The 57,671-nt window shown below is 64.0% G+C and carries 44 protein-coding genes (2 of these 44 only partly in view); 22 read left to right on the top strand and 22 right to left on the bottom strand.

Annotated elements, in window-relative coordinates:
• The 6 genes from pepN to HU764_RS18210 form a co-directional block, all read left to right on the top strand.
• A protein-coding gene (pepN, locus tag HU764_RS18235; RefSeq protein WP_186682050.1) for an aminopeptidase N crosses the window boundary here: on the top strand, positions 1-1,642 show its 3' portion. The gene continues 1,016 nt to the left of window position 1, outside the view; only the last 1,642 of its 2,658 coding nucleotides appear in the window; its start codon lies beyond the left edge, outside the window; the stop codon is at positions 1,640-1,642.
• Between the two features lie 227 nt (positions 1,643-1,869).
• The gene (locus tag HU764_RS18230; RefSeq protein ID WP_186703638.1) at positions 1,870-2,910 is read left to right on the top strand and encodes a WD40/YVTN/BNR-like repeat-containing protein; all 1,041 of its coding nucleotides are present in this window, start codon (positions 1,870-1,872) and stop codon (positions 2,908-2,910) included.
• Between the two features lie 20 nt (positions 2,911-2,930).
• Entirely contained in the window at positions 2,931-5,306 is a 2,376-nt protein-coding gene (locus tag HU764_RS18225; RefSeq protein WP_186703663.1) for an efflux RND transporter permease subunit, read from the top strand.
• 139 nt (positions 5,307-5,445) lie between these two features.
• A complete protein-coding gene (locus HU764_RS18220) occupies positions 5,446-5,736 on the top strand; it encodes a DUF5629 family protein (protein WP_186682054.1) in 291 nt (96 codons plus the stop codon).
• Positions 5,702-6,832: a lactonase family protein gene (locus HU764_RS18215; protein WP_186703637.1), complete on the top strand. Its 1,131-nt coding sequence runs from the start codon at positions 5,702-5,704 to the stop codon at positions 6,830-6,832. The genes HU764_RS18220 and HU764_RS18215 overlap by 35 nt, the downstream gene beginning before the upstream one ends.
• 136 nt (positions 6,833-6,968) lie before the next feature.
• Positions 6,969-7,148, top strand: a complete 180-nt coding sequence (locus tag HU764_RS18210) for a hypothetical protein (protein ID WP_186703636.1) — start codon at positions 6,969-6,971, stop codon at positions 7,146-7,148.
• A 33-nt stretch (positions 7,149-7,181) separates the two neighbouring features.
• On the opposite strand, the gene HU764_RS18205 is transcribed toward HU764_RS18210, so the two are convergent.
• From HU764_RS18205 to HU764_RS18165, 9 genes are all read right to left on the bottom strand, one after another.
• On the bottom strand, positions 7,182-7,775 hold the full coding sequence (locus HU764_RS18205; RefSeq protein ID WP_186703635.1) for a glutathione S-transferase N-terminal domain-containing protein: 594 nt from the start codon (positions 7,773-7,775) through the stop codon (positions 7,182-7,184).
• Positions 7,772-11,416 (bottom strand): AAA family ATPase, encoded by a 3,645-nt coding sequence (locus tag HU764_RS18200; protein WP_186703634.1) that lies wholly within the window; start codon positions 11,414-11,416, stop codon positions 7,772-7,774. Before HU764_RS18200 ends, HU764_RS18205 begins: the two co-directional genes overlap by 4 nt.
• Positions 11,413-12,651: an exonuclease SbcCD subunit D C-terminal domain-containing protein gene (locus tag HU764_RS18195; RefSeq protein ID WP_186703633.1), complete on the bottom strand. Its 1,239-nt coding sequence runs from the start codon at positions 12,649-12,651 to the stop codon at positions 11,413-11,415. Before HU764_RS18195 ends, HU764_RS18200 begins: the two co-directional genes overlap by 4 nt.
• A 238-nt stretch (positions 12,652-12,889) precedes the next feature.
• Entirely contained in the window at positions 12,890-14,524 is a 1,635-nt protein-coding gene (locus tag HU764_RS18190; protein ID WP_027596697.1) for a BatD family protein, read from the bottom strand.
• Entirely contained in the window at positions 14,521-16,239 is a 1,719-nt protein-coding gene (locus tag HU764_RS18185) for a vWA domain-containing protein (protein WP_186704079.1), read from the bottom strand. Before HU764_RS18185 ends, HU764_RS18190 begins: the two co-directional genes overlap by 4 nt.
• Positions 16,236-17,312 (bottom strand): vWA domain-containing protein, encoded by a 1,077-nt coding sequence (locus HU764_RS18180; RefSeq protein WP_027596695.1) that lies wholly within the window; start codon positions 17,310-17,312, stop codon positions 16,236-16,238. Before HU764_RS18180 ends, HU764_RS18185 begins: the two co-directional genes overlap by 4 nt.
• Positions 17,305-17,799, bottom strand: a complete 495-nt coding sequence (locus tag HU764_RS18175; RefSeq protein ID WP_027596694.1) for a DUF4381 domain-containing protein — start codon at positions 17,797-17,799, stop codon at positions 17,305-17,307. The genes HU764_RS18180 and HU764_RS18175 overlap by 8 nt, the downstream gene beginning before the upstream one ends.
• Positions 17,796-18,740: a DUF58 domain-containing protein gene (locus tag HU764_RS18170; protein ID WP_186683325.1), complete on the bottom strand. Its 945-nt coding sequence runs from the start codon at positions 18,738-18,740 to the stop codon at positions 17,796-17,798. Before HU764_RS18170 ends, HU764_RS18175 begins: the two co-directional genes overlap by 4 nt.
• A gap of 4 nt (positions 18,741-18,744) precedes the next feature.
• Positions 18,745-19,704: an AAA family ATPase gene (locus HU764_RS18165; RefSeq protein ID WP_027596692.1), complete on the bottom strand. Its 960-nt coding sequence runs from the start codon at positions 19,702-19,704 to the stop codon at positions 18,745-18,747.
• A gap of 229 nt (positions 19,705-19,933) precedes the next feature.
• Between HU764_RS18165 and HU764_RS18160 the strand changes: the two genes are divergently transcribed.
• Entirely contained in the window at positions 19,934-21,250 is a 1,317-nt protein-coding gene (locus HU764_RS18160) for a DUF2235 domain-containing protein (protein ID WP_186683315.1), read from the top strand.
• On the opposite strand, the gene HU764_RS18155 is transcribed toward HU764_RS18160, so the two are convergent.
• From HU764_RS18155 to soxR, 4 genes are all read right to left on the bottom strand, one after another.
• The gene (locus HU764_RS18155; protein ID WP_338109078.1) at positions 21,251-22,465 is read right to left on the bottom strand and encodes a benzoate/H(+) symporter BenE family transporter; all 1,215 of its coding nucleotides are present in this window, start codon (positions 22,463-22,465) and stop codon (positions 21,251-21,253) included.
• 186 nt (positions 22,466-22,651) lie between these two features.
• Complete coding sequence (locus HU764_RS18150) at positions 22,652-23,536, bottom strand: dihydrodipicolinate synthase family protein (RefSeq protein ID WP_186683313.1); 885 nt, start codon at positions 23,534-23,536, stop codon at positions 22,652-22,654.
• Between the two features lie 44 nt (positions 23,537-23,580).
• A complete protein-coding gene (locus tag HU764_RS18145) occupies positions 23,581-24,351 on the bottom strand; it encodes an aldolase (RefSeq protein ID WP_189662755.1) in 771 nt (256 codons plus the stop codon).
• Positions 24,352-24,636: 285 nt separating this feature from the next.
• The gene (gene soxR / locus HU764_RS18140; RefSeq protein WP_186704098.1) at positions 24,637-25,101 is read right to left on the bottom strand and encodes a redox-sensitive transcriptional activator SoxR; all 465 of its coding nucleotides are present in this window, start codon (positions 25,099-25,101) and stop codon (positions 24,637-24,639) included.
• 114 nt (positions 25,102-25,215) lie between these two features.
• On the opposite strand from soxR, the gene HU764_RS18135 reads away from it, so the two are divergent.
• The 3 genes from HU764_RS18135 to HU764_RS18125 all read left to right on the top strand — a co-directional run bounded on the left by HU764_RS18135 (position 25,216) and on the right by HU764_RS18125 (position 30,093).
• Positions 25,216-26,313, top strand: coding sequence for an efflux RND transporter periplasmic adaptor subunit (locus HU764_RS18135; protein WP_186704080.1), 1,098 nt, complete (start codon positions 25,216-25,218; stop codon positions 26,311-26,313).
• A complete protein-coding gene (locus HU764_RS18130; protein ID WP_186683309.1) occupies positions 26,310-29,399 on the top strand; it encodes a MexW/MexI family multidrug efflux RND transporter permease subunit in 3,090 nt (1,029 codons plus the stop codon). The genes HU764_RS18135 and HU764_RS18130 overlap by 4 nt, the downstream gene beginning before the upstream one ends.
• 328 nt (positions 29,400-29,727) lie before the next feature.
• Positions 29,728-30,093: an avidin-fold protein gene (locus HU764_RS18125; protein WP_186704081.1), complete on the top strand. Its 366-nt coding sequence runs from the start codon at positions 29,728-29,730 to the stop codon at positions 30,091-30,093.
• 19 nt (positions 30,094-30,112) lie between these two features.
• Here HU764_RS18125 and HU764_RS18120 read toward each other — a convergent pair whose 3' ends face one another.
• Together HU764_RS18120 and HU764_RS18115 are read right to left on the bottom strand one after the other, a co-directional pair.
• Positions 30,113-30,961: an extracellular solute-binding protein gene (locus HU764_RS18120; protein WP_338109077.1), complete on the bottom strand. Its 849-nt coding sequence runs from the start codon at positions 30,959-30,961 to the stop codon at positions 30,113-30,115.
• A gap of 97 nt (positions 30,962-31,058) precedes the next feature.
• Positions 31,059-31,412, bottom strand: a complete 354-nt coding sequence (locus HU764_RS18115) for a hypothetical protein (RefSeq protein WP_186704082.1) — start codon at positions 31,410-31,412, stop codon at positions 31,059-31,061.
• A 274-nt stretch (positions 31,413-31,686) separates the two neighbouring features.
• Here HU764_RS18115 and HU764_RS18110 point away from each other — a divergent pair, with 274 nt between their 5' ends.
• On the top strand, positions 31,687-36,552 hold the full coding sequence (locus tag HU764_RS18110) for an NAD-glutamate dehydrogenase (RefSeq protein WP_186704083.1): 4,866 nt from the start codon (positions 31,687-31,689) through the stop codon (positions 36,550-36,552).
• Between the two features lie 206 nt (positions 36,553-36,758).
• Here the strand turns inward: HU764_RS18110 and ppsR are convergent, their stop codons facing one another.
• On the bottom strand, positions 36,759-37,577 hold the full coding sequence (gene ppsR / locus HU764_RS18105) for a posphoenolpyruvate synthetase regulatory kinase/phosphorylase PpsR (protein WP_027596678.1): 819 nt from the start codon (positions 37,575-37,577) through the stop codon (positions 36,759-36,761).
• A 177-nt stretch (positions 37,578-37,754) separates the two neighbouring features.
• Here ppsR and ppsA point away from each other — a divergent pair, with 177 nt between their 5' ends.
• The 8 genes from ppsA to HU764_RS18065 all read left to right on the top strand — a co-directional run bounded on the left by ppsA (position 37,755) and on the right by HU764_RS18065 (position 46,079).
• Entirely contained in the window at positions 37,755-40,130 is a 2,376-nt protein-coding gene (gene ppsA / locus HU764_RS18100) for a phosphoenolpyruvate synthase (protein WP_186682383.1), read from the top strand.
• Positions 40,131-40,232: 102 nt separating this feature from the next.
• Positions 40,233-41,225 carry an alpha/beta fold hydrolase gene (locus HU764_RS18095; protein WP_420876196.1) on the top strand — a complete coding sequence of 331 codons (993 nt, stop codon included), beginning with the start codon at positions 40,233-40,235 and terminating at the stop codon, positions 41,223-41,225.
• A 214-nt stretch (positions 41,226-41,439) separates the two neighbouring features.
• Positions 41,440-41,931 carry a ribonuclease E activity regulator RraA gene (rraA, locus tag HU764_RS18090; protein ID WP_027596675.1) on the top strand — a complete coding sequence of 164 codons (492 nt, stop codon included), beginning with the start codon at positions 41,440-41,442 and terminating at the stop codon, positions 41,929-41,931.
• Positions 41,932-41,958: 27 nt separating this feature from the next.
• Entirely contained in the window at positions 41,959-42,954 is a 996-nt protein-coding gene (locus tag HU764_RS18085; protein ID WP_027596674.1) for a zinc transporter ZntB, read from the top strand.
• Between the two features lie 205 nt (positions 42,955-43,159).
• A complete protein-coding gene (locus tag HU764_RS18080; RefSeq protein ID WP_027596673.1) occupies positions 43,160-43,423 on the top strand; it encodes a hypothetical protein in 264 nt (87 codons plus the stop codon).
• 2 nt (positions 43,424-43,425) lie between these two features.
• Positions 43,426-44,250, top strand: coding sequence for a mechanosensitive ion channel family protein (locus HU764_RS18075; RefSeq protein ID WP_027596672.1), 825 nt, complete (start codon positions 43,426-43,428; stop codon positions 44,248-44,250).
• A 113-nt stretch (positions 44,251-44,363) separates the two neighbouring features.
• Positions 44,364-44,930 carry an RNA polymerase sigma factor SigX gene (sigX, locus tag HU764_RS18070; RefSeq protein WP_033694384.1) on the top strand — a complete coding sequence of 189 codons (567 nt, stop codon included), beginning with the start codon at positions 44,364-44,366 and terminating at the stop codon, positions 44,928-44,930.
• 111 nt (positions 44,931-45,041) lie between these two features.
• The gene (locus tag HU764_RS18065) at positions 45,042-46,079 is read left to right on the top strand and encodes an OmpA family protein (protein ID WP_027596670.1); all 1,038 of its coding nucleotides are present in this window, start codon (positions 45,042-45,044) and stop codon (positions 46,077-46,079) included.
• Between the two features lie 107 nt (positions 46,080-46,186).
• On the opposite strand, the gene cobA is transcribed toward HU764_RS18065, so the two are convergent.
• From cobA to HU764_RS18040, 5 genes are all read right to left on the bottom strand, one after another.
• Complete coding sequence (gene cobA / locus HU764_RS18060; protein ID WP_186704084.1) at positions 46,187-46,930, bottom strand: uroporphyrinogen-III C-methyltransferase; 744 nt, start codon at positions 46,928-46,930, stop codon at positions 46,187-46,189.
• A 26-nt stretch (positions 46,931-46,956) separates the two neighbouring features.
• The gene (locus HU764_RS18055; RefSeq protein ID WP_186704085.1) at positions 46,957-48,627 is read right to left on the bottom strand and encodes a bifunctional protein-serine/threonine kinase/phosphatase; all 1,671 of its coding nucleotides are present in this window, start codon (positions 48,625-48,627) and stop codon (positions 46,957-46,959) included.
• 9 nt (positions 48,628-48,636) lie between these two features.
• The gene (locus tag HU764_RS18050) at positions 48,637-49,848 is read right to left on the bottom strand and encodes a nitrate/nitrite transporter (protein ID WP_186704086.1); all 1,212 of its coding nucleotides are present in this window, start codon (positions 49,846-49,848) and stop codon (positions 48,637-48,639) included.
• A 444-nt stretch (positions 49,849-50,292) separates the two neighbouring features.
• Positions 50,293-50,868 carry an ANTAR domain-containing response regulator gene (locus HU764_RS18045; protein WP_027596666.1) on the bottom strand — a complete coding sequence of 192 codons (576 nt, stop codon included), beginning with the start codon at positions 50,866-50,868 and terminating at the stop codon, positions 50,293-50,295.
• 11 nt (positions 50,869-50,879) lie between these two features.
• Entirely contained in the window at positions 50,880-52,094 is a 1,215-nt protein-coding gene (locus HU764_RS18040; protein ID WP_186704087.1) for an ABC transporter substrate-binding protein, read from the bottom strand.
• Between the two features lie 139 nt (positions 52,095-52,233).
• Here HU764_RS18040 and HU764_RS18035 point away from each other — a divergent pair, with 139 nt between their 5' ends.
• Positions 52,234-53,259 carry a quinone-dependent dihydroorotate dehydrogenase gene (locus tag HU764_RS18035; protein WP_027596664.1) on the top strand — a complete coding sequence of 342 codons (1,026 nt, stop codon included), beginning with the start codon at positions 52,234-52,236 and terminating at the stop codon, positions 53,257-53,259.
• 96 nt (positions 53,260-53,355) lie between these two features.
• Here HU764_RS18035 and rmf read toward each other — a convergent pair whose 3' ends face one another.
• Positions 53,356-53,568: a ribosome modulation factor gene (gene rmf / locus HU764_RS18030; protein WP_186682375.1), complete on the bottom strand. Its 213-nt coding sequence runs from the start codon at positions 53,566-53,568 to the stop codon at positions 53,356-53,358.
• A 561-nt stretch (positions 53,569-54,129) separates the two neighbouring features.
• Between rmf and rlmKL the strand changes: the two genes are divergently transcribed.
• Both rlmKL and HU764_RS18020 read left to right on the top strand, forming a co-directional pair.
• A complete protein-coding gene (rlmKL, locus tag HU764_RS18025; protein ID WP_186704088.1) occupies positions 54,130-56,322 on the top strand; it encodes a bifunctional 23S rRNA (guanine(2069)-N(7))-methyltransferase RlmK/23S rRNA (guanine(2445)-N(2))-methyltransferase RlmL in 2,193 nt (730 codons plus the stop codon).
• 94 nt (positions 56,323-56,416) lie between these two features.
• On the top strand, positions 56,417-57,671 hold the 5' portion of the coding sequence (locus HU764_RS18020) for a sensor domain-containing diguanylate cyclase (protein WP_186682371.1). 1,151 nt of this gene lie beyond the right edge of the window; 1,255 of the gene's 2,406 nt are visible here — the first part of the coding sequence; the start codon lies at positions 56,417-56,419; its stop codon lies beyond the right edge, outside the window.

Genomic DNA, 57,671 nt, shown 5'->3' with positions numbered 1-57,671 from the left:
CATGAACTCACGCACGGTCAAGCGCATCGAGGACGTCGCCTACCTGCGGACCCACCAGTTCGCCGAAGATGCCGGCCCCATGGCCCACCCGGTGCGCCCGGACAGCTTCATCGAAATCTCCAACTTCTACACCCTGACTGTGTACGAAAAGGGGGCCGAGGTTGTACGTATGGTCCGCACCCTGCTGGGGGCGGAGGGCTTCCGCAAAGGCAGCGACCTGTACTTCGAACGCCACGATGGCCAGGCGGTGACCACCGACGACTTCATCAAGGCCATGGAAGATGCCAACGGCGTCGACCTGACCCAGTTCAAACGCTGGTACAACCAGGCGGGCACGCCGCGCCTGGAGGTCAGCGAAGCGTATGATGCAGGCGCCCAGACTTACAGCCTGACCTTCCGCCAGAGCTGCCCGCAGACCCCCGACAAGGCCGAGAAGCTGCCGTTTGTGATCCCGGTCGAGCTGGGCCTGCTGGATGCCGAAGGCAACGACCTGCCGCTGCGCCTGGCGGGTGAAGCCGCGGCTGGCGGCACCAGCCGCGTGCTGTCGGTGACCGAGGCGGAGCAAACCTTCACCTTCGAAGGCCTCACGGCCAAGCCGCTGCCCTCGCTGCTGCGAGGCTTCAGCGCGCCGGTGAAGTTGAGCTTCCCGTACGACCGCGACCAGCTGATGTTCCTCATGCAGCACGACAGCGATGGTTTCAACCGCTGGGAAGCGGGCCAACAGCTGTCGGTGCAGGTGCTGCAGGAGCTGATCGGCCAGCATCAACGTGGCGAAGCGTTGAAGCTCGACCCGCGCCTGATCACCGCCCTCGGTACCGTGCTGGGCAACGAATCGCTGGACGCCGCCATGGTCGCCGAGATGCTCTCGCTGCCAGGCGAAGCCTACCTCACCGAAATCAGCCAGGTAGCTGACGTCGATGCCATTCACGCCGCCCGCGAGTTCGCCCGCCAGCAGATCGCCGAGCAGCTGTTCGATGGCCTGTGGGCCCGCTACCAGGCGCACCGCGAGGTCTCGCGCAGCACGGCCTACGTCGCTGCGGCCGAGCACTTTGCCCGCCGCAGCCTGCAGAACATCGCCCTGTCGTACCTGATGCTCAGCGGCAAGCCGCAGGTGCTTGAGGCGACCCTGGAGCAGTTCGACCAGTGCGACAACATGACCGAGCGCCTGACCGCCCTGGCGGTGCTGGTCAACTCGCCGTTCGAAGCCGAGCGGGCCAAGGCGCTGGAAACCTTCGCCGAGCACTTCAAGGACAACCCGTTGGTCATGGACCAGTGGTTCAGCGTGCAGGCCGCCAGTTCGCTGCCAGGCGGGCTGGCGCGGGTCAAGGCGCTGATGCAGCACCCGGCGTTCACCCTGAAAAACCCGAACAAGGTGCGGGCGTTGGTGGGGGCGTTTGCCGGGCAGAACCTGGTCAACTTCCATGCGGCCGATGGTTCGGGTTATCGCTTCTTGGCGGACCTGGTGATCGAGCTGAATGCGCTGAACCCGCAGATTGCCTCGCGCCAATTGGCACCGCTGACCCGCTGGCGCAAGTACGACGACGCGCGTCAGGCGTTGATGAAGGGTGAGCTGGAGCGGATTCTGGCTTCTGGGGCGCTGTCCAGTGATGTGTATGAGGTGGTGAGCAAGAGCTTGGCGTGAGTTCTCGATAGCCTGAACGGGCCCTTTCGCGGGACAAGCCCGCTCCCACAGGTACTGTGCACTACCTGTGGGAGCGGGCTTGTCCCGCGAAGCTTTTGGGCGGTTAACAAAACATAACGTCCCGTTCGTTGTAATTCTTCAGTCATCCCCGATACGATCCCCACAAGCCTCTAACACAGGCTTTTCAACGCACAGACCCACCAAGAAGAACACAATAGGGGATGGTCATGAGGGAGCGTGTGATGACGCAGGCCAGGCGTGGTGCCTGGCCGTTGGCGGCTGGCGCGGTGCTGGCGCTGGCACTTGGGATGTGGGCTGACACCGCGCAAGCGGCGCCTGCCGACGAATACTCGACCGAATCGGCCAAGGCCAGCCAAAGCCTGCTGATCGACGCCGCCCAGGCCGGCAAGCGTCTGGTCGTGGTCGGTGATCGCGGTCATATCCTGTTCTCCGACGACCAGGGCAAGACCTGGACCCAGGCCCGGGTTCCCACCCGGCAACTGCTCACCGCTGTGTTCTTCTTCGACGACAAGCACGGCTGGGCTGTCGGCCATGATGCGCAGATCCTCGCCAGTACCGATGGCGGCGCGACCTGGAGCAAGCAATTCGAAGACCTGTCCCGCGAAGCCCCGCTGCTCGACGTCACCTTCCTCGACGCCCAGCACGGTTTTGCCGTGGGTGCCTATGGCGCACTGCTGGAAACCACCGACGGCGGCCAGCACTGGCAGGACGTTGCCGAGCGCCTGGACAACGCCGACCAACTGCACCTTAACGGCATCGCCGTAATCAAGGACGCCGGCCTGTTCATCGTCGGCGAGCAGGGCAGCATGTTCCGTTCAGGCGACAACGGCCAGACCTGGGCCAAGGTCGACGGCCCGTACGAGGGCTCGCTGTTCGGCGTGATCGGCACCGCCCAGCCACAGACGCTGTTGGCCTACGGCCTGCGTGGCAACCTGTTCCGTTCTACCGACTTCGGCGACAGCTGGCAGCCGATCGAACTCAAAGCCGCGCGCGGCACGCTCGAATTCGGCCTGGCAAGCGCTACGCTTGTCGAGGATGGCAGCGTGGTGCTGGTCGGTAACGGCGGCAGCGTGTTGCGCAGCCATGACGACGGGCAGACCTTCAGCGTCTACAACCGTGCCGACCGCATCGCCCTGGCCGGCGTCACCGGCCTGACAACCGGCGGCTTGCTGCTGGTGGGGCAGGGTGGCGTGCACCTGGCCACCGCCGAAGGCGCCGACCAGGCTGCCAAGGAGGCGCGTCCATGACCAGCAGGGAGAGCATCACCATGCACCCGCATCACCAGGACAAAGCCACGCTGCTCGAACGCCTGATCTTCAACAACCGCCCTGTGGTCATCGGCCTGTGCGTGCTGGTCAGCATTTTCCTGTTCTGGCAGGCCACGCAGATCCGCCCCTCGACCAGTTTCGAGAAGATGATCCCGCTCGAGCACCCGTTCATCGAACAGATGATGAAGCACCGCAACGACCTGGCCAACCTCGGCAACACCGTGCGTATTTCGGTCGAGGCGGTCAACGGTGACATCTTCGACAAGGACTACATGGAGACCCTGCGCCAGATCCATGACGAGGTGTTCTACATCCCCGGCGTCGACCGCGCCGGGCTGAAGTCGCTGTGGAGCCCCAGTGTGCGCTGGACCGAGGTGACCGAAGAGGGCTTCTCCGGTGGCGAGGTGATCCCCAATACCTACAACGGCTCGGCCGAAAGCCTCGATGCCTTGCGCGACAACGTGCTCAAGTCCGGCCAGGTCGGGCGCCTGGTGGGCAACAACTTCAAGTCCAGCATCGTCGATGTGCCGCTGCTGGAGAGCTACCCCGACCCGCAGGACCAAGGCAAGCAGGTCAAGCTCGACTACCAGCAGTTCTCGCACCTGCTCGAAGAGAAGATCCGCGACAAGTTCCAGGCGCAGAACCCCAACGTGAAGGTCCATATCGTCGGCTTCGCCAAGAAGGTCGGCGACCTGATCGACGGCCTGGTGATGGTGGCGATGTTCTTTGGCGTGGCCCTGGGCATCACCTGGGTGCTGCTGTACTGGTTTACCTGGTGCATCCGCAGCACCATCGCTGTGCTCATCACCACCCTGGTGGCGGTGGTCTGGCAGCTGGGCTTGATGCATGCGGTGGGCTTCGGCCTCGACCCGTATTCGATGCTGGTACCCTTCCTGATCTTCGCCATCGGCATTTCCCACGGGGTGCAGAAGATCAACGGCATCGCCTTGCAGTCGAGTGGCGCCGACAACGCACTGACCGCTGCCCGGCGCACGTTCCGCCAGCTGTTCCTGCCGGGGATGATCGCCATCCTTGCTGATGCGGTGGGCTTCATCACCCTGCTGATCATCGACATCGGGGTCATTCGCGAGCTGGCCATCGGCGCCTCGATCGGCGTCGCGGTGATCGTCTTTACCAACCTGATCCTGCTGCCGGTGGCGATTTCCTATGTCGGCATCAGCAAGAAGGCGGTCGAGCGCAGCAAGAAGGACGCGACCCGCGAGCACCCGTTCTGGCGCCTGCTGTCCAACTTCGCCAGTGCCAAGGTGGCGCCGGTGTCTGTTGCCGTGGCCTTGGTGATGTTCGCCGGTGGCCTCTGGTACAGCCAGAACCTGAAAATCGGCGACCTCGACCAGGGCGCGCCGGAGCTGCGCCCGGACTCGCGCTACAACCAGGACAACAATTTCATCATCAGCAACTATTCGACCAGCTCGGACGTGCTGGTGATCATGGTCAAGACGCCGTCGGAAAGCTGCTCGATCCACTCCACCATGGCGCCGATAGACGAGCTGATGTGGACCATGGAGAACACCCCGGGCGTGCAGTCGGCGATCTCGCTGGTGACCGTGTCCAAGCAGGTGATCAAGGGCATGAACGAGGGCAGCCTGAAATGGGAGACCCTGTCGCGCAACCCGGACATCCTCAACAACTCCATCGCCCGCGCCGACGGCCTGTACAACGCCGACTGCTCGCTGGCGCCTGTGCTGGTGTTCCTCAACGACCACAAGGCCGAAACCCTGGAGCGCGTCACCGCAGCCGCCAAGGCCTTTGCCGACAGCCACAACAAAGAGGGCCTGGAGTTCCTGCTGGCAGCCGGTAACGCCGGGATCGAGGCGGCCACCAACGAGGTGATCAAGTCGGCCGAACTGACCATTCTGGTGCTGGTGTACATCTGCGTCGCGGTGATGTGCCTGATCACCTTCCGCTCGTTCGCCGCAACCCTGTGTATCGTCCTGCCGCTGGTGCTGACCTCGGTGCTGGGCAATGCGCTGATGGCCTACATGGGCATTGGCGTGAAGGTCGCGACGTTGCCGGTGGTGGCCTTGGGTGTGGGCATCGGCGTGGACTATGGCATCTACATCTACAGCCGCCTGGAAAGCTTCCTGCGTGCAGGCCTGCCGTTGCAGGAGGCCTATTACGAAACCCTGCGCTCGACGGGCAAGGCGGTGCTGTTCACCGGGTTGTGCCTGGCCATTGGTGTGTGCACCTGGATCTTCTCGGCGATCAAGTTCCAGGCCGACATGGGCTTGATGCTAACCTTCATGCTGCTGTGGAACATGTTCGGTGCGCTGTGGCTGCTGCCGGCGCTGGCGCGGTTCCTGATCAAGCCTGAGAAGATGGTGGGCAAGGAGGGCGGATCCATTTTTGCCCATTAAGTGAGGGGGCTGTAGAGGGCCTGTGGGAGCGGGTTCACCCGCGAATACGGTGGTGCATTCGCCGACGCATTCGCGGGTAAACCCGCTCCCACAGGTGCCATGTCGCTATACTGTCGCTCTTTTCCCAATTGGTACCCTCATGTCCCCCCTCGCCACCGCCCTCCAAACCTGCGACATGCTGCTGATCGACGGCCTGCACGCTTTCAACTTCACGTCCAACGAAACCGGCCTGACCGTCGAATGCATGGACGGCCGCCAGCTGCGTCGCTGGAACTTCACCCCCGAGCAGATCGCCGCCGCCACCGCCACGGGTGACGAGTGGACGCTCAACGGTGCCCAGGGCGAGCATCGTCTAGTCTGTATGAGTGCCTTTCGCGCCCCGGATGAAGACCACGATGAACCGGATCTGGACGAGCCTGCTGACCGCTAGCCTGATGAGCCTGACAATCAACGCCCACGCCGCCACGCTGCTGGTGGGCAGCTACACCGATGGCCAGAGCCAAGGCATCTACCGCTACCTGTTCGACAGCAAGACAGGCCAGATCACGCCGACCCCGCAACAGGTGGTCAAGAGCGAGAACCCTTCCTGGCTGGTGCTCTCGGCCGACCAACGGCAACTGTTTGCAGTCAACGAAACCGCGCAAGGCCACGTCAGCAGTTTCAGCGTGAGCCGCAAAGGCGAGATCAAACCGCTCAACCAGGTGACCACCCGAGGCGACGAGCCGACCCACGCCAGCCTCAGTCGCGACCAGCGCTTCCTGTTCGTTGCCAACTACGCCGTCAAGCCAGACCCCGGCGGCAGCTTGGTGGTGATCCCGGTGGCCAAGGACGGCAAGCTCAAGGACGTGGTTCAGCAAGCCCGCCATAAACCAAGCGGCGTAAACCCTGAACGCCAGGCCGGCGCCCATGTGCATTCGCTGGTGCTGTCGCCGGACGGCCAGCACCTGTATGCCTGCGACCTGGGCGCCGACAAGGTGTTCATCTACCGTTACGACGGTGCCAGCACAGACCACCCACTGACGCCAGCGATTCCGGCGTCGGTGGCCCTGCCGCCGGGCAGCGGCCCGCGTCACCTGCTGTTCGACGCCAAGGGGCGACACGCCTACCTGACCTTGGAAATGAGCGCTGAGGTGGTGGTGTTCGATGTGCAGAACGGCAGCCTGGTCGAGCGCCAGCGTCTACCCCTGACGGACCACCAGGACGCTGCGGCCAAGGCCGCTGGCGGCCTGCACCTGGCGGCGGACGGGCGCTTCCTGTATGTGAGCAATCGCGGCACGGCCAACGAGATCGTGGCCTTCAGCGTGGGCAAGGACGATGGCCAGTTGGCGTTCTTGCAACGCCGTTCGGTGGAGGGCGATCACCCTCGTGAATTTGCCCTCGACCCTAGCGACAACTTCCTGTTGGTGGCCAACCAGAAGAGTGACCAGATCGTGGTCATGCGCCGTGACCCGCGTAGCGGCAAGCTCGGTGAGACAGTACAGACGCTGCCGCAGGCTGCGCCGTCGGACCTGAAGTTCATCGAGTGACCGTTTCGAGCGACTATCGATCAGCGTGATAATGGTTACTGTCGCAATGAATTTCTACGCGTGAGCTTGGCGGCGTAAGTTTGACCCAAGGCCCAAACGGGCCAACGTCAAACCACCGCCGTCGAGGTCAGCCCACATGAACTTCAATCTCTTCCCGGTCATCGCCGCATCCGCCATTTCCGCTTCGGTCGTGTTGCCGACGCATGCCCATGCCGACACCCGCAGCAAGGCGTCCTCTACCCATAGCTATACCGAGCAGTACTTGCGTCAGAGCGCGAATTTTTATGCGGCGTTGGGTGGCAAGCACAGCCACTGATTAGCCCGCACAGGTTTCGCGCCAAGTCTGAAGCTATCGCGCCATCACTGCCTTGAATAGATCCGACCCCAGCCAGCCCTCCAGCCAGCTCCGCACACGCGGATAAGCCGCCTCGGCGAACCACTGCGGTTCGACCCCGGCAAACTGGCGCATCAGGGGCAGCAAGGCGGCATCGGCAAGGCTCGGGTGATCGGCCAGCAGGTAAGCACGCCCTTCGAGCAAACCCTCGAGCTCCGCCAGCCAGGCTTCGGCCTGCTGGCGGTAGTGCTCGCGGGTATGTTCGGGGTAGCGCTCGGCGTACTTGTACAGGTTCACCTGCGCCTTGAACGTGCTGTCGTTTCGGGCGATCAGCGCCTCGGCCTGTTGCGCCGCCGCAGGGTCGGCCAGTAGCTGCCAGTCTTGCGGGTCGTTGTGTTGCAGTGCCCAGCGCATGATGTCCAGGCTTTCTTCCAGCACACCCGCCCCGGTGTCCAGCACCGGCACCGTGCCCTTGGGCGACAAGGCCAGCAGCGCGGCGGGCTTGTGCTTCATCGCCACTTCTTCGATCTGCACCTCGCACCCGGCGTAGCGCAAGGCCAGGCGCGCGCGCATGGCCCAAGGGCAGCGGCGGAACGAGTAGAGGATCACCCGCACACCTCGACGTCACTCAGGCCGTTGCCCTGGCGGCGTACCTGGATCTGCACCGGGATCCGCTCATGCATCTCTTGCACGTGGGAGATCACCGCCACCTTGCGGCCTTGCGCCTGCAGGCCGTCGAGGGCATCCATAGCCAGTTGCAGTGACTCAGGGTCGAGGCTGCCGAAGCCTTCGTCGATGAACAGCGATTCGATGCGCAAGGTGCTCGACGCCATCGACGCCAGCCCAAGGGCCAGGGCCAGCGAGACCAGGAAGGTTTCACCGCCCGACAGCGAATGCACCGAGCGCAGCTCGTCGCCCATTTCGGTGTCCAGCACCAGCAGGCCGAGGGCGCTGCCGCCACGTTTCAGGCGGTAACGACGCGCCAGCTGGCGCAATTGGCTGTTGGCATGGTGCAGCAGCAGGTCGAGGTTGTAACCCTGGGCGATCTTGCGGAACACATCGCCAGAGGCCGAGCCGATCAGCGCATTGAGCCGCGCCCAGCGCTGCCACTGCTGATGGGCGTGCTCGATTTCCGTGGCCAGGGCCTGGTACGCCTGTTGACGGCGCTGGTCTTCGGCTTGGGCGGCGCGCAGCTCAGCGCACTGCTGTTCATGGTTGGCCAGCACTTCGCGTAGCTCAAGCAGCGACTGCTCCAGGTCTTCGGCCGTGGCTTCGACACTGGCTTGCGCGGCATGTTGCTGCAGCCGCTGTTCACGCTCCTGCAACAGCACGCGGCCTTGTTCGATAGCCTTTTCCGCCGCCTGCAGGTGCTGGCGCAGTTCGGCCATTTGCGCGTCGTCCATGGCCAGCAAGCGGTCCAGGCCACTGTCGTCCAGCTCGGGGTGTTCAGCGCGCCATTGGGCGATTTCCCCCTGCAACTGCTGGTGTTCCTGTTCGAGCGCCTGTTGGCGGGCGATGTTGGCCTTGAGTTCGCCGGCCAGTTGCAGGGCTTGGGTGCGGGCGTGTTGCAGGCGCTCGGCCGTTTCGGCCTCGCTTGTGCGGGCCTGCTCCACCTGCTGTTCCAGATGGCGCTGCCAGTCTTCGGCGCGCGGGTGGTCACCCAGCAACTCGGCCAATGCGGCGCGGGCTTTTTCCATCTGCTCGGCCAGCCCGTTGATCTGCTGCTGCAGGTCTTGCTGGCGCTGCACGCGGGTGTGTTGCTGATCGTGCAGGCGCTCCAGCTGTTGCTGGCGTTGCTGTTGTTCCTGCAGTTCGTCCTTTTGCTGGTCCAGCTGTTGCTGGCGCTGGGCGATCTGCTGGTCAAGGCTGAGGAAGGCGTGCGCTGGCTCATCGTGCAGTGCCTGCAACACAGGCGCTGGCAGCAGGGTGGCGAAATCAGCCAGGGCCTGTTCGAGGCGCTCTTGGTCGGCAGCCAGGGCTTGATGCTGTTGGTCCAGGCGGCGCTGGGCCTGCTGTTGGGCTTCGCTGGCAGCCTGCAACTGCTGGTTCAGGCGGGCGGCATCGCGTTGCAGGGTCAGCAGGGTGGACTGGCGTTTTTCGTCGCGGGCGATCTCTTGGTCGAGGCGCTGCAACTGGCTGTCCAGCCAACCACTGCGGGCCTTGCCTTCATGGGCGCTGAGGGCGGGCCACAAGGCATGGGCGGCGAGTTGGCCGGCCAATGGCTGCAATTGCTCGTTCAGTTGTGCCTGTTGGTGCTGGTATTCCTTGATCTGGCCGTTGACCACACCCACCTGGGTGCGCAGTTCGATCAGGCGGGTGTTGAATTGCTCAACCTGGGCCAGGGCCGTGGCTTCTTCGGCCTGGTCATGCCGGCCAAGGCTCTGCAGCAGCGCTTCAGGCTGGTGGAAGGGGTGTTCGGCGCTGCCGCAAACCGGGCACGGTTCGCCATCGTGCAACTGCGCACGCAGCTCTTCGACGCTGGTGTTGCGTGCCAGGCGCTGGCGTTCCAGCAGTTGCCGGGTCAGTGCCAGCGCCTGCTCGGCGGCTTCCAGCTCGGCCTTGGCGGCAGTGCCTTCGCCAATCAGTTGCTGGCGTTGCTGCATGGCCTGTTGCTGGCGTTCGCGCAGCGACTGAATACCCTGTTGCAGCTCCTGCTCGCGGGCGTGCAGGCGCGACAGTTCTTCCACGGCGCGTTGTTGCTTGCGGTTTTCTTGCAGCATGCCACCCAGCAGGTCGAGCTGCTCGGCCAGGGCCTGAGGCTCTGCTGCGGCTTCGCGGAACAACACGTCGAGGGCGTCGCGCTGTTCCTGCAGTTGCGCATTGGCCTGGCTGGCCTGGGCCTGCAGGCCGGGCAGCTCTTCGCGGCCCTGGTTCAGGCGGTTGCCGATTTGCAGCAACTGTTGCAGCTGCGGGCGATAGGCCTGCCAGGCGTTGGTCAGGGCGGCCAGGGGCGCACTGTCAGCCAGGGCTGCTTCAATGTGAGCCAGTTGCTGCTGGCCGCGCTGCTGGTGCTCGGCCAGCTGCTGCAATTGTTGCTGCAGCTCGGCCGCGGCCAGGTCGGCCTGCTGGCCGGTTTCGCGCGCCTTGACCAGTTCCTGTTCCAGGCGGGTGAGGGTGTCTTGCTCGGCGAACGCCTGGCGCAAGCGCGGGGCGTTTTCGCCTTGGCTGGCCTGGGCCTGGCTCAGCGCCTGGCGGGCTGATTCGAGGGCCTGCTCCAGTTCGCCGGTGCGGTTGTGCAGGTCGCTTTGCTGGCGCTGTTGTGCGTCGAGCTCACTGGCCAGTGGCGTGAGTTGCGCGGCCAAGGCCTGCTGCCGGTGGAACTGGTGGCGCTGTGGCGCCAGGCGCTCCAGGCGTTGCAGGTCCAGGCGCTGTTCGGCCAGCTGCTGCCAGGCCTGTTCGGCGGCCTGCAGGGTTGCATGGGCTTCGGCCTGCTGTACCTGCAGCAGGCGCTGCTCATTGAGCCAGCCACGCTGTTGCTCCAACTGGCGCTCACGCGCCTGGTCGGCCTTGAATTGCTGCTGCGCCTGCTCCAGGCGTTGGTCGAGCTCGGCGCGGGCTTCGGCCAGCAGCGGCAGCAGGTGGCTGGCACGGTCTTTCAGGGCGTTGTGCGTTTCACCGGCCTCGCGGGCCTTGCTGAAGGCGCGTTGGCCAAGGCGGGTGTAGATCGCCGTGTTGGTGAGCTTTTCCAGCAGCTCGCTGCGTTCCTTGTCGTCGGCCTTGAGGAACGCACCGAACTCGCTCTGGGCCAGCATCACTGCGCGGGTGAACTGCTCGAAGTTCAGGCCCAGGCGTGCTTCGACCAGTTGCTTGTATTCGTTCTTGCCGCTGGCAAGCACCTGCTCGCTGTCCAGGTCATAGAAGCTCTGGCGGCTGTGTTGCAGCTTGCCATTGGCCTTGTCGCGGGCGCGGTTGGCTTCCCAGCGGGCACGGTAGCGACGGCCATCGATGCCGACGAAGTCGACTTCGGCAAAGCCGCTGCCCGTGCCGCGGCGCACCAGGTTGCGCGGGTCCGAGGTCGGGATCTCGCCGTCGGCGTCCGGTACCTTGGCTTCGCGGCCGATGTCGTTGAGCCGCGGCACGGTGCCGAACAGCGCCAGGCACAGGGCATCGAGCAGCGTGCTCTTGCCGGCGCCGGTTGGCCCGGTGATGGCGAACAGGCCGGCGCTGGCCAGGGGCTCGGCGGTGAAGTCGATGTCGATTGGGCCGGCCAGGGATGCCAGGTTCTTCAGGCGGATGGCGAGAATCTTCATGGCTGTTCCTCTTCCAACTGGACGTCCTGCAAGAGCAGGGCGAAATCGGCCAGGGCCTGCTCATCGGCGGGGTTGCCGTAGGCCTGTTCCCAGGCGCGGCTGAACAGGTCCTGCGGGGTCATCTGGGACAGTTCGACGAAGGCCTGGTCGTCGTCCTCGGCACTCGTGCGCCCGGCGTATTCGGCGCTGATGCGGATCAGCCGCACGGCCTTGCCTTGCATCGCCCCCTCCACTTGCTGACGCAGGTCGGGTTGCGGTTCGTCCAGCACCACACGCACTTCGAGCCAGGGCTGACGATTGGGGTCTTCGAGCAAGTCGATCACCGGCAGCTCAGCCAGCTGTACCAGCAACTCGCCGAGCGGCGCCGGGCCAATGCGTTGCAGGGCCACGGCGCGGGGCACCAGGCGCGGCTCGACGCTGACCAGCTCGGCGCCGTCCAGCTCCACCTCCAGCACCTGGTGCGGGTAGTTGATTTCGGCAAACGACAGCGGGATCGGCGAGCCGCTGTAGCGAATGCGCGCTTCGCGATTGACCTTCTGCGGCTTGTGCAGGTGGCCCAGGGCGACATAGCTGATGGCCTTGTCGAACAGCTTGGCCGGCAGGGCTTCGGCATTGCCGATGATCAGGCTGCGCTCAGAGTCCTCGGACACCGCACCCCCGGCCATGTGGGCATGGCTGATGGCGACCAGCGCCTGGTCCTTCTTGCGCTTTTGCTGGGCAGCGGCAATCAGTTGCTGGTGCACCTGGGTGATGCCGTGCAGGTAATCGTCACCCAACTGCGGGCCGGTCACTTCTGCCGGGCGCAGGAAGGGCAGGGCCAGGCACCAGGCGCTGACCTTGCCGCGGGCGTTGGTCAGCGGGATCAGCAGGCGCTCGGCATCCAGCTGGCCTTCATCGAGCCAGTGCACACGGCCCAAGGCGTGGGTGCGCAGGCGGCGCATGAGCGCGGCGGGCAGTTCGATGCGTGAGCCGGAGTCGTGGTTGCCGGCGATCATCACGATGTCCAGCTTGGGCTGTTGCTCATGGGCTTGGACGATGAAGTCGTAGAGGCGCTCCTGGGCTTTGACCGGTGGGTTGACCGTGTCGAAGATGTCGCCAGCGATCAGCAGCGCATCCGGCTGGCGCAGGTGCAGCTGGCCGAGCAGCCAGTCGAGGAAGCAGGCGTGTTCGAAGTCGCGTTCCTGGCCGTGCAGGCTTTGGCCCAGGTGCCAGTCGGAGGTATGAAACAGACGCATGGATGACCTGTTGGTGTCGAGTCGAGCAAGCGGGGGCTTGGCTTGGATGATGGGCGTTGCGCAGGGGGGTATGGTAACTCAATGGTGGGGGTAGGGGGCATGGCTGGGGATGTTGGCGGATTGCGTGTGGGGCGCATGTCTTGAGTTTTGCAGCGCCTATGAGATCGAGCGCCGCCCGCGCGGCGCTCGATCTGATAGGCGCTAAAAATACCCATGGCATGCACCCCAACCCCACCCCTCATTTCGGATACAACGGCGGCAAGCTCCCGGTCTCCCCCGACGGCAGCAACACCTGCTCAGCCGGCGGAATCGTCCCGATCGCGCGCCACAAATCCTCACCCTGCCAATACTGCCCACTCTCGCTGTACAACGCCCCGTTCAACCCATCCAGCGCATCGGACAACGGCACGAACCGCGCAGCCATCTCCGCCAGGGTCTCCGGCTGCTGCCGCGCCCAGGCGTCCAGCGCTTGGCGTGTGGTCTGCGGGTCGTTGGCCTGGCAGGCGCGCTTGAGGTCGTCCAGCAGCGTGCGGGGGCTTGGGCCTTGTTGCGCGGCGCGCAGTACCGCGGGTTGTGAACGGGCACGCCACCACAAGGCGAAGCCCAGCAATGTGGTCAGGGCAAACACCAGCGTCGCCAGCTGCCACGGCCACAACAGGCTATTGCCCGCACGGGTGTCGCCGACCGGCGTGTCGGCGCTCAGGGCCGGGTTGTCCTGCACGCTCAGGGTGCGCGCTGGCAGGCTGGTGTGCTCCAGGTGGTCTTCGCGGGTGTTCCACCAGGCCACTTCCAGCGCTGGCAAGGCCAGTTCGCCGCTGTGGGTCGGCACCAGCGCTTCGCGCTCTTCGCGGTTGGCGGTCATGCCGCGCTCGTTGATTTCGTTGCGCAGCAGCGGCTGGTCGGGGTAGCGGCGCAGGCCGGTGATTTCGGTGGCCGGCAGCGGTGGCAGCTGGGTGCTGGACAAGCCGTCGGCGCGCAAGGTGATGTTGCGGGTGAGCGAATCACCGATCTGCGTCTGCTGGCTGCCCGGGTCGGGGTTCCAGTGTTCTTCAAGGGTCAGGCTGCGTGCCGGCAGCCAGGGCGCACCGGCCGGCCAGGCCGCTGGAATTGGGCGCACGTCCAGGCGCAGGGGCAGCGAGCTGACCTGGATCTGGCGGCCGGCACGCGGGGCGGCCGTGGCGGATTGTTCGTTGTCGGCGCTGGCAGCCGCGGTGGCGGTGAAGGTCAGCGCCGGCACTTCGAGGCTGCCACTTTGCTGCGGGTAGACGGCGTAGCGGGTTTCGATCACCCCGTGACGCACGCCGTTGATTTCTTTCTCGTAGGTGCGCGACTCGCCCAGTGGCTCGACCTTGGCGTTTTCCAGCTGCAGTGGGCTGAGGCTGCTGTCGTCATACAGCGCCACCGAATGGTAGATGCGCAAGGTCAGCACGGCCTGGGCCTGAACATAGACCTCGTTGCTGTCCAGGGTCGCCTCAATGAACACCTGGGAGGCGCTTTCCTGGCGGCTGGCATCGGCTTGCAGCACTTGCAGGTCGATGGCCTGGCTGCGCGACTGGCCCAGTTGCAGCTCCGGGATGCGCAGGCTGCCGCTGCGCCGTGGCAGCAGGGTGATGATCCAGCGGGTGCTGGCGCGGGTCTCGCCATCGAGCGTGTGCAGGCTGTTCAGCTGGCGTGTGCCACGCACTTCGAAGTCGCCCTCAAGGGCACGCAGGTCGGGTTTGCCAAACTGGGTCACGTCCTGGCTTTCGAGGGTCAGTTCCAGGCTTTCGCCGGCCTCCAGGCGGGTACGGTCGACGCTGGCTTGCAGCATGGGCTCGGCCTGGGCCATCAAGGCCCATGAGACACCGAGCAGAAAGACGCCGAAGCGACTCATCGTGGATTGTCCTGATGCAATTGCTGTTCATACCAGAATTTGCGCCGCAGCAGCTCCGCCGGGTTGTCGGGGATCTCCCGTAGCCATTGTTCAAGGGCCTGACGCTGTTCGGCGTCGAGGTTGGTCGACATCGGGCGTTGGGGGGGCACGGTGACGTTGTCGTCGGCGCCCCCCTGGTTGCCGGGTGTGGCCTGGCTGTTGTTGCTGCCTTCGCCGGGTTCTTCGGCGTTGGCGGGTTCGTCATTGCCAGGGGCGCCCTGGGCCGGGCTGCTGGCCGAACTGCTGTTGCCTTCGGTGTCGCTGCCGGGTGTGCCTTTGGCCTCGCTGCTGGCGGGTTGTTCTTCGGCCTTGGCCTCGCGCTGTTGCAGCAACTGCTGGACCAGTGCCTGGTTGTCCAGTGCCGGTTGCAGGTCGGGTTGGCGCTCGAGGGCCTGCTCGTAGGCATCCAGGGCGGCTTCCAGCTCGCCACTGCGGGCCAGGGCATTGCCTCGATTGTAGTGGTCCGCTGCCGTGTTGCCTTGGGAGAATGCCTGGGCGGCACCGGCGTAATCGCCGGCCTGGTACAGCGCCATGCCGCGCCACTGTGGATTTTGGAAATGGCGTGCGGCGCTGGCCGGGCGGTTCTGTTCGAGCAGGCGCTGGCCCTGCTGGTCGGGGCGCAGCCACAGGTCGTTGAACTCGAAGGCCTGGCTTGGCTGCGGCAAGGCCAGCAACAGGGGCAGGCAGAACAGCCAGCCGCGACGACCGGCGCAGGCCGCCAGCAGTAACAGCGGAATGAGCAGCCAGTAACCCTGGTCTGCCCAGCTGTCCAATTGCAGGGTCTGGCCGTCGCTGCGTGCAGTGCGCGGGGTGTCGAACAGGCCCAGGCCGCGCAGGTCGAGGTCGTCGACCCGGGCACTGCGGTAGCGCCCGCCGGTGCCGCTGACAAATGCCTTGAGGCTGGCGCTGTCCAGGCGCGGCAGCAGAATTCCGCCTTGGTCGTCTTTAAGAAATTCGCCATTGGCTTGTCGCACCGGTGCCCCGTCTCGGCTGCCGATGCCCAGCATCAGCAGGCTCGGGCCCTGGCGGCCGAGGGCCTGCGTGATGCCTTCGCGCTCCGCTGCGCTGAGCGAGGAGCCGATCAGCAGCAGGCGCCCTTGCCCCAGGCCGCTCTGGGCCAGCAGCGCCAGGCCTTTTTGCACGGCCAGATCGGCGCGCTGGCCGGGTTTGGGCATGATCGAGGGGGCGATCGCCTCCAGCAGGTTCCGGGTGGTGCCCAGGTCATCGGACAGTGGCACCAGGGTGTGGGCGGACCCTGCGTAGACGATCAGCGCGGTCTGGCTGTCGTGGCGGCGTTCGAGCAGGTCGAGGACCTTGCGCCTGGCCTGCTCCAGGCGGTTGGGCGGGCTGTCCTCGGCGAGCATCTGTGGGGTCAGTTCGAGCAGGATGACCAGCGGGTCGGCAGGGCGCTGCCGGCTCTCTTCCACACGCTGCCAGCTGGGCCCGAGCAGGGCCAGCACCACCAGCGTCCACGCCAGGCCCAGCGCCACCCAAGGCAGTTTGCTGGTGCTGCCGCTGCCGCCCCCGAGCAGCACGGCGTGGAACGCGGGCGGCAGGATCATCTGCCAACGCCCGGCGCGTTTGCGTCGGTGCCACAGCTTGAACAGCAACCAGCCGAGCAGTGGCACTACCAACAGCCAGAGCGGGCGCAACCATTGTGGCCATAGGTCGATCATCGCCGTTTCCTCAGGCGCAGGCGTTTGAGGCGCTGGCGCCATTCCGGGTGCGGCTGCAGAAAGCGCGGTTTGCGCAGCAGGCGCTGCAAGCGGTTGTCTGGCCACTGCACGGCCACCACCAGCAGCACGCTGAGCAACAGTGCCAGGGCCAATGGCCAGGCGTACAAGGCCTTGGCGGTGCGCGCCTGGGTTGGCTGCTGGGCCACTGGCTCCAACTGGTCGAGGGCGTCGCCGATGGCGTTCAGTTCGGCGCCGTCGTGGGCGCGGAAGTAGGCGCCGTGGGTCAGCTCGGCAATTTCCTTGAGCGAGGCTTCGTCCAGGTCCAGGCTCGGGTTGAGGCCCAGCAGGCCGGGCGTGCCGCTGGCCTCGGGGTTGGCGCCGATGCCGATGGTATAGATGCGCACGCCTTCCTGGGCGGCCAGGCGGGCGGCGGTCAGTGGGTGGATCTGCCCACCGTTGTTGGCGCCGTCGGTGACCAGCACCAGCACGCGGCTCTGTGCCGGGCGTTGGCGCAGGCGCTTGACCGCAAGGCCGATGGCATCGCCGATGGCGGTGTTCTTGCCGGCGATGCCGATCTGCGCTTCGTCAAGGAAGGTACGCACGGTACGCCGGTCGAAGGTCAGCGGCGCCTGCAGGTAGGCCTGGCTGCCAAACAGGATCAGCCCAACCCGGTCGCCTTCGCGATCCTGAAGAAAGTCGCCAAGCAGCGCCTTGACCAGGTCGAGGCGGCTGATTTCGTCGTTCTTCCACTGCATGTCGGGGAAGTCCATGGAGCCGGACACGTCCACCGCCACCAGCAGGTCGCGGCCGCTGGCGGCCACCGGTACCGGGTCGCCGAGCCATTGCGGGCGGGCCGCGGCCAGCAGCAGCAACAGCCAGATGATGACAAAGGGCGCCTGCTGGCGCCAGGTGGGCAGGTTGAGCCGTGCCCGGCGCCCGGCCAGGCCTTCCAGCTCGTTCAGGAAGCCCACTTTGAGCACCGGCTCGCCACTGTCGGCGGCTGGCAACACCAGGCGAGCCAGCCACGGCAGCGGCAGCAGGGCGAACATCCACGGCCAGGCCAGTTCAAACATGCTTGCGGATCCAGGTTTCGACGGCCTGGCTAAGCCCGACGATGGCTTTGTCGTCGAGCTTGCACTCAGGCTTGTAGGCCCCTTCGACCAGCACCATCCAACGCGTGAGGCCGGCGGCCGGGCAGCGGTTGTCGAGAAACGCCAGCCACTGGCGGCCGTTGAGGGTATGGCTGTTGGCGCCCGGGTAGTGGCTGCGGCACAGGCGCTTGAGCAGGGCATTGATCTGTTGCAGCCAGGCGCCGGCCGGGGCGCCGTCATACGGGCGTGGCAGCTGGGCAAGTTCGGCCAGGGCGGCCACGCGTACCGGGTCGAGCGGTTGCTCGGCGCGCACGATGCGGCGTTTGCGGGGGCGCCAATGGCGTACGCGCCACAGGCCCCAGGCAAGCAGCGGCAGCAAGGCCAGCAATACCCACCAACCCGGTGCCGGTGGCCACAGGCCGACTGCCGGCGGGGCAATCAGCGGTTGCAACTGGTCCAGCGGGGTCATTTGCTGCTCCCCGGGCGCTGGGCGTTCAGGTATTCGCGCAGTTGCTCGATCATCTCGCTTTGTGTACTCAGCGGCATCAGCACCACACGCAGCTTCTGTGCCATCAGTTCCCAGCGGGCGATACGTGACTCGGCCTGCTGGCGGTAAGCCTGGCGCAAGCTGGCGTCGAGGGTGTCGAGCTCCAGTTGCGCGCTGCGCTGGGCGAAGCGCAACAGGCCGGCTGCGGGCAGGGCATGGTCGAGCGGGTCGGAGACCGGCAGCAGCAGCAGGTCGCAGTGGCGCGAAAGCATGGCCAGGTGCTGTTCGACCTGGTCGGTCAGCGAGCGCTCGTCGCAGATGACGATCGCCAGGCTGCCAGGGCGCAGCACCTCACGCGCCCGGCGCAAGGCCAGGCCCAGGCTGTCGGCCTGGGGCGTGGCTTCGGTGTGCAGCGCCTGGTTGACCTTGGCCAGGCGGTTAAGCAGCTGCAGCAGGCTTTGCTTGCTGCGCCGGGGTTTGATTTCGTGGTGCTCGTTGTCGCCAAACACCAGCCCGCCGATGCGGTCGTTGTGGCCCAGTGCCGCCCAGCCGAACAGGGCCGCAGCCTGGGCCGCCAGCACCGACTTGAACATCAGCCCCGAGCCGAAGAACAGCCGCTGGCTCTGTTCGACCAGGATAAAGATCGGCCGCTCGCGTTCTTCATGGAACAGCTTGGTGTGCGGCTCCTGGGTGCGGGCGGTGACCCGCCAGTCGATGTTGCGCACATCGTCGCCAGCCTGGTACACGCGCACTTGGTCGAAGTCCACGCCGCGCCCGCGTAGCTTGGAGTGGTGCAGGCCCACCAGCGGGCTGCGCTGGCCGGGCCGGGAAAACAGCTGGATTTCGCGCACGCGGTGGCGCATGTCGATCAGCTCGGCAAGGCCGATGCGGATGCCGGGTTCGGCCAACTGCGCGGTGGGCATGGGGTCAGGCAACGGCGACGACGTCGAGGATGCGCTGGACCACGCGGTCCTGGTCGATCCCCGCAGCCTCGGCCTCGAACGACAGGATGATGCGGTGGCGCAGCACATCAAACAGCACCGCCTGGATGTCCTCGGGGCTGACGAAGTCGCGCCCGGCCAGCCAGGCGTGCGCACGCGCACAGCGGTCCAGCGAGATCGAGCCACGCGGGCTGGCGCCGTAGGCGATCCAGTCGGCCAGTTCGGCGTCGAACTTGGCCGGCGTGCGCGTGGCCATGACCAGTTGCACCAGGTATTCCTCCACGGCATCGGCCATGTACAGGCCGAGGATTTCCTTGCGCGCGGCAAAAATGGCCTGCTGGCTGACCCGGCGCTCGGGCTTGGTCTCGCCACCCAGTGCCTCGCCGCGGGCCTGCAGCAGGATGCGCCGTTCCACCGCAGCGTCGGGGAAGCCGATTTTTACGTGCATCAGGAAGCGGTCGAGCTGGGCTTCGGGCAGCGGGTAGGTACCCTCCTGCTCGATGGGGTTCTGGGTGGCCATAACCAGGAACAGCGGTGACAGGTCGTACGTGCTGCGGCCCACGCTGACCTGGCGCTCGGCCATGGCTTCGAGCAGCGCCGACTGGACTTTGGCCGGGGCGCGGTTGATTTCGTCGGCCAGCACCAGGTTATGGAAGATCGGCCCCTGCTGGAACACGAAGCTGCCGGTTTCTGGGCGGTAGATTTCGGTGCCGGTAATGTCGGCCGGCAGCAGGTCGGGGGTGAACTGGATGCGATGGAACTGCGCCTCGATGCCTTCGGCGAGTTCTTTGATGGCTTTGGTCTTTGCCAGCCCGGGGGCACCTTCGACCAGCATATGGCCGTCGGCCAGAAGCACGATCAACAGCCGCTCGACCAGCTTTTCCTGGCCTAGGATCTGGGTGGAAAGAAAGGTGCGCAGCGCGATCAGCGCTTCACGGTGTTCCATCGGCGACGGTTCCTGGTATTGGGCCGCAGGCGCGCTGGGAACAGCTGCCTCGGCAAGGGGGGATACTTTAATCTATCCGGGGGGGTGGCGACCAATGGCGGCTGGCAAATTTATCCAGGCCGTCGGGCGTGGGCTTGTCGACAAGTCCTGCGCAACCTTCGGCGTCGGCTGATAGTCGGCCGCTGTGCCCTGGCGCTTGCTAATGCTCTTTGAGCAAGCAGGACGCAGGATGATGCAAACCCACCGCAGTACCTTCGATACCCCTGCGCCAACGACGTTGCGCGTTGGCGTGTTCTTTGATGGCACCGGCAACAACCTGGGCAATGCCACGGCGGCGGGCCAGGCTTCGGGGCCGCTGGCAGGTACCAGCTATGGCAATGCCTGGAGCAATGTGGCCTTGCTGCACGCGCTGTACCCAGCCCCAGGCAGCCCTGCGCCGGGCACGATGGCCTTTCTCAAGTTGTATGTCGAGGGCATCGGCACCACCGCGGGGGCGGCGGATTCCAGTTTTGCCTCGGCCACCGGGCGTGGGCGTACTGGCGTCGAGGCGCGCGTCGCCGAGGCCGTGACAATGATTGCCGACCAGTTGCGGGGCTGGTGCCTGGCGTATCCGCAATCGCGGCTCGCGCGGGTCGAACTCGACCTGTTCGGCTTCAGTCGTGGCGCCGCTGCCGCCAGGCACCTGGCCAATGTGCTGCGTGATGACGCGAGCAACCTGTTGGGCACCTCGTGTGCTGTGGGCATCAACTTCATTGGCCTGTTCGACACCGTGGCGGCCATCGTCGCGCCGTTGCAGGGGGACTTCGACCCCGCTGACGCTCGCCACGGCGGCTTGCGCCTGGGCCTGGGCAAGGCCATTGCGCGGCACGTGGTGCAATTGGTGGCCGGTGACGAGCGCCGGCATAACTTCCCGCTGGTGCGCAGCGAGGGTGACATTGTCGTGCCGGGCGTGCACTCGAACATTGGCGGGGGCTACCTGCCGTGCATGCAGGAGCAGGTGCTGCTGTGCAAACCGCAGTCGCAGCGGGTGCCTGTGCGCACAAAAGCCGAATGCACCCGCGCCTACTCGGCGGCCAGCGCCTTGCTGACATCGGCGTTTGCTGAGTTGGGCGAACCGCGGCCGCGGGTGCTGACCTGGGAGCAGCCGATCGCCGGCGGCAAACCGGACGAGGCGCAAAAGCAGGTGTATGCGGCGGTTTATCGGGAGAGGGACGTGGCCGGCCATCTTTCCCGGGTGTACCTGAGCATCATGCGTGAGTTGGCAGTGCGTGGTGGGGTGCCGTTTGCCGAGTTGGGCGACGATGAAGCCCATCGGCTGCCCGATGACTTGCTGGACATCAGCCGCAAGCTGCATGGCTTTGCCTTGGGTTCACGCCCCGACGCCGGCCTGACCGAGGACGAGCAGCGCCTGCTGCGCGACAAGTACATTCACACCTCGGCGCACTGGAACCCCGTGAAGGGCCTGCGCAACAGCACGCTGGACGTGCTGTTCGTCAATCGGCCTGGCGAAGCGGGGCGGGTGGAGCATGCAGACCCGATGGTGTGATTACGGCTGAGTACGTTTGAACCCAGGGGCGCGCCCGTTCAGCACTGCGTAGGCCAGCAGGCCGATGACCAAGCCCCAGAAGGCCCCGCCGATACCCAACAGGGTGATGTTGGCAGCGGCTGCAAGAAAGGTGATCAGCGCGGCTTCTCGTGACTTCGCGTCGGCCATCGCACTGGCCAGGCTGGTGCCAATGGTACCCAGCAGCGCGAGGCCGGCGAGGGTGGTGATGAAGGTGGCTGGGAGTGCCATGAACACGCTGGCAAGCGTGACGCCGAATACCCCCACAAGGATGTAGCAGACCCCTGCGGCGATCCCCGCGATCCAGCGTTTGGCCGGGTCTTCATGGGCTTCCTTGCCGGTGCAGATGGCGGCGGTGATGGCCGCGAGGTTGAACGCGTGCGAGCCGAACGGCGCCATGAGCAAGGAGCCCAGGCCGGTGACTGCGACAATTGGGTTGGCGCTGGTCTTGAAGCCGTCGTTGCGCAGTACCAGCATGCCGGGCATGTATTGCCCGGTCAGGGTGATCAGGAACAACGGCAGCGCGACGCTGAGGGCCGCATTGAGGGTAAAGGCCGGGGCAGTGAACACCGGTGTCGCGATTTCCAGCGTCAGTTGCGAAAGGCCGGCCTGCCCCTGGATCAGCAGGTAAGCAAGGCCAAGGACGAGGATGCCTACAACCGCGTAGCGGGCAGTAAAGCGTTTGAACACCGCGTACGCCACGATGAGCAACCCGGCCAGCACCGGGTCGACCGACAGGCCGCCAAACGCGCCGATGCCGAACGGTAAAAGAATGCCGGCCAGCAGCCCTGCCGCGACCCCGCCTGGGATGATCCGGACCAGCCTTTCGAAGTACCCGGTCAGGCCCAGCACTACGAAGCCGGCAGCGGACAGCAGGTACGCGCCAATGGCCTCGGCATAGGGCACGCTGGCCAGTGCCGTGACCAGAAACGCGGCAGCCGGGGTGGACCAGGCCGTTATCAAGGGTTCACGGCTGTACCAGGACAAGACAAGCCCGGTGATACCTACCCCGATCGACACCGCCCAGACCCATGACGAGGTCAGCTCCGGGCTTAGCCCGGCGACCTTGGCTGCCTGGAACACCAGGATGAACGTGCCGCCGTAGTTGACGATGACCGAAACCAACCCGGCGATGGCGGGGTGTAGGATGTCGGTCAGCCCAAGCGATGCCGATGGGTGTTGAGCAGGTGTTGTCACAAGTGGCCTCCGTGCTTATGTGATTGATGAAAGTCCGTGTAGTGAACAAGGTCGGCATTCAAGGCGCTCCCACAGATAACATCGAATATTGGGAGCGGGCTTGTCCCGCGAATGGGGCTACGCGGTGCATGGCACCGGCTTCGCCGGTGTTCGCGGGGCAAGCCCGCTCCCACAATCCCCTTTAAATCACTGGGCTGAGACCAGCAACCCTTTCAGGTAGGCACTGCCTTCAGCATCCAGGGGTTGCAGCGGCAGGCGCGGCGCCCCCACGTCCAGGCCAAGCATTTTCAGCCCGGCCTTGATGGTGGTGGGCAGGCCGCGCTGGGTGATGTACGCCAGCAACGCGTACTGTTGGTAGAACAGTGCCCGTGCCTCAGCCAGCTCGCCCTTCTGCACGGCGTCCCACAAAGCCAGGTTCAGCGCGGGGATCAGGTTCGGCGCTGCAGTGCACCAGCCGGCGGCGCCGGCAACCAGGGCTTCCAGGGTGAGCGGGTTGCAGCCGTTGTAGAAGGCCACCTTGCCATCGGTCGCGGTGTACAGGCGGTGCATGCGCTGAATGTCGCCGGTGCTTTCCTTGACCATGGTCACATTGGCCACCTCGCCGAGGATGCGCAGGATCAGCTCCACCGACAGGTCGGTGCCGCTGGTGCCTGGGTTGTTGTACAGCATGATCGGGATGTCGATTGCCGCGCCGACCGCCTTGTAGTGGTCGACCACCTCCGCCTCGGTCAGCTTCCAGTAGGAGATGGGCAGCACCATCACCGCCGTGGCCCCGCACGCCTGGGCCAGGCGGGCGCGCTGCACGGTACGTGCGGTAGTCAGGTCAGAGACACTGACCACGCTGGGTACGCGGCCAGCGATTTTCTCGAGGCTGTAGCGCACCACCGCTTCCCACTCGGCCTCGGACAGGTAGGCACCTTCGCCCGTGCTGCCCAGCGGGGCGATGGCGTGCACGCCGGCCTGGATCAGGCTGTCGATGGATGTGCCCAGGGCGGCTAGATCGACCGAGCCGTCTGCCGCGAAGGGAGTGATGGTGTAGCCGATGACGCCGCGAATTACAGGTGTAGACATGACCAGGCACCTTTGCCGTTGTTCAGGAAGGGGGACAGCTGCAATCAGCCCAGGCATTCGCCATGGGCACGCAAGGCCCGGCGCGCGTAGTAGCTGAACGCGGCGCCATGGCGTTTTGGCGTGGAAATCCAGTCATGGGCTTCTTTGCCAAGTGCTTCGGGGATGGGGCGGATTTCACCGGCGCCCATGGCCAGCAACTGCATCCTCGCTGCACGTTCGAACAGCAGGGCGAGCACGCAGGCTTCTTCGATCGATCGACCGGCGATCAGCAGGCCATGGTGGGAAAGCAGAATCGCCCGCTTGTCGCCGATGGCACTGGCGATGATCTCGCCTTCTTCATTGCCCACCGGCACGCCTGGCCATTCCTTGAGGAAGGCGCAATCGTCGAACAGCGGGCAGAGGTCCATGTGCGAGATGGCCAGCGGCACTTCGAGCATCGACAAGGCGGCGCTGTGCAGCGGGTGGGTATGGATGATGCAGTTGACGTCAGGGCGTGCGCGGTACAGCCAGCTGTGGAAGCGGTTGGCGGGGTTGGCCATGCCCTGGCCTTGCAGCACCGTCAGGTCTTCGTCCACGACCAGCAGGTTGGAAGCCGAGATCTCGTCGAAGCCCAGGCCAAGCTGTTGCGTGTAATAGGTGCCAGGTTCCGCAGCGCGTGCGGTGATCTGCCCGGCTAGGCCCGAATCGTGGCCGCCGTCGAACAGAATCCGGCAGGTCAGTGCGAGCTTCTGCCGCGGGGTATAGGTGTTGTCGGCCAGCGCAGTCAGCATTTGCTGTTGAGCACGCTTGACGAGCTGGTCCTTGGGGGTCTGCATGGTCGTGGTCACAGTGGGGTACCTGCACGGGATAAGGGCGATGACGTCCTGGTTGCCGTGGCTGGCTTGAGGACACACGTCGATCTTAATGACACTTTGTGTCATATGCAAGCGAAGTGTCATCGCGCCATGGGATAACCCATGAAGGCAAGCTCACTCCAAGAGAAGGTTGGGGCCGCTCCCACACGGACCGCGCATACCCCTATTTACAGGGTATGCGCGGACACTGTGGGAGCGGCCTTGTGCCGCGAAAGGGCCGCAAAGCGGCCCCACTACAGGCGACCGCTAATTCGGGTCTCTCTCCGACAGCATCCCGCCTGCGGTTTCTTTTTCTAGAATCCTCGCCCCTGCACCGTCCTTGCCCAGCACATCCTCGGGGTTGCGCAGCGGGCAGTCTTCCAGCGACAGGCAGCCGCAGCCAATGCAGTTGTCCAGGCTGTCGCGCAACGCTTCCAAGGTGCGGATGCGTGCGTTCAGGTCTTCTCGCCAGGCCGATGACATCTCGCCCCACTGCGCTGCCGTGAGTTTGCTGTTCGGCGGGTAGCGGCCCAGGGCACGCTTGATGACCTCGAGGGGGATACCCGTGCGCTGGGCCACCTTGATGATGGCGATGGTGCGCAACACCAGCGCGGGGTAACGCCGCTGGTTACCGGCGGTGCGCGTGCCGGCGATCAGCCCCTTGGATTCGTAGAAGTGCAGGGCGGATACCGCAACGCCACTGCGCTTGGCGACTTCGCCGACAGTCAGCAGCCGCGTGCTGTTGGTAGATGATTTGGCTGTCACACCTGTTGACCTCAAGTTAAGTTGAGCTCTTATAGTCCTGCCCGATCTTTCCTGCAACCACCCCGCTGATCGGAGCAAGGCATGAACAAAAGGATGTTACTGGCCATGACTGTCGCCGCTGTCGGTGCCTTGGTCGGCGCCTACGCATTGACGGGCACTAGGGTAGCGGCCCAACAGGCCGCGGCGTGGCCAGCCACCAAAGTTGCGCTGGCCACTGCCGAGCCAGTCGACCTGGCGCGGCAACGTTTTGCATCGGGGGAGCTGGAGGCGGTCAATCAGGTGCAGGTCGCGGCCGAGGTGGCAGGGCGCATCACCCACATCGCCTTCGCGTCGGGGCAGGCCGTGCGTGCCGGGCAGTTGCTGGTACAGCTCAACGATGCGCCCGAGCAGGCCCAGCGAGTGCAACTGCGGGCGAAGCTGCGCAATGCCCAGGTCGCGGCGCAGCGGGCCAGTAAGTTGCGCGCGCTGAATGCCGTTTCGCAAGAGCTGCTGGATAACGCGAGCACAGCGGTGGATGTGGCCGCGGGTGAGCTGCAGCATGTCGAAGCGCTGATTGCGCAAAAAGCCATACGCGCACCGTTTGCAGGCAATGTGGGTATCCGCCGTGTTCACCAGGGCCAGTACCTGGGCGCTGGCGAGGCGATTGCCAGCCTGACGGATACACGCCAGTTGCACGTCAATTTTTCCCTCAGCGAACAGGCGGCCCCCGAAGTGACTGTCGGGCAACTGCTGGAACTGACCGTCGATGCTGTGCGCGGGCGGGCGTTTCAGGCACGGGTAGTGGCGGTCGATCCGCTGGTCAGCAAGTCACGCCTGGTTCAGGTGCAGGCTGCCCTGCCGAACCTGGATGGGCAACTGCAGCCGGGCATGTATGCCGGGGTCCGTCTGCCTGCCGCGCAGCCGTCGAGGGTGCTGGCCGTGCCGGAAACGGCGATCACCTACACCGCCTACGGGCAGACGGTGTTCATTGCCAGGCAGGATCAGCAGGGCGTCATCAGCGTCAACCGGGTACCGGTAACGACCGGTGAGCGCTGGCAGGGGCGTGTGGAAGTCACCTCGGGCCTCGCGCCGGGCGACAGGGTGGTGGTTTCCGGCCAGCTGAAATTGAGTGATGGCATGCAGGTCGAGCAGGTCGCAGAAGACAGCCTGCTGGACGTGGCTGGGGGGCAGCAACCGTGAACTTCACCGATACCTTCGTGCGTCGCCCCGTGCTGGCGCTGGTGGTCAGCAGCCTGATCGTGCTGATGGGGCTGTTCGCCCTGGGCAAGTTGCCGGTGCGTCAGTACCCCTTGCTGGAGAGCGCGACCATCACCATCAGTACCGACTACCCCGGCGCCTCCGCCGAACTCATGCAAGGCTTTGTGACCCAGCCGATCAGCCAGGCGGTTTCTTCGGTTGAGGGCGTTGACTTCATGTCGTCATCATCGTTGCAGGGGCGTAGCCTGATTACCCTGCGCATGCTGCTCAACCGAGACCCGACCCAGGCGCTGGCCGAGACCATGGCCAAGGTCAACCAAGTGCGCTACCGCTTGCCCGAGAAAGCCTACGACCCGGTGGTGGAGCTGTCTGCAGGTGACTCCACGGCGGTGGCGTATGTCGGCTTCTCCAGCCAGACCCTGTCCATCCCAGAACTCAGTGACTACCTGTCGCGGGTGGTTGAGCCGCTGCTTTCGGGGATCGACGGCGTGGCCAAGGTGCAGACGTTCGGCGGGCAGAGCCTGGCCATGCGCCTGTGGCTCGACAGCGAGCAGATGGCCGGGCGCGGGGTGACGGCTGCCGACGTCGCCCAAGCGGTGCGGGCCAACAATTACCAGGCCACCCCTGGGCAGGTGCGCGGGCAGTTCGTGCTGGCCGATATCCAGGTCGACACCGACCTGACCCGCGTCGAGGACTTCCGTGACCTGATCATCCGCAACGACGGCACCGACCTTGTGCGCCTGCGTGACGTGGGCACTGTCGAACTGAGCGCGGCGGCCACCCGCACCAGTGCCACTATGGATGGCAAACCCGCTGTGCACTTGGGGTTGTTCCCCACGCCATCGGGCAACCCACTGGTCATCGTCGACGGCATTCGCGAATTGTTGCCGCAGATCCAGCAAACGCTCCCGCCCGGCGTGAAGGTGGCGCTGGCCTATGAGACTGCGCGTTTCATCGAGGCTTCGATCGAAGAAGTGTTGCGCACGCTGGTGGAAGCGATGCTGATCGTCGTGCTGGTGATCTGGCTGTGCCTGGGGTCACTGCGCAGCGTGGTGATCGCGGTGGTGGCCATTCCGTTGTCGATGCTGGGTGCAGCGGGGTTGATGCTGGCGTTCGGCTTCAGCCTCAACCTGTTGACCTTGCTGGCGATGGTGCTGGCCATCGGCCTGGTGGTGGACGATGCCATCGTGGTGGTGGAGAACGTGCACCGTCATATCGAAGAAGGGCAGACACCGGTGGCGGCGGCGTTGGCCGGTGCACGCGAAATCGCCGGGCCGGTGATCGCCATGACCCTGACCCTGGCCGCCGTGTACGCGCCCATCGGCTTGATGGGGGGCCTGACCGGCACGTTGTTCCGTGAATTTGCCTTGACCTTGGCGGGGGCGGTGATCGTTTCGGGTGTCGTTGCACTGACCTTGTCGCCGGTGATGAGTTCGTTGCTGCTCAAACCCGGCCAGCAGGATGGGGCCATGGCCCAGTTCGCCGAAAGGGTGTTCGCTGCGCTCACAGCGGCCTATGCCCAGGCCTTGGCGTTTACCTTGGCGCGGCGCTGGCTCAGTGCTGGTGTGGCCCTGCTGGTTTGCCTAAGCCTGCCCTGGCTGTACCTGTTGCCACAGCGCGAGCTCGCACCGCCGGAGGACCAGGCGGCCGTGCTGACGGCAATCAAGTCGCCGCAACAGGCAAGCCTGGACTACGTCGAGCGCTTTGCCAGCAAACTCGACCAGGTGATGAAATCGATTCCCGAAACCACCGACACCTGGATCATCAACGGCACCGACGGGACGGCGGCCAGCTTCGGTGGCATCAACCTCAGTGCATGGCAGCAGCGCGAGCGCTCTGCCGCGCAAATCCAAGCGCAGCTGCAACAGGCGGTCGCGGACATCGAGGGCAGCAGCATCTTCGCCTTCCAGGTGGCGTCGTTGCCAGGTTCCAGTGGTGGCTTGCCGGTACAGATGGTGTTGCGCAGTGCCCAGGATTACCCGGTGCTGTACCAGACCATGGAAGTGCTCAAGCAGCGCGCCCGCGAGAGCGGTTTGTTCAGCGTGGTGGACAGTGACCTGGACTACAACAACCCGGTGGTCAAGGTCAGCATCGACCGCGCCAAGGCCGCCAGCCTGGGGATCAGCATGCAAGACATCGGCGAGTCGCTGGGCGTGCTGGTGGGCGAGCAGTACCTGAACCGCTTTGCCCTGTTCGGTCGCGCCTATGACGTGATCCCGCAAAGCATCCAGGACCAGCGCCTGACCCCGTCGGCCCTGAATCGCCAGTACGTGCGGGCCGAAGATGGCAGCCTGGTGCCGTTGTCCACGGTGGTGCGCCTGGACCTGCAGGTCGCGCCTAACCGCCTTTTGCAATTCGACCAGCAGAACGCAAGCACCCTGCAGGCCATCCCCGCGCCCGGTGTCTCAATGGGCAAGGCCGTGGCATTTCTGCAGCAGCTTGCCGCCGAGTTGCCGCCCGGTTTCAGCCATGATTGGCAATCGGAGTCACGCCAGTATGTGCAGGAAGGCTTTGCCCTCATGTGGGCCTTTCTTGCGGCCTTGGTGGTGATCTACCTGGTGCTGGCCGCGCAGTATGAAAGCCTGGTGGACCCGCTGATCATCCTGGTGACCGTACCGTTGTCGATCTGCGGTGCGTTGCTGCCGCTGGCGCTGGGCTGGGCCACGTTGAACATCTATACGCAGATTGGCTTGGTCACGCTGATCGGGCTGATCAGCAAGCACGGCATTCTGATGGTGGAGTTCGCCAACGAGATTCAGGTGCGCGACAACCTTGACCGTGCGGCGGCCATTATGCGCGCCGCGCAAATTCGCCTGCGCCCGGTGTTGATGACCACGGCGGCGATGACCTTCGGTGTGATACCGCTGTTATTTGCCAGTGGCGCAGGGGCCAACAGCCGCTTTGGGCTGGGTGTGGTGATCGTCTGCGGCATGTTGATCGGCACGCTGTTCACCTTGTTCGTGCTGCCGGCGATCTACACCTGGCTGGCGCGAGATCACCGGCTGACCACCCTGCGTAAACAGCAACTGGCAGACGCCGAGCGGAGCGTTGGGGTGAGTGTGCCTTGAGTGATCATCCGGCGCCGCATTGCATGGCACCGGCTTCGCCGGTGCTTGCGGGGCAGTCCCGCTGTCATCCAACACATAACTAATTGATTTAGTAGGGACCTGTGGGAGCTGGCTTGCCGGCGATCACCGGCAAAGCCGGTGCCCTACACCGCGGTGCCTGCATCGCCGGCAAGCCGGCTCCCACAGGATTGTGGGCTCGCTTGCGATGTTTGTTCTCTGTGTGACAGCCCAGCCCAGAGGAACAGTCGCGCAGATGCCCGATAAGGCACGTTCTGGTTTAAGGTGCGCGTAGGCCAAAATGGACTCTCACTGGAAGGACACGACACTGATGGACACTGCTTTTTCACCCGTCGCCGAGCGCCTGCACAATCGCCGATTCGCGGTAGCGAACAATGCACAAGGGCTCTCCGGTGCTGGCACGGTCTTTCATTACGTTGTCGATGGAAACGCCATAACCAGCCACTATCAGGGCGGCAGGATCCGGATTGGCAATCAGGTAGGCCGTGTTACAGGCCTCGACACGATCGAGCTTCTTTTTCAGTGTTTGACCACCGAAGGTGAAATGCTGGCCGGCTGGTCGCGCGGTACGGTGGGGCTCGATCAAGCCGGTCGCACCACGCTGCACTTCGTTTGGGGCTGGTTGTCGGGGGCGACGGGGGGTGGCGAATCCCGCTACGTCGAGCTCGTCGAGTAGCAGCAGCCCCCCGCAGCGCTCACTTGCCGCTGATCACCCGGGTCCACAGCCGGGTGCTCAAGCGCATGCCTGCCGGTGACAGGGTCTGGATGGGGAATAGCGTATCCAGCACGGCCTGGGGTGGGTACACCGCCGGGTTGTCACGCAGCGCCGCGTCTACATAGGGTAATGACGCCGCATTGCCATTCGGGTACTTCACCGCGTTGCTGATATGCGCCATGACCTGGGGGTCGAGCAGGTAGTTCAGGTAGGCATAGGCCGCGTCCAGGTGCGGCGCAGCTTTGGGAATCACCACCATGTCCACCGCCACCGTCGAGCCTTCACGGGGAATGCTGTAGCCCAGGTGCACGCCGTTGTTCGCCTGTTGCGCGCTGTTCATCGCTTGCAGCACATCGCCGCTGAAACCGATCGCAACGCAGATGTTGCCGTTGGCCAAGTCGCTGACGTACTTGGATGGGTGGAAGTAGCTGATGGAAGGGCGGATAGCCATCAGCGCCGCCTCGGCTTTTTTCAGGTCTTCAGGGCGCTGGCTGTGTGGGTCGAGCCCCAGCACCTTGAGGGTGATCGGCAACACCTGCGTCGGGTTGTCGAGAAACGCCACGCCACAGGCGCTCAGCTTGCGGATGTTGTCCGGGTTGAACAGCATTTGCCAGGACTGAGTGACATCGGCAGTGCCGAAGATGGCCTTGATCTTGTCGACGTTGTAGCCGATACCCGTGGTCACCCACATGTAGGGGATGGCATGGCGGTTGCCGGGGTCGCTGGTTTCCAGCAACTGCATCAGCTTGGGGTCGAGGTTGTGCCAGTTGGGCAGCTCGCTGCGATCGAGTTCCTCGCCCCGCGAAGCGGCCGCCGCGGTGGGTGGCACGGGCTTCGTCCGTGTTCGCGGGACAAGCCCGCTCCCACAGGGGGCACGCCGTCTTTACAAACCCGAGCTAAACAGTTGCTCCCATCGGGCTGCGCCCTCAAACCTCGCAGACAAACGTCCCCGTCCCCTCAAGAATGTTCTGCAGCGTATCCTTCACCTCGTCCAGGTCGCTCAGTTCGCTGGTCAGGATGATCTCCAGCGCTTCATCCCCCCTCAGCGCATCGCGGTCCCCGGAGGCCACTTCGATCAGCAGGCGCTGGGCGCTCAGGGTCACTTTCAGCCCGTCCAGCGTCGACGGCTCGTCATCCAGGGTCAAGTCGACCGTGTCTTCATCCGGGTAACGGGTAAGCAGGAACATCTGACCCTTGTCGCTGTGGCAGCAGAGGGTCGCCATGTTGTCTTCCTCGTCATCGCAAGGGGTGGCGAAGAGCAGGGCGGTCTTGATTTGCATGGACAGGCTCGGGTCAAAGGAAACGGAAGGGAATTCTGACAGTCTTGCACGTATCCATAAACGTAAAGTTACCCCCCCTTGACCGAAATTGTCGCAGCGCTGCAAGCGTTGGTGACTACTCAGTCGTTAAGCTTCGGCGAGCCCTGGGCGTGCTGTGCACGTCCAACGCCTGGTTATAACCGTCCGCCATGCCACGGGTTGGCTATTGTTGATCCGTACACGGCGCACGCGAGCGACGCTTCAATTATTACAAAGCCCAAGCGGAGTACCACAGATGGCGTTTTTCACCGCAGCCAGCAAGGCCGACTTCCAGCATCAACTGCAAGCGGCTCTGGCGCAGCACATCAGCGAACAGGCACTGCCACAAGTGGCGCTGTTCGCCGAACAGTTCTTCGGCATCATCTCTATGGACGAACTCACCCAGCGCAGGCTTTCCGACCTGGCTGGCTGTACCCTTTCTGCCTGGCGCATCATCGAGCGCTTCGACGCCGAACAACCTCAAGTGCGGGTGTACAACCCTGATTACGAACGCAACGGCTGGCAGTCGACCCACACCGTGGTCGAGGTGCTGCACCACGATTTACCCTTCCTGGTCGACTCGGTGCGCACCGAGCTCAACCGCCGGGGCTACAGCATCCACACCCTGCAAACCACGGTACTGAGCGTACGCCGCGGTGCCAAAGGCGAGCTGCTGGAGCTGCTGCCCAAGGGTACCCACGGCGAAGGCGTGCGCCATGAGTCGCTGATGTACCTGGAGATCGACCGCTGCGCCAACGCCGCTGAACTGACGGTGCTGGCCCGTGAAATCGAACAAGTGCTGGCCGAAGTGCGGGTGGCGGTCGCCGATTTCGAACCGATGAAGGCCAAGCTGCGCGAAGTCGTGGCGCGGGTGGAACAGACCGCGTTCGGCCCGGCGCAGCATGACAAAGGCGAGGTGAAGGCGTTTCTCGAGTGGCTGCTGGACAACCATTTCACCTTCCTCGGCTACGAAGAATTCACCGTCCAGGGCGGCAGCGATGGCGGCCAGATGGTCTACGACGAACAGTCGTTCCTCGGCCTGCCACGGCGCCTGCGCGTGGGGCTGACGCCTGAAGAACTGCGTATCGAAGACTACGCCGTGGCCTACCTCAACGAGCCGCTGCTGCTGTCCTTCGCCAAGGCCGCGCTGCCCAGCCGCGTGCACCGCCCGGCCTACCCGGACTACGTGTCGATCCGCCAGCTGGACGCGGATGGCAAGGTGGTCAAGGAACACCGCTTCATGGGCTTGTACACCTCCTCGGTGTATGGCGAGAGCGTGCACGCCATCCCGTACATTCGGGTCAAGGTGGCCGAAGTCGAGCGCCGTTCGGGCTTCGACCCCAAGGCTCACTTGGGCAAGGAACTGGCCCAGGTGCTCGAAGTGCTGCCGCGCGACGACCTGTTCCAGACCCCGATCGACGAGCTGTTCAGCACGGTCATGGCCATCGTGCAGATCCAGGAACGCAACAAGATTCGCGTGTTCTTGCGCAAAGACCCTTATGGCCGCTTCTGCTACTGCCTGGCCTATGTGCCGCGCGAGGTCTATTCCACCGAAGTGCGGCAGAAGATCCAGCAGGTGCTGATGGAGCGCCTCAAAGCCAGCGACTGCGAGTTCTGGACCTTCTTCTCCGAATCGGTGCTGGCGCGCGTGCAGCTGATTTTGCGGGTCGACCCGAAGAACCGCATCGACATCGACCCGCAGCAGCTGGAAAACGAAGTGATCCAGGCTTGCCGCTCGTGGCAGGACGATTACTCGACCCTGGTGGTAGAGAACTTCGGCGAAGCCCAAGGCACCAACATCCTGGCCGACTTCCCCAAAGGCTTCCCGGCGGGCTACCGCGAGCGCTTCGCGGCGCACTCGGCCGTGGTCGACCTGCAGCATGTGCTGGGGTTGTCTGAAAGCAAGCCGCTGGCCATGAGCTTCTACCAGCCGCTGACCCAGGTCGGCGAGCGTACCCTGCATTGCAAGCTGTACCACGCCGACACCCCGCTGGCGCTGTCCGATGTCTTGCCGATTCTGGAAAACCTCGGTTTGCGCGTGCTTGGCGAGTTCCCGTATCGCCTGCGCCACGCCAATGGCCGTGAGTACTGGATCCATGACTTCGCCTTCACCTACAGCGAAGGCCTGAGCCTGGATATCCAGCAGCTCAACGACACCCTACAGGACGCCTTCATCCACATCGTCCGCGGCGATGCCGAGAACGACGCCTTCAACCGCCTGGTGCTGACCGCCGGCTTGCCGTGGCGCGATGTGGCGCTGCTGCGTGCGTATGCCCGTTACCTCAAGCAGATCCGCCTGGGCTTCGACCTGGGCTACATCGCCAGCACCTTGAACAACCACACCGGTATCGCCCGCGAACTGACCCGGTTGTTCAAGACCCGCTTCTACCTGGCGCGCAAACTGACCCAAGACGACCTGGACGACAAGCAGCAGCGTCTGGAACAGGCGATCTTGACGGCGCTGGACGATGTTCAGGTGCTCAATGAAGACCGCATCCTGCGTCGCTACCTGGACCTGATCAAGGCCACCCTGCGCACCAACTTCTACCAGCCCGATGCCAACGGCCACAACAAGTCGTACTTCAGCTTCAAGTTCAACCCCAAGCTGATCCCCGAGCTGCCAAAGCCGGTACCCAAGTTCGAGATCTTCGTTTATTCGCCTCGGGTCGAAGGCGTGCACCTGCGCTTTGGCAACGTCGCCCGTGGCGGCCTGCGCTGGTCGGACCGTGAGGAAGACTTCCGCACCGAGGTGCTCGGCCTGGTCAAGGCCCAGCAGGTGAAGAACTCGGTCATCGTGCCAGTCGGCGCCAAAGGCGGCTTCCTGCCGCGCCGCCTGCCCCTGGGCGGCAGCCGTGACGAGATCGCTGCCGAAGGCATTGCCTGCTACCGCATCTTCATTTCTGGCCTGCTCGACATCACCGACAACCTCAAGGACGGGGGCGTGGTGCCGCCGGCCAACGTGGTGCGGCACGATGAAGACGATCCGTACCTGGTGGTGGCCGCCGACAAGGGCACCGCGACGTTCTCGGACATCGCCAACGGCATCGCCATCGATTACGGCTTCTGGCTGGGCGACGCCTTTGCCTCGGGCGGCTCGGCCGGTTATGACCACAAGAAGATGGGCATCACCGCCCGTGGCGCCTGGGTGGGCGTGCAGCGCCATTTCCGCGAGCGCGGCATCAACGTGCAGGAAGACCCGATTACCGTGATCGGGGTCGGCGACATGGCCGGCGACGTGTTCGGCAATGGCTTGCTGATGTCCGACAAACTCAAGCTGGTGGCGGCGTTCAACCACCTGCACATCTTCATCGACCCGAACCCGGAGCCGGCCAACAGCTTCGCCGAGCGCAAGCGCCTGTTCGACCTGCCACGTTCGGCCTGGAGCGACTACGACACCAGCATCATGTCCGAAGGCGGGGGGATCTTCCCGCGCAGTGCCAAGAGCATTGCCATCAGCCCGCAGATGAAAGAACGCTTTGCCATCGAAGCCGACCGCCTGACCCCGACCGAGCTGCTCAATGCCCTGCTCAAGGCGCCAGTCGACCTGCTGTGGAACGGCGGCATCGGCACTTATGTCAAGGCCAGCAGCGAGAGCCACGCCGATGTCGGCGACAAGGCCAACGACGCCCTGCGCGTCAACGGCAACGAGCTGCGCTGCAAGGTGGTGGGCGAGGGCGGCAACCTGGGCATGACCCAGCTTGGCCGGGTCGAGTTCGGCCTCAATGGCGGCGCGACCAACACCGACTTCATCGACAACGCCGGCGGCGTGGACTGCTCGGACCACGAGGTCAATATCAAGATCCTGCTCAATGAAGTGGTGCAGGGTGGCGACATGACCGAGAAGCAGCGCAACCAGTTGCTCGGCAGCATGACCGAAGAAGTCGGCGCGCTGGTGCTGGGCAACAACTACAAGCAGACCCAGGCGTTGTCCCTGGCGGCGCGCCGCGCTCGCGAGCGGATTGCCGAATACAAGCGCTTGATGGCGGACCTGGAAGGGCGTGGCAAGCTCGACCGAGCCATCGAGTTCCTGCCGTCCGAAGAGCAACTGGCCGAGCGCCTGGCGGCTGGCCAGGGCCTGACCCGTGCCGAGCTGTCGGTGCTGATCTCGTACAGCAAGATCGACCTCAAGGAGCAACTGCTGAAGTCGCTGGTGCCGGACGACGATTACCTGACCCGCGACATGGAGACCGCGTTCCCGCCGTCACTGGTCAGCAAGTTTGCCGAGTCCATGCGCCGTCATCGCCTGAAACGCGAGATCGTCAGCACCCAGATCGCCAACGACCTGGTCAACAACATGGGCATCACCTTCGTCCAGCGCCTGAAGGAATCGACCGGCATGAGCCCGGCCAACGTGGCGGGCGCCTATGTGATCGTGCGCGACATCTTCCACCTGCCGCACTGGTTCCGTCAGATCGAAGCGCTGGACTATCAGGTGCCGGCCGAAATCCAGCTGACCCTGATGGACGAGTTGATGCGCCTGGGCCGCCGTGCCACGCGCTGGTTCCTGCGCAGCCGCCGCAACGAGCAGGATGCCGGGCGTGATACCGCGCATTTCGGGCCGAAAATCGCGCAACTGGGGCTCAAGCTCGACGAACTGCTGGAAGGCCCGACCCGCGAGCGCTGGATGGTGCGCTACCAGGGCTTTGTCGACGCCGGTGTGCCAGAGCTGCTGGCGCGCATGGTGGCCGGTACCAGCCACCTGTACACCTTGTTGCCGATCATCGAGGCGGCGGATGTGACCGGCCATGACCCGGCGCAGGTGGCCAAGGCGTTCTTCGCCGTGGGCAGCTCGCTGGACCTGACCTGGTACCTGCAGGAGATCAGCAACCTGCCGGTGGAAAACAACTGGCAGGCCCTGGCCCGCGAGGCGTTCCGCGACGATATCGACCTGCAGCAGCGGGCGATCACCATTTCTGTGCTGCAGATGGTCGATGCACCGCAGGACATGGATGCCCGCGTGGCGCTGTGGGCCGAGCAACACCGGGTGATGGTCGAGCGCTGGCGCGCGATGCTGGACGACCTGCGCAATGCCACCGGGACTGACTATGCGATGTACGCGGTGGCCAACCGCGAGCTGGTCGACCTGGCCATGAGCGGGCAGGCGGTGGTGGTGCCGTCCTGATCGGTGGTCTGAAATGAAAAAGCCCCGGCAGTGATGCCGGGGCTTTCTACTTGTAATTGTCCCACCTAGCAGGTGATCGCGGTCCCTGTAGGAGCGGCCTTGTGTCGCGAAAGGGCCGCATAGCGGCCCCCCGGCGATATCAGCCTGATGCGCAAATCGTGGGGGCGCTTCGCACCCCTTCGCGACACAAGGCCGCTCCTACAGGCTTACTTGAACCTGCGCTCCACGCCTTTCTCCACCAGAATCTTCGCCGAAATCTCTTCCACCGAAAAATGCGTGGAATTGATATTGGGAATGTTCTCCCGCCGGAACAGGCTCTCTACCTCGCGCACCTCGAACTCGCACTGGGCAAAGCTGGAATAGCGGCTGTTGGGCTTGCGCTCGTGGCGGATGGCCGTCAGGCGGTCCGGGTCGATGGTCAGGCCAAACAGCTTGCTGTGGTGCTTTTTCAGCACCGCCGGCAGTTGCAGGCGCTCCATGTCATCTTCGGTCAGCGGGTAGTTGGCCGCACGAATACCGAATTGCATGGCCATGTACAGGCAGGTTGGCGTCTTGCCGCAGCGCGAGACGCCGACCAGAATCAGGTCGGCCTTGTCGTAGTAGTGCGTGCGCGCGCCATCATCGTTGTCCAGGGCGAAGTTGACCGCCTCGATACGCTCCATGTAGTTGGAGTTGCCGCCAATCGAGTGGGATTTGCCGACGGAATACGACGAATGGGCGGTCAATTCTTGCTCGAGCGGGGATAAAAACGACGAAAAGATGTCGATCATGAAGCCATTCGAGGTCGCCAGGATCTCGCGGATGTCCTGATTGACGATGGTGTCGAAGATGATCGGGCGCACACCATCGCGCTCGGCGGCAGCGTTGATTTGCTGCACCATGGTGCGCGCTTTGTCTGGCGTATCAATGTACGGGCGGGTGAATTTGTTGAACGGAATGCTTTCGAATTGAGCGAGCAAGCTTTGCCCCAGGGTCTCGGCGGTGATGCCGGTGCCGTCGGAGATGAAGAACGCGGTTCTTTTCATTTGCACCCTGGGCCTTAAGCTGATGACGTTTCTTGGATATGATAAGTTCGGTTTGCCGAATGCGGCTGTCGGCATTCTCACTTATTTTCCAGGTACAGGCCACAAACGCCCGGCCAAGTCAAAGCAGACAGGCGGGCGCCTTTGAGCTTTTCCAACACAGTTAGTGGAGAGATCACCTTGGTAGAGTACGTAGTTTCCCTCGATAAGCTCGGCGTCCATGATGTGGAGCATGTGGGGGGCAAGAACGCATCCCTGGGCGAGATGATCAGCAACCTTGCGGGTGCTGGTGTATCGGTGCCGGGCGGCTTTGCCACTACGGCGCAGGCGTACCGCGATTTTCTCGAACAGAGTGGTCTCAACGACCGGATCCATGCCGCACTCGATGCGCTGGACGTGGATGACATCAACGCCCTGACCAAAACCGGCGCGCAGATTCGCCAGTGGGTCATGGAAGCTGAATTCCCGGCGCGTCTGGATGCGGAAATCCGTACGGCCTTCGCCGAAATGGCCGCTGGCAACGACAACATGGCCGTTGCCGTGCGCTCTTCGGCCACCGCCGAAGACCTGCCGGACGCCTCGTTTGCCGGTCAGCAAGAAACCTTCCTCAACATCCGCGGCGTCGACAACGTGATCCGCGCGGCCAAGGAAGTGTTCGCCTCGCTGTTCAACGACCGCGCCATTGCCTACCGCGTGCACCAGGGCTTCGACCACAAGCTGGTGGCCCTGTCCGCTGGCGTGCAGCGCATGGTCCGCTCCGAGACCGGCACCGCCGGCGTGATGTTCACCCTCGACACCGAGTCGGGCTTCCGCGATGTGGTGTTCATCACCGGCGCCTATGGCCTGGGTGAAACCGTCGTGCAGGGTGCGGTCAACCCTGATGAATTCTACGTGCACAAGCAAACCTTGCAGGCCGGCCGCCCGGCCATTCTGCGCCGCAACCTGGGCAGCAAGGCGATCAAGATGATCTACGGCGACGAGGCCAAGGCCGGTCGTTCGGTCAAGACCGTCGAAGTCGACCGCGCCGAACGCGCCCGCTTCTGCCTGAGCGACGCCGAAGTCAACGAACTGGCCAAGCAGGCCATGATCATCGAGCAGCACTATCAGCGCCCGATGGACATCGAGTGGGCCAAAGACGGTGACGACGGCAAGCTGTACATCGTTCAGGCCCGCCCTGAAACCGTAAAAAGCCGTTCCAGCGCCAATGTCATGGAACGCTACCTGCTCAAAGAGAAAGGCACCGTACTGGTCGAAGGCCGCGCCATCGGCCAGCGCATCGGCGCCGGCAAGGTCCGCGTGATCAACGACGTGTCGGAAATGGACAAGGTCCAGCCGGGCGACGTGCTGGTCTCCGACATGACCGACCCGGACTGGGAACCGGTCATGAAGCGCGCCAGCGCTATCGTCACCAACCGTGGCGGGCGTACCTGCCACGCGGCGATCATTGCCCGTGAGCTGGGTATTCCGGCCGTTGTCGGTTGCGGCAACGCCACCCAGCTGCTCAAGGACGGCCAGGGCGTGACTGTCTCCTGCGCCGAAGGCGATACCGGCTTTATCTTCGAAGGCGAGCTGGGCTTCGACATCAAGCAGAACTCGGTCGACGCCATGCCGGACCTGCCGTTCAAGATCATGATGAACGTCGGCAACCCAGACCGTGCCTTCGACTTCGCCCAGCTGCCCAACGCCGGTGTCGGCCTGGCGCGCCTGGAGTTCATCATCAACCGCATGATCGGCGTGCACCCCAAGGCGCTGCTGAACTATGCCGGCCTGCCGGCAGAGCTCAAGGACAGCGTCGACAAGCGCATCGCCGGTTACGACGACCCGGTCGGCTTCTATGTCGAGAAGCTGGTCGAAGGCATCAGCACCCTGGCGGCAGCCTTCTACCCGAAAAAGGTCATCGTGCGCCTGTCGGACTTCAAGTCCAACGAATACGCCAACCTGATCGGCGGCAAGCTGTACGAGCCGGAAGAAGAAAACCCGATGCTGGGCTTCCGTGGCGCTTCGCGTTACATCAGCGAATCGTTCCGTGACTGCTTCGAGCTCGAATGCCGTGCGCTGAAGCGCGTGCGCAACGAAATGGGCCTGACCAACGTCGAAATCATGGTGCCGTTCGTGCGCACCTTGGGCGAAGCCAGCCAGGTCATCGACCTGTTGGCCGAAAACGGCCTGGCCCGTGGCGACAATGGCCTGCGCGTGATCATGATGTGCGAGCTGCCGTCCAACGCGATTCTGGCCGAAGAGTTCCTGGAATTCTTCGACGGCTTCTCGATCGGCTCCAACGACCTGACCCAGCTGACCCTGGGCCTGGACCGTGACTCGGGGATCATTGCGCACCTGTTCGACGAGCGTAACCCTGCCGTCAAGAAGCTGCTGGCCAACGCCATCCAGGCGTGCAACAAGGCCGGCAAGTACATCGGCATCTGCGGCCAGGGCCCATCGGACCACCCAGACCTGGCCAAATGGCTGATGGAGCAGGGCATCGAAAGCGTGTCGCTGAACCCGGACTCGGTGCTCGAGACCTGGTTCTTCCTGGCTGAGGGCCAGGGCGCAGCCTGATGCAGTGAATTGCGGGGGCGCGTCTGGCGCGCTCCCGCCTGGTTTTATCCAGGGCGAGTTCCAGTAATGGTTCCCGCCCTTTTTTGTGCACCAAGCAACCTTATGCATAGCAGTAGCACTTTATTTCCCGTGGCCTTGCTCAGCGCAGAGCGCCGAGGCGACTTGAGCGAGGACGTGTACCGGATCAAGGCAGGCAACAGCCCCGACCCGAGCGTCGAGCTGGCCGTGACCCGCCTTGGGTTGGCCGACCAGCCAGGCGCCCAGGGCGTACCGGTCATTCTCTTGCACGGCAGTTTCTCCAACCGCCGTTTCTGGTATTCGCCCAAAGGCATCGGCCTGGGCGCGTTTCTCGCCCGCGCAGGTTTTGATGTGTGGATCCCAGAAATGCGTGGCCATGGCCTGTCGCCGCGCAATCGCCAGTGGCAGCACAACCGTGTCGCCGACTATGCCCGCGATGACTTGCCCTTGGTTGCTGCATTCGTTCAGGAGCAGGCCGGCCAGGCGCCGCACTGGGTTGGCCATTCCCTGGGCGGTACCACCCTGGCCGCCGCACTGGGTGGCGGGTATTTGCCGCCTGAGCAAGTTGCCAGCGCGGCGTTCTTCGGCACCCAGGTCAGCCGCGTGTACTGGCCCTTGAAAGTGCCGCCGGTGGTGTGGGGGGCGAAGTTTTTGCTCAAGCGCTGGCGGCAGATTCCGGGGCAGCGCTTAAAGCGTGGCCCCGAGGACGAGCCGATCGGCCTGGCCCTTGAAAGCATGCGCTGGCATGGCCTGTTCGGGCGCTTTGGCGACAAGGACAATGACTGGTGGGCCGGGCTTGCACGGGTCGATGTGCCGGTGCTGGCCGTGGCCGGCGCGGGCGACTTCCAGGACCCTGTATGGGCTTGCCGCAAGCTGTTCGAGCAGTTGGGCGGGTCGCGCAAGCAGTTTCTGCGGCTGGGGCGCGAGGAAGGTTTCGAGGCGTTCGGGCATGTCGACATGCTGGTCAGCAAGGCGGCCCAGGCTCAGGTCTGGCCGTTGGTGGAGCGCTGGTTGAGGGACCCCTTGGTGCCCGTGCATGCATCGATTGTGATGGCGGAGCCTGTGTTGGCCAGCTGATTCTGTGCGGCCTTTACTGGCCCTTTCGCGGGCAAGCCCGCTCCCACAGGATCACTGCAGCTCCTAGGCCAGTGGTATTCCTGTAGGCGCGGGCTTGCCCGCGAAAGGGCCGGTACAGGCACAAGCTGACCACTCAGTCCTGGATGACTGCGACAGCCTCTCCGGTGTAGCCTTGGCCCACACCCGCTTTCGTTGTGACTGACAGGAGCTTCCCATGCAGCATTACGTAACGCCCGACCTCTGCGACGCCTACCCAGACCTGGTCCAGGTGCTCGAACCCATGTTCAGCAACTTCGGCGGCCGCGATTCGTTCGGCGGCCAAATCGTCACCCTCAAATGCTTCGAAGACAACTCGCTGGTCAAGGAGCAGGTCGAACTCGACGGCAAGGGCAAGGTGCTGGTGGTCGACGGCGGCGGTTCGCTGCGCTGTGCGCTGCTGGGCGACATGCTGGCCGAGAAAGCTGCCAAAAATGGCTGGGAAGGCCTGGTGATCTACGGCTGCGTACGCGACGTGGACATCCTGATCCAGACCGACGTCGGCGTGCAGGCCCTGGCCAGCCACCCGAAAAAGAGCAACAAGCGCGGCATCGGCGAGCTCGACGTGCCGGTGACCTTCGCCGGCGTGACCTTCCGCTCGGGTGAATACGTATATGCCGACAACAATGGCGTGCTGGTTTCGCCAAGCCCGCTGAAAATGCCGGAGTGATGCGCCGCACGCGCTGATGGAGCTTTGATGTTCGAGGAAGACAACGCGCAGTGGGGGCTGGTGCATGCCCTGGTGCTCGATGGCAAAGGCGGCGCGCGCTCGATTGCCCGTACCGAACTGGACGACCTGCAACTGCACCCCCAGGAAAGCCTCTGGCTGCACTGGGACCGCAGCCACCCGCAAACCCGTACCTGGCTGCTGCGCGACAGCGGCCTGAGCGAGTTTGCCTGCGATTTGCTGCTGGAAGAAAACACCCGGCCGCGCTTGCTGCCGCTGGTGGATGAACAGTTGTTGCTGTTTTTGCGCGGGGTCAACCTCAATCCGGGCGCCGAACCTGAAGACATGGTTTCGGTACGCATTTTCGCCGAGGCGCAGCGGGTCATCTCGCTGCGCCTGCGGCCGCTGCGGGCCAGCGACGAGATTCTGCAGTTGCTCAGCGAGGGCAGGGGGCCGAAGTCGGCTTCCGAGTTGTTGCTGTTGATGGGAGAACTGCTGACCGAAAAGGTCCAGGGCCTGGTCAGCGACCTGTCCGAACTGGTCGATCTCGAAGAAGAAAAGGTCGAATCCGACGAACGGTACACTCCAGAGCAGGGCAGCCTGCAGCAGATCCGCCGTCGGGCCGCTGGCCTGCGGCGTTTTCTGGCGCCGCAGCGTGAAATCTACGCCCAGCTGTCACGCAGCAAGTGGAGCTGGTTCGCCGATGCCGATGCTGACTACTGGAACGAGTTGAACAACAGCCTGATCCGCTACCTCGAAGAGCTCGAGCTGACCCGCGAGCGGGCCGCGCTGGTGCTTGAGAGCGAGGACCGGCGCCGCAGCGAGCGGATGAACCGGACCATGTACCGCTTCGGCATCATCACCTGTATTTTCCTGCCCATGAGCTTCGTCACCGGGCTGCTCGGCATCAACGTCGGCGGTATTCCGGGGTCGAACAGCCCATATGGCTTCCTGTTCGCCAGCCTGCTGGTGCTGGGCTTGGCGGTGGGGCAGTGGTGGCTGTTCCGACGCTTGCGGTGGGTGTGAATGGCTATTGACCTGTACTGGCCTCTTCGCGGGCAAGCCCACTCCCACAGGTTTCGCACAGATTTATCTTGCAGTGCGGTCACTGTGGGAGCGGGCTTGCCCGCGAAGAATCCAACGCTCGTTCATTTTGAAACATTCGTCCCAAGGCGATGTGTGACCCATCGCTGTGCCATCTCGTCTCTTGCTGATACTGCGCGAGGTGCCCATGCACGATCCGTTTGAAGAATCCCTGCGCGACCTGCTCAAGGCGTCACCGTCCGGCCAGGACCGAGATGACGCCGCCTGCTTGGGTCGTGTGCTGAAAACCGCCAACCGCCAGGTCGGTGCGGGTGATCTGTTCAGCCTGCTTGGCCGTTGGAGCCAGGCGCTGCTGATTGCCGTCAACAATGGCTCGGCGCATGTTGCGCCCGTGCGTAGAAACTCTACCCGCAACGCTGCCAGCGGCAGCAAAGCAGATAAGGCCGATTGAATATGGAACTGGATCTCTGGACCCAAAGCCTGGTCACTGCCATGACGGCCCTTTGGACCAAGGTGGCGAACTTCATCCCTAACCTGTTCGGCGCGCTGGTGGTGGTGCTGCTCGGTTTCGTGGTGGCCAAGCTGCTTGATGCGCTGCTCTCCAAATTGCTCGCCAAGCTTGGCCTGGACCGCCTGATGGCCGGTACCGGGCTAACCAAGATGTTGAGCCGGGGTGGCATCCAGGTGCCGATATCGACCCTGATCGGCAAGATCGTCTACTGGTTCGTGTTGCTGATCTTCCTCGTCTCGGCCGCTGAATCGCTGGGCCTTGAGCGGGTGTCGGCGACCCTCGACATGCTCGCCCTGTACCTGCCTAAAGTGTTCGGCGCGGCGCTGGTGCTGCTGGCCGGCGTGCTGCTGGCGCAGGTGGCTAATGGCCTGGTTCGCGGTGCAGCCGAAGGCATTGGCCTTGAGTATTCCGCTGGCATTGGGCGTATCACCCAAGGCCTGGTGATCATCATCAGCATCTCGGTGGCCATCAGCCAGCTCGAGGTCAAGACCGACCTGCTGAACCATGTGATCGTCATCGGGCTGATTACCGTTGGTCTGGCCGTTGCCTTGGCCATGGGCCTCGGTAGCCGCGAAATCGCTGGGCAAATTCTGGCCGGCATCTACGTGCGCGAGCTGTACCAAGTCGGCCAGCAGGTGCGGATTGGAGAGGTCGAAGGGCATATCGAGGAAATCGGCACGGTGAAGACGACGCTGTTGACCGATGATGGCGAACTGGTGTCGCTGTCTAACCGCGTGTTGCTTGAGCAGCGTGTCAATAGCCGCTAACCGCACAAAAGCTGTTAATGTATGCCGCCGCGAAATCGACCCCACGGGGTCGAGCGGCGACATTGACCTGACTGTCGGCCAGATCCGTTTTGAATAAAGTTCATTCGCCGCCCATGCGTTATGACCCCCGCGAGCTCACCGACGAAGAGTTGGTGGCGCGTTCGCATGAGGAGCTGTACCACGTTACCCGCGCCTATGAGGAGCTCATGCGGCGCTACCAGCGGACCCTGTTCAACGTCTGTGCACGTTATTTGGGGAACGACCGGGATGCCGACGATGTCTGTCAGGAAGTGATGCTGAAAGTGCTATACGGGCTGAAAAACTTCGAAGGTAAATCGAAGTTCAAGACCTGGCTCTACAGCATCACCTACAACGAGTGCATTACCCAGTACCGCAAGGAGCGACGCAAACGTCGGTTGATGGATGCCTTGAGTCTGGACCCTATTGAAGAGGCGTCCGAAGACAAGGCACCCAAACCCGAAGAAAAAGGCGGGCTGGACAAATGGCTCGTGCATGTGAACCCGATCGATCGGGAAATCCTGGTGCTGCGATTTGTCGCGGAGCTGGAATTTCAGGAAATCGCGGATATCATGCACATGGGCCTGAGCGCGACGAAAATGCGTTACAAGCGCGCGCTAGACAAGCTTCGAGAGAAATTTCACGGGCTGGATGAAACTTAAGCGCGTGCAATAATCTCTAACGAATCGGCGAGTTCTGCTAGACTAGCCGTCGAGTTGTCCCCCTTGTTGTTGGTGGGACTGCTTAACTATCACCAGATGGGGATTTAACGGATGAAATTGAAAAACACCTTGGGCTTGGCCATTGGCTCGCTCGTAGCCGCTACTTCGTTCGGCGTTCTGGCTCAAGGCCAAGGCGCAGTCGAAATCGAAGGTAACGTTACCAAGCAGTACTACGACAGCGAGCGTAACTTCAAGAACGACGGCACCAATCCTGGTGTTCGCCTCGGTTACTTCCTGACCGACGACGTCTCCCTGGACCTGGGCTACAACGAGACTCACAACGCTCGTGGTGAAGTCTTCAACAAAGACATCAAAGGTTCCAAAGCCAAGCTCGACGCTACCTACCACTTCGGTACCGTAGGCGATGCTCTGCGTCCGTACGTTTCTGCTGGTTTCGCTCACGAGAGCCTGGGCCAAGCTACCCGTAGCGGCCGCGACCACTCCACCTTCGCCAACGTTGGCGCTGGCGCCAAGTGGTACATCACCGACATGTTCTTCGCCCGTGCTGGCGTTGAAGCCATGTACAACATCGACAACGGCAACACCGAGTGGGGCCCATCCGTTGGTGTTGGTCTGAACTTCGGTGGCAGCGGTGGCAAAGTTGCTCCAGCTCCGGCTCCAGTAGCTGAAGTCTGCTCCGACAGCGACAATGACGGCGTGTGCGACAACGTCGACAAGTGCCCAGACACCCCGGCCAACGTTACCGTTGACGCCGACGGCTGCCCGGCTGTTGCCGAAGTCGTTCGTGTTGAGCTGGACGTCAAGTTCGACTTCGACAAGTCGGTCGTCAAGCCAAACAGCTACGGCGACATCAAGAACCTGGCTGACTTCATGAAGCAGTACCCACAAACCACCACCGTGGTTGAAGGTCACACTGACTCCGTAGGTCCAGACGCTTACAACCAGAAGCTGTCCGAGCGTCGTGCCAACGCTGTTAAGCAAGTCCTGACCCAGCAGTACGGCGTAGAATCGAGCCGTGTTGACTCGGTTGGCTACGGTGAGACCCGTCCGGTTGCTGACAACGCCACCGAAGAAGGTCGCGCTGTTAACCGTCGCGTTGAAGCGCAAGTAGAAGCCCAAGCCAAGTAATTGGTTCGATGCTTCATGAAAAACCCGGCCTCGGCCGGGTTTTTCTTTGCCTGCGATTTAATGGGTGCTGGCTTGCCAGCGAAGAGGCCAGCACAAGCAACACGCCGCTAGCCAGCGGCTGACCATTCCATCAGCTGTGCCTGAGCAACCCCAACCACCTCGCCAATCACCAGAATTGCCGGGCTGCAGAGCCCGAATGCCCGCGCATCGTCAACCATCCCCTGCACATCACTGCGGCACTCACGCTGCTGCGGCAATGACGCATTCTCGATCATCGCCACCGGCATATGGGGCGCCATGCCACCTTGCAGCAGCCCTTGGCGAATTTGCTCCAGCCGCGCAACACCCATGTACACCACCAGCGTCGTACCACCCAGCGCCAGCGCCGCCCAGTTCAGTTCGCTGTCATCCTGGGTATGTGCGGTTACCAGCGTCACGCCGCGGCTCACCCCGCGAGACGTCAGTGATATGCCGCATTGCGTCGCCCCCGCCAAGCCTGCCGTGATGCCGTTGACCAGCTCGACCTCGATGCCATGGCCTTGCAGCCAGGCGGCTTCTTCGCCACCCCGGCCGAAGATGCACGGGTCGCCGCCCTTGAGGCGTACCACGCATCGCCCCTGGCGCGCATGGCGCAACATCAGGCGCTGGATGAAGGCCTGCGGCGTGGAGCGGCAGCCACCGCGCTTGCCTACGGCAATCACCCGTGCCTGCGGGCAATGCTCCAGCACGGCGGGGTTCACCAGGTCGTCGATCATCACCACCTGGGCGTGCTGCAGTGCACGCACGGCCTTGAGGGTCAGCAGTTCGGGGTCACCAGGGCCAGCACCGACCAGCCAGACTTTTGCATTCATCAACGTTTCCTCATCGGCAAGGCGGCTCAGCCTTTGAGCAGGGTGAGCAGCAGTATCAGGTTACACAGCAGGGACAGCAGGGCCAGGGTGCGCCAGACTTTCAGCGGTTCGCGCTCCAGCAGCGGCCGGGGGCGATTGGGCGCATCCTGGCGGTCGCCGCGTTCGAGCAGCAGCAACCAGTGTTCAGCGGTTTCAAAGCGGTGCGCCGGATCGGCCGCCACCGCTTGCAGCAGGTTGTGCTGCAACCATTCCGGCAGGTCAGGGCGATAGCGCGAGGCATTGACCGGCTGGCCGAAGCGTGGCCGCTGGAACGGCTCCACTTCGCCATAGGGGTAGTGCCCGGTCAGCAGGTGGTAGAGCGTCACGCCGGCGGCATAGAGGTCTTGCCGCGGGCTGGGGGGCTGGCCTTCGAAGGCTTCCGGGGCGATGAAGGAGGGCGTGCCGGGCAGCTCGTGCTGCGGGTCTTCGGACAGACCAGGGCAGTAGGCCAAACCGAAGTCCAGCAGGCGCAGTTGGCCATCGGCGCCCAGGTGCAGGTTTTCTGGCTTGATGTCGCGGTGCAGCAAGTTGCGCCGATGCAGCACGCCGACGGCTTGCAGCAGTTGACGGGCCATTTCCAGCCACTGCGCCAGCGGCAGCGGCCCGTGCTCGTTGAGCAGCGCCGAAAGGCTTTGGCCGGGGTATTCGCGCATCACGTAGTACAGGTGCTGGCGCTGGCTGGCGACGTGCAGTTCAGGGAAGTGCCGCCCGGCCACCCGGCGCAGGAACCACTCTTCCATCAGCAGCCCTTGCGCCGCCCCGGGCTCCTGCTCGCGGGCAGCGGGCAGGGTCTTGAGCAGCCATGCGTGGCCGTGGCCGTCGCGTGCCCGGTACAGCAGGGATTGGCGGCTGTGCGAGAGCAGCGTCTCGATCTGCCAGCCATCGATCACTTGGCCTTCGCGAAGGGGGCCGGGCACAGGCCACTGCTGCAGCTGTGCCAAGGTATCGCCCAGGTTGGTCGGCCCCAGTTGTTCAACCTGCACCAACAAGGCGCTGGCGTTGTCCTGGCTGCCATTGAGGTGGGCGCTGGCAACCAGAGTGTCGGCCGCCTGTTGCAGGTCGGGCTGCTCGCGCAAGACCGACTGGATGTGCTGGTCACCCAGGCTGGCCCAGACCCCATCGCTCAAGAGCACGAAGCACTCGCCTGCCTGCAGTTCGCCTTCCAGGTAATCGACCAACAGGTGCTGGTCCAGCCCTAGTGCGCGTTTGAGCACATGCTGCATGCCCGGTTGATCCCACACGTGGTCTTCGCTCAGGCACTGCAGGCGGCCGTGGTGCCAGCGGTAGACGCGGCAGTCGCCGACATGCGCCAGGGTAAAGCGCCGACCGCGCAGCACCAGTGCGCTGAGTGTGGTCAACAGCGGCTGGCCGCTGCCCTGGGCGCGCAGCCAGCGGTTCTGCGCCAGCAGCAGGCGGTCCAGCGCCTGTGCCACGCTCCAGGTGGCGGGCGTGGCGTAGTAGTCCAAGGCCAGCGCCTGCAGGCTGGCCCGTGCGGCCAGGCCGCCATCGGCGCATTGGCTGACACCGTCGGCGAGGGCGAACAGGTAGCCCTTGCTGGCGGCCAGCTCCGGCGCCGGGGTGACCAGGCGCAGGGCATCCTGGTTTTCCGCGCGGGGGCCGGTGGCGCTGGCGTGGGCAAAGCTCAGTTGCAGGCTCATGGGGGCGCCTCAGACCCGCGCCGCGGTCACGGCAGCCGAGCCCCAAGTGGTGCGCCAGCGCTGCTTGACGCCATGCAGGCCGAACCAGGCCAGCAAGCCGAGGCTGGCGAACAGCCACAGCCCCAATTGATAGTCGCCGGTGTGTTGCTTGATGGTGCCAAGGCCCGCGGCCAGCAGGAAGCCGCCGATGCCACCGGCCATGCCGATCAGCCCGGTCATTACCCCGATTTCCTGGCGGAAACGTTGTGGCACCAACTGGAACACGGCGCCATTGCCAGCGCCCAGGCCGAGCATGGCGCTGACGAACAGCGCCAGCGCCGCCGCCGCGCTGGGCAAGTTGAAGCCTACGGCCGCGATGCAGATGGCGGCCACGCTGTACATGCCCAACAGGGTGCGAATGCCGCCAAAGCGATCGGCCAGAGCGCCGCCGAGCGGGCGCATCAGGCTACCGGCAAACACGCAGGCGGCTGTGTAGTAGCCGGCGGTAACCGGGCTCAGGCCATACTGGTCGCTGAAGTAGCCGGGCAGGGCACTGGCCAGGCCGATGAAGCCGCCGAAGGTAACGCTGTAGAAGAACATGAACCACCAGCTGTCGCGGTCACCGAGGGCCTTGAGGTAGTCGGCCATGGCTTTGCGCTTGGGCCGCTCGGGCGCGTTGCGTGCCAGCAGCGCGAACACCACCAGGGTCAGCGACAGCGGGATCAGGGCGAAGCCGAACACGTTGTTCCAGCCAAAGCCTGCAGCCAAGGCGGGAGCCAGCAACGCGGCGAACACCGTGCCGGAGTTGCCGGCCCCGGCGATGCCCATGGCCTTGCCTTGGTGCTGCGGCGGGTACCACTGCGAGGCCAGCGGTAGCGAAACCGCGAACGAGGCGCCGGCAAAGCCGAGGAACACCCCTAGCAGCAAGGCCTGCTCATAACTGTGCACGCCCAGGTACCACGCGCCAGCCAGGGCGATGATGACGATCACCTGGCCGATCAGGCCGGCGGTCTTGGGCGAGAGGCGGTCAACCAGCAGCCCCATCGCAAAGCGCAATATTGCGCCGGCCAGGATCGGCGTAGCCACCATCAGGCCCCGTTGCTGTGCACTCAACTGCAGGTCGGCAGCGATTTGCACCGCCAGTGGGCCGAGCAGGTACCAGACCATGAAGCTCAGGTCGAAATACAGGAACGCGGCGAACAGCGTGGGCACATGCCCGGATTTCCAGAAGCTGGTACTCATTGAACACCTCACTCGGCAAAGCAACGGAACGAAAAAGACGCCGCTACCCGGTCCACGGCTGTGGAAGGGTGAGCGACGTCTTTGTCGGGATTTAAGTGGGGCAACCGCCGTTGGCTACCGGTGATGTTTGTTCAGCAAGAGATGGGCCAAGAATTGGCTGGGACTGTCTTTAGATTTTTGGCGCCTGTCAGATCGAGCGCCGCCCGCGCGGCGCATCGCGAGCTTTGCTCGCTCCTACGTTTGTTTTTGGCCAGTAACACCTGCTATGGACGCACGCGACCCCTCGTTTTTACGACGCGATATCGCGTAATGCGCCAAGGCGTTTGCGCGCAAATGGCGCAGGAATAATTGGCCCGAAACAAACGTAGGAGCGAGCAAAGCTCGCGATGCGCCGCGCGGGCGGCGCTCGATCTGACAGGCCCCAAAAATCTCATGTCGAGCACATCAACCCAGCATCTCGTGCATGGCGATGATCTGCTCGGCCACCTGGATCAGCTTCTGCTGGCGGCTCATGGCCTGGCGGCGCATCAGGGTGTAGGCCTGCTCTTCGTTGCAGTCTTTCATCTTCATCAGCAGGCCCTTGGCCTGTTCGATCCGCTTGCGTTCGGCCAGTTGCTGGTCACGCGCCAGCAACTGCGCCCTGAGGGCCTGGTCGCTCTCGAAGCGGGCCATGGCCACATCCAGAATCGGCTGCAAACGCGCAGCATGGATGCCCTCGACGATATAGGCGCTGACCCCCGCCTGGATCGCCTGGCGCATCACGCCGGGGTCGTGCTCGTCGGTAAACAGCACGATAGGCCGCGGTCGGTCGCGGCTGACCAGTACCACGTGTTCCATCACGTCGCGGTCCGGTGAGTCGGTATCGATCAACACGACGTCCGGATGCACCGTTTCGACGCAGGCGGGCAAATCGATGGTCAGGCCAGGGGCTTCGATCACGTCGAAACCGGCCTCGCTCAAGGCGGCCTTGAGCCGGCCCAGTTTGTTTTGAGTGTCGTCAATCAGCAGGATACGCAGCATGTTCATCCCCCTCACAGGCCAACGCGGGCTTCGGGTGTGTCGCCCAAGGCGTTCAGGCTGAAGCTGCGGGCGTAGCCGTAGGGGTCGCTGCCGTCCCAGCGGGTACCGTCGATCAGCAGGCTGCTTCGCATCGGTTGCTCAAGGCACGCTATGCCTAGGGCGTCTGCCGCTTCGTGGTAAAGCGCCAGTTGCTGAACCTGGCTGGCCACGCCGAGGTAGTCGGGGTCGTCTCGCAGTAACCCCCAGCGGCGGAACTGGGTCATGAACCACATGCCGTCGGACAAATACGGCAGGTTGGCCCGGCCCTGGTCGAACAGGCGCAAAGCGTGGGGGTCTTGCCACTGGTTGCCCAGCCCGTCTTGGTAGTCACCCAGCAGGCGGGGCTCGATAGTGCTCGTCGGCGTGTCCAGGTAAGCACTGCCGCTGAGCAACTGCGCGGCGCTGCGGCGGTTCTCGGGGCTTTGCTCGATGAAGCGGCTGGCTGCGAGGATCGCCTTGATCAGGGCGCGGGCGCTGTTGGGGTACTGCTCGGCGAAGGCGCGGGCGCAAGCGAGCACCTTTTCCGGGTGGTCTGGCCAGATCGACTGGCTGGTTGCCAGGGTAAAGCCCTGGCCCTTGGCGACGGCATCCGCCGCCCAAGGTTCGCCTGCACAAAACCCGTCGATGCGGCCAGCCTGGATATGCGCGGCCATCTGCGCGGGCGGCACCACCACGCTGTCGACATCGCGCAGCGGGTGGATGCCCTGGCTCGCCAGCCAGTAGTACAACCACATGGCGTGGGTGCCGGTGGGGAAGGTCTGGGCAAAGGTCAGGCGTGCGCCCTGCTGGTGCACCAGGCGCGCCAATGCCTCAGGGCTGGTCACGCCTTTGCGTTGCAAAGCCGGGGACAGGTTGATGGCCTGGGCATTCTGGTTCAGCCCCATGAGTACAGCCATGTCGCTGGCGGGCACACCGCCAATGCCCAGGTGCACGGCATAGGCCAGGCCATACAGGCAGTGCGCGGCATCCAGTTCGCCGCTGACCAGTTTGTCGCGCAGCCCCGCCCAAGAGCCCTGGCGCTTGAGGTTGAGGGTCAGGCCGTTTTGCTGGGCAAAGCCCTGGGTGGCGGCGACCACCACCGAGGCGCAGTCGGTCAGGGCCATGAAGCCAATGTTCAGGCTGGTTTTTTCCGGTGCGTCGCTGCCGTTGACCCAGGCCAGGGGCGTTGCTCGGGGTGCTGTGTTCACAAGGATCCTCGCCCGTACTGAAAAGGCAGTGTGTGGTGAGCGAAGCAACGCATGTGCCAAGCGGCCCGAGGATTTACTGTCATGCCAGCCGTGCGCTGGCTATAATCGCCCCCTCATTCACCCCGAGCCTTGCCCGCCCATGTATACCCTGGCCCGCCAGCTGCTGTTCAAGCTTTCCCCGGAAACCTCCCACGACCTGTCCCTGGACCTGATCGGTGCCGGTGGCCGTCTCGGCCTCAATGGCATGCTGTGCAAACAGCCGGCGGCGTTGCCGGTGTCGGTCATGGGCTTGAACTTTGCCAACCCGGTGGGCCTCGCCGCTGGCCTGGACAAGAACGGCGCGGCAATCGACGGCTTCGCCCAACTGGGCTTCGGCTTCGTCGAGATCGGTACCGTCACACCGCGCCCGCAACCCGGCAACCCGAAGCCGCGGATCTTCCGTCTGCCAGAGGCAACGGCGATCATCAACCGCATGGGCTTCAACAACCTGGGCGTCGATCACCTGCTCGAACGCGTGCGGGCATCGCGCTACAACGGCGTACTGGGCATCAACATCGGCAAGAACTTCGACACTCCGGTCGAGCGGGCGGTCGATGACTACCTGATCTGCCTGGACAAGGTCTACACCGAAGCCACCTACATCACCGTCAATGTCAGCTCGCCGAACACACCGGGCCTGCGCAGCCTGCAGTTTGGTGACTCGCTGAAGCAGTTGCTCGATGCCTTGGCCGAGCGCCGTGAGCAGTTGGCAGTCACGCACGGCAAGCGCGTGCCCTTGGCGATCAAGATTGCCCCCGACATGAGCGACGAAGAAACCGCACTGGTGGCTGCTGCGCTGATGGAGTCGGGCATGGACGCGGTGATCGCCACCAACACCACCCTGAGCCGCGAAGGCGTCGAGCACTTGCCTTATGGCGGCGAAGCCGGTGGTTTGTCGGGTGCGCCGGTGCTTGAGAAGAGCACCCACACGGTGAAGGTGTTGGCCGGTGAGCTGGGCGGCAAGCTGCCGATCATTGCGGCGGGTGGCATTACCGAGGGGCGTCACGCCGCCGAGAAAATCGCTGCGGGTGCCAGCCTGGTACAGATTTACTCGGGCTTCATTTATAAGGGGCCGGCGCTGATTCGCGAATCGGTCGATGCGATTGCCGCTCTGCCTCGCGCATAAATCGCGGGCATAAAAAGGGCCCCATCAAGGGGCCCCTGGGCCGAAGCCCGCCGCCCGGATGGGGCGCGCATGGTGACTCGAATTCAGTGTCCTCGTTCAGCCAAAGGCGTGATTTTCGGAGAGCCTGTGGATGCCAGCGATGCCTGTTTCACCGGCGCACCTCGCATCGAAACCTTCTCGCCAGCCATTGTTCCAGTTGAATTGTTTTTCACCCTCGTAGGGGCAAAGCTCCTTGGATTTACCGGCGATCCCGTACAGGAAACCACGTTTATATGCTCTTTCCAACGGATCACGCTTAAGTCTTCTCATAGGGTGCTGCCCTCACTTGTTGACTGTAATGTCCCGTCGGCCTCTCCGAGGCCGGGCAGAATCGTTCTGCCGGTATGCGCTCGCTGCCGGCGTGGCGAGCGGAAGGTGCCGCCTCGTTGCGAAGCGGCCTGAGACCAGTTCTAACGAATGCGCGTCACAGTGTGAATGATCGATTTGTCATAAGGACGTAACGTTTCTAAGGGTGAAGGGATAAGTAAATAAATGCGACTCAACCTTATTTGTCGCTGAGCCCGCAATGATCGGGGTTTGCCGATCATTGACGTCATTTCGCCAGCGTCGCTGCGCGATGACAGAATTATTTTGAAATGCGACGAAGGGTCACATCGGCCCGTGGATCGCTCGAATTTTTAATACTGCCTGATGATCTAAGCTGTCTTTGCCCCTGGCGAAGTGCTGGTCGGTCAGGCGGCCCGGTCGTTGCGCTGCGCAATTGCGCGCAGGCAATGGCCACTCGGATGCCTGCTGGAAGGGTGTTCGGGCAAACATCGCGGGGCGATGCGTCGCCTCGTCAGTCAAATAGCCCAAGGCTCTGGAATACTCATGTCGGACCGTTTCGAAATTTACCTCACCTGCCCCAAAGGCCTGGAAGGCCTGCTCGCTGAAGAGGCCAAGGGCCTCGGCCTCGATGAAGTGCGTGAGCACACCTCGGCCATTCGCGGCGCCGCCGACATGGAAACCGCCTACCGCCTGTGCCTGTGGTCGCGCCTGGCGAACCGGGTGTTGCTGGTTCTCAAGCGCTTCAACATGAAGAACGCCGACGACCTCTACGACGGGGTCAACGCGGTTGACTGGGCAGACCACCTGGCGGCCGACGGCACCCTTGCGGTGGAATTCAGTGGCCATGGCTCGGGCATCGACAACACCCACTTCGGTGCGCTCAAGGTCAAGGACGCCATCGTCGACAAGCTGCGCAACCGCGAAGGCCTGCGCCCATCGGTGGAAAAGATCGACCCCGATGTGCGCGTGCACCTGCGCCTGGACCGTGGCGAGGCGATTCTCTCGCTCGACCTGTCTGGCCACAGCCTGCATCAGCGCGGCTATCGCCTGCAGCAAGGCGCCGCGCCGCTCAAGGAAAACCTCGCGGCAGCGGTGCTGATCCGCGCCGGCTGGCCACGCATCGCTGCCGAAGGCGGCGCCCTGGCCGACCCGATGTGCGGTGTGGGTACCTTCCTGGTCGAAGCCGCCATGATCGCCGCCGACATCGCCCCTAACCTCAAGCGCGAATGCTGGGGCTTCAGCGCCTGGCTTGGCCATGTGCCGGCACTGTGGCGCAAGGTTCACGACGAGGCGCAAGCGCGTGCGCAGGCCGGTTTGGCCAAGCCACCGCTGTGGATCCGTGGCTACGAGGCCGACCCGCGGCTGATCCAGCCCGGGCGCAACAACGTCGAGCGTGCGGGCCTGAGCGACTGGGTCAAGATCTACCAGGGCGAGGTCAGCACCTTCGAGCCGCGGCCTGACCAGAACCAGAAAGGCCTGGTGATCAGCAACCCGCCATACGGCGAGCGTCTGGGTGACGAAGCCAGCCTGTTGTACCTCTACCAGAACCTTGGCGAGCGTCTGCGCCAAGCGTGCATGGGCTGGGAAGCCGCGGTGTTCACCGGGGCGCCGGAGCTGGGCAAGCGCATGGGCATTCGCAGCCACAAGCAATACGCCTTCTGGAACGGTGCATTGCCGTGCAAGCTGCTGTTGTTCAAGGTGCAGCCTGACCAGTTTGTGACTGGCGAGCGCCGTGACGCCCAAGCTGAACCCGCCGATGCCCGTCGTCAGGAGCCGCAGGCCAGTGAACCGGCGCGTTTGTCGGAAGGCGCGCAGATGTTCGCCAACCGCCTGCAGAAGAACCTCAAGCAACTGGGCAAGTGGGCCCGTCGCGAGCAGGTCGACTGCTACCGCCTGTACGATGCCGACATGCCCGAGTACGCCCTGGCAGTCGACCTTTACCACGACTGGGTGCACGTGCAGGAGTACGCCGCGCCACGCTCGATCGACCCGGAAAAGGCCCAGGCGCGCCTGCTCGATGCACTGGCGGCGATCCCGCAGGCGTTGGGTATTTCCCCTCAGCGCGTGGTGCTCAAACGCCGTGAGCGGCAGAGCGGCACCCGCCAGTACGAGCGCCAAGCCACCGAAGGGCGCTTCCAGGAAGTCAACGAAGGCGGCGTCAAGCTGCTGGTCAACCTCACCGACTACCTCGACACCGGCTTGTTCCTCGACCATCGCCCGATGCGCATGCGCATCCAGCGCGAGGCCGCCGGCAAGCACTTCCTCAACCTGTTCTGCTACACCGCCACGGCCACTGTGCATGCGGCCAAGGGCGGTGCTCGCAGCACCACCAGCGTCGACCTGTCGAAAACCTACCTGGACTGGGCGCGGCGCAACCTTGCGCTCAACGGCTTCTCTGAGCGTAACCGCCTGGAGCAGGGCGATGTGATGGCCTGGCTGGAAGCCAACCGTGACAGCTATGACTTGATCTTCATCGACCCGCCGACCTTCTCCAACTCCAAGCGTATGGAAGGGGTGTTCGACGTTCAGCGTGACCATGTGCAGCTGCTCGACCTGGCGATGGCGCGCCTGGCGCCGGGTGGCGTGCTGTATTTCTCCAACAACTTCCGCAAGTTCCAGCTCGATGAGCACCTGATGGCGCGCTACGCGGTGGAGGAAATCAGCGCCCAGACCCTGGACCCGGACTTCGCCCGCAACAACCGCATTCATCGGGCGTGGCGCCTGCAATTGCGTTGAGGCGACGAGGTACATTGCGCAGCTAGTGGCCAATAGCTATAACTGATGCCAGGGCAAGATAATCCGCAGGACGCTGACGTGACGAGATGGGTGTATGTCCAAGTTTGGCGTGCGTGCGAGGTTGCTTGGCCTGTGCACCGAAGGCGTGTCCGCGTGGGCGGTGGCGCTGGTGGCATTGGTGGCCGGCTGCCTGTTGTCGGCCATCCTGGCCCTTGCCGCGCAGGCGTTCTACAAGCAGCAGTTGCGCCAGCGCTTCGAGTTGCTGGCCAGCGAGCGCTTCAGCCGCATCGCTGAGCGCTTTGACGATCAGCAGCAGCGCCTGGACGGGCTGCGGCGGTTTTTCAGCTTCTCCAACGAGGTTACCCCCCGCGAATTCGAGGGCTACGCACGGCCCTTGTTGCGCCGCACCCTGGCTTACGCTTGGGCGCCGCGGGTCGAGGCCGCGCAGCGCGCCGAATTCGAGCACAGCACCGCTACCTGGTTGGGCCAGAACTATGTGATCCGCGATCAGGATGCACAGGGCGCTTGGCAACCGGCGCCCCTGCGTGATCACTACTTTCCTGTGCGCTTCACCCAGTCGACAGACGCGCCTGCGCTTCCTTACGGGCTTGACCTGGCTGGCAAAGGTGCGCCGCAGGCCACCCTGGCGCGTGCGTTGGAACCTGGCAGCATGGCGGTGTCGGAGCCTCTGGCCATATCGGAGACTGGCGCTGTTCGGCCGGCAGCGGATGCACGCGGCCTGTTGATGGTGGCACCGGTGTTCTCCGACGCCGCCCCCCAAGGCGCGGCGGTGGGCTATGTGATGGCGTTGCTCAACCTGCGCGATCTCATCAGCGATGGCCTGCCGGCGGCGGCCGATGACAACCTGGTCGTGCGTATCGAAGACCCGTCCGGGCTGAAAGGACCTGAAGTGGTGTTCGACTCACGAAATGAGGCCGCGCCCCTGGCCCTGGCCAGCAGCCAGTTGTTGTACTTGGCCGATCACCCTTTCCAGTTGCTCATTCGGCCGAGCCAGGCTTTTCTGAAGGCCAATCACTCTTCGGCTGCACTGACCGTCGGCCTGTTGGGTGGGCTGTTGAGCGTGCTGCTCAGTGCCTTGCTCTACAACCTGTTCAGCCAGCGCCAGCGCGCCTTGACCCTGGTCGAGCAGCGCACGGCCGAACTGCGGGTCAGCGAGCAGTCCTTGCGCGGCACCCACAACCAGTTGCGCAGCGTGCTTGATGCAGCGACCCAGGTGGCGATCATCGCCACCAACCTCAAGGGGGTGGTCAGCACCTTCAATGCCGGTGCCGAGCGCATGCTCGGCTATTCGGCCAACGAGGCGATCGGCCATTTGCGCCTCGAGGACC

Source organism: Pseudomonas kermanshahensis, assembly GCF_014269205.2.
GTDB classification, from domain to species: Bacteria; Pseudomonadota; Gammaproteobacteria; order Pseudomonadales; family Pseudomonadaceae; genus Aquipseudomonas; species Aquipseudomonas kermanshahensis.
The sequence above is the reverse complement of the archived record's forward strand: the minus strand, read 5'-3'. Positions and strand labels throughout refer to the sequence as shown.

Bases quoted from the DNA above. Each gene is read 5' to 3' on its own strand.
- HU764_RS18230 (WP_186703638.1), top strand. From the start codon at position 1,870: ATGAGGGAGCGTGTGATGACGCAGGCCAGGCGTGGTGCCTGGCCGTTG.
- HU764_RS18225 (WP_186703663.1), top strand. From the start codon at position 2,931: ATGCACCCGCATCACCAGGACAAAGCCACGCTGCTCGAACGCCTGATC.
- HU764_RS18220 (WP_186682054.1), top strand. From the start codon at position 5,446: ATGTCCCCCCTCGCCACCGCCCTCCAAACCTGCGACATGCTGCTGATC.
- HU764_RS18215 (WP_186703637.1), top strand. From the start codon at position 5,702: ATGAACCGGATCTGGACGAGCCTGCTGACCGCTAGCCTGATGAGCCTG.
- HU764_RS18210 (WP_186703636.1), top strand. From the start codon at position 6,969: ATGAACTTCAATCTCTTCCCGGTCATCGCCGCATCCGCCATTTCCGCT.
- HU764_RS18200 (WP_186703634.1), bottom strand. From the start codon at position 11,416: ATGAAGATTCTCGCCATCCGCCTGAAGAACCTGGCATCCCTGGCCGGC.
- HU764_RS18195 (WP_186703633.1), bottom strand. From the start codon at position 12,651: ATGCGTCTGTTTCATACCTCCGACTGGCACCTGGGCCAAAGCCTGCAC.
- HU764_RS18190 (WP_027596697.1), bottom strand. From the start codon at position 14,524: ATGAGTCGCTTCGGCGTCTTTCTGCTCGGTGTCTCATGGGCCTTGATG.
- HU764_RS18185 (WP_186704079.1), bottom strand. From the start codon at position 16,239: ATGATCGACCTATGGCCACAATGGTTGCGCCCGCTCTGGCTGTTGGTA.
- HU764_RS18180 (WP_027596695.1), bottom strand. From the start codon at position 17,312: ATGTTTGAACTGGCCTGGCCGTGGATGTTCGCCCTGCTGCCGCTGCCG.
- HU764_RS18175 (WP_027596694.1), bottom strand. From the start codon at position 17,799: ATGACCCCGCTGGACCAGTTGCAACCGCTGATTGCCCCGCCGGCAGTC.
- HU764_RS18170 (WP_186683325.1), bottom strand. From the start codon at position 18,740: ATGCCCACCGCGCAGTTGGCCGAACCCGGCATCCGCATCGGCCTTGCC.
- HU764_RS18165 (WP_027596692.1), bottom strand. From the start codon at position 19,704: ATGGAACACCGTGAAGCGCTGATCGCGCTGCGCACCTTTCTTTCCACC.
- HU764_RS18160 (WP_186683315.1), top strand. From the start codon at position 19,934: ATGATGCAAACCCACCGCAGTACCTTCGATACCCCTGCGCCAACGACG.
- HU764_RS18150 (WP_186683313.1), bottom strand. From the start codon at position 23,536: ATGTCTACACCTGTAATTCGCGGCGTCATCGGCTACACCATCACTCCC.
- HU764_RS18145 (WP_189662755.1), bottom strand. From the start codon at position 24,351: ATGCAGACCCCCAAGGACCAGCTCGTCAAGCGTGCTCAACAGCAAATG.
- HU764_RS18135 (WP_186704080.1), top strand. From the start codon at position 25,216: ATGAACAAAAGGATGTTACTGGCCATGACTGTCGCCGCTGTCGGTGCC.
- HU764_RS18125 (WP_186704081.1), top strand. From the start codon at position 29,728: ATGGACACTGCTTTTTCACCCGTCGCCGAGCGCCTGCACAATCGCCGA.
- HU764_RS18115 (WP_186704082.1), bottom strand. From the start codon at position 31,412: ATGCAAATCAAGACCGCCCTGCTCTTCGCCACCCCTTGCGATGACGAG.
- HU764_RS18110 (WP_186704083.1), top strand. From the start codon at position 31,687: ATGGCGTTTTTCACCGCAGCCAGCAAGGCCGACTTCCAGCATCAACTG.
- ppsR (WP_027596678.1), bottom strand. From the start codon at position 37,577: ATGAAAAGAACCGCGTTCTTCATCTCCGACGGCACCGGCATCACCGCC.
- HU764_RS18095 (WP_420876196.1), top strand. From the start codon at position 40,233: ATGCATAGCAGTAGCACTTTATTTCCCGTGGCCTTGCTCAGCGCAGAG.
- rraA (WP_027596675.1), top strand. From the start codon at position 41,440: ATGCAGCATTACGTAACGCCCGACCTCTGCGACGCCTACCCAGACCTG.
- HU764_RS18085 (WP_027596674.1), top strand. From the start codon at position 41,959: ATGTTCGAGGAAGACAACGCGCAGTGGGGGCTGGTGCATGCCCTGGTG.
- HU764_RS18080 (WP_027596673.1), top strand. From the start codon at position 43,160: ATGCACGATCCGTTTGAAGAATCCCTGCGCGACCTGCTCAAGGCGTCA.
- HU764_RS18075 (WP_027596672.1), top strand. From the start codon at position 43,426: ATGGAACTGGATCTCTGGACCCAAAGCCTGGTCACTGCCATGACGGCC.
- sigX (WP_033694384.1), top strand. From the start codon at position 44,364: ATGCGTTATGACCCCCGCGAGCTCACCGACGAAGAGTTGGTGGCGCGT.
- HU764_RS18065 (WP_027596670.1), top strand. From the start codon at position 45,042: ATGAAATTGAAAAACACCTTGGGCTTGGCCATTGGCTCGCTCGTAGCC.
- cobA (WP_186704084.1), bottom strand. From the start codon at position 46,930: ATGAATGCAAAAGTCTGGCTGGTCGGTGCTGGCCCTGGTGACCCCGAA.
- HU764_RS18055 (WP_186704085.1), bottom strand. From the start codon at position 48,627: ATGAGCCTGCAACTGAGCTTTGCCCACGCCAGCGCCACCGGCCCCCGC.
- HU764_RS18050 (WP_186704086.1), bottom strand. From the start codon at position 49,848: ATGAGTACCAGCTTCTGGAAATCCGGGCATGTGCCCACGCTGTTCGCC.
- HU764_RS18045 (WP_027596666.1), bottom strand. From the start codon at position 50,868: ATGCTGCGTATCCTGCTGATTGACGACACTCAAAACAAACTGGGCCGG.
- HU764_RS18035 (WP_027596664.1), top strand. From the start codon at position 52,234: ATGTATACCCTGGCCCGCCAGCTGCTGTTCAAGCTTTCCCCGGAAACC.
- rmf (WP_186682375.1), bottom strand. From the start codon at position 53,568: ATGAGAAGACTTAAGCGTGATCCGTTGGAAAGAGCATATAAACGTGGT.
- rlmKL (WP_186704088.1), top strand. From the start codon at position 54,130: ATGTCGGACCGTTTCGAAATTTACCTCACCTGCCCCAAAGGCCTGGAA.